This is a genomic window from Polaromonas sp. P1_E12, from assembly GCF_056405975.1.
In genome coordinates, this window is sequence record NZ_JBFUBB010000006.1 from 224,524 (window position 1) to 278,913 (window position 54,390).

61 protein-coding genes and 2 tRNA genes (2 of these 63 cut by a window edge) are annotated in these 54,390 nt (G+C 61.6%); 13 read left to right on the forward strand and 50 right to left on the reverse strand.

All coding sequences use genetic code 11. The annotated features are described in order from the left end of the window. The 3 genes from prfA to grxD form a co-directional block, all read left to right on the forward strand. Positions 1-45, forward strand: the final stretch of a protein-coding gene (prfA, locus tag AC1D13_RS17705) for a peptide chain release factor 1 (protein ID WP_477666071.1). Its footprint begins 1,077 nt before the window's first position; 45 of the gene's 1,122 nt are visible here — the last part of the coding sequence; the start codon falls outside the window, past its left edge; its stop codon occupies positions 43-45. A gap of 90 nt (positions 46-135) precedes the next feature. After that, positions 136-993 (forward strand): peptide chain release factor N(5)-glutamine methyltransferase, encoded by an 858-nt coding sequence (prmC, locus tag AC1D13_RS17710; protein ID WP_477666070.1) that lies wholly within the window; start codon positions 136-138, stop codon positions 991-993. A gap of 141 nt (positions 994-1,134) precedes the next feature. Next, a complete protein-coding gene (gene grxD, locus AC1D13_RS17715; protein ID WP_457279670.1) occupies positions 1,135-1,467 on the forward strand; it encodes a Grx4 family monothiol glutaredoxin in 333 nt (110 codons plus the stop codon). Between the two features lie 45 nt (positions 1,468-1,512). On the opposite strand, the gene AC1D13_RS17720 is transcribed toward grxD, so the two are convergent. The 9 genes from AC1D13_RS17720 to AC1D13_RS17760 form a co-directional block, all read right to left on the reverse strand. Next, on the reverse strand, positions 1,513-1,785 hold the full coding sequence (locus AC1D13_RS17720) for a hypothetical protein (protein WP_457279671.1): 273 nt from the start codon (positions 1,783-1,785) through the stop codon (positions 1,513-1,515). A 61-nt stretch (positions 1,786-1,846) separates the two neighbouring features. Continuing rightward, positions 1,847-2,062 (reverse strand): DNA gyrase inhibitor YacG, encoded by a 216-nt coding sequence (locus AC1D13_RS17725; RefSeq protein WP_457279672.1) that lies wholly within the window; start codon positions 2,060-2,062, stop codon positions 1,847-1,849. 61 nt (positions 2,063-2,123) lie between these two features. Further along, positions 2,124-2,879 (reverse strand): cell division protein ZapD, encoded by a 756-nt coding sequence (gene zapD / locus AC1D13_RS17730; RefSeq protein ID WP_457279673.1) that lies wholly within the window; start codon positions 2,877-2,879, stop codon positions 2,124-2,126. A 45-nt stretch (positions 2,880-2,924) separates the two neighbouring features. Further along, positions 2,925-3,536 (reverse strand): dephospho-CoA kinase, encoded by a 612-nt coding sequence (gene coaE, locus AC1D13_RS17735; RefSeq protein ID WP_457279674.1) that lies wholly within the window; start codon positions 3,534-3,536, stop codon positions 2,925-2,927. 4 nt (positions 3,537-3,540) lie between these two features. Next, complete coding sequence (locus tag AC1D13_RS17740) at positions 3,541-4,392, reverse strand: prepilin peptidase (RefSeq protein WP_457279675.1); 852 nt, start codon at positions 4,390-4,392, stop codon at positions 3,541-3,543. After that, complete coding sequence (locus AC1D13_RS17745) at positions 4,392-5,612, reverse strand: type II secretion system F family protein (RefSeq protein WP_457279676.1); 1,221 nt, start codon at positions 5,610-5,612, stop codon at positions 4,392-4,394. The genes AC1D13_RS17740 and AC1D13_RS17745 overlap by 1 nt, the downstream gene beginning before the upstream one ends. An 80-nt stretch (positions 5,613-5,692) precedes the next feature. After that, positions 5,693-7,426 (reverse strand): type IV-A pilus assembly ATPase PilB, encoded by a 1,734-nt coding sequence (gene pilB, locus AC1D13_RS17750; RefSeq protein ID WP_457279677.1) that lies wholly within the window; start codon positions 7,424-7,426, stop codon positions 5,693-5,695. Positions 7,427-7,561: 135 nt separating this feature from the next. Continuing rightward, positions 7,562-7,638: transfer RNA gene (locus AC1D13_RS17755), tRNA-Pro, on the reverse strand. Between the two features lie 12 nt (positions 7,639-7,650). Further along, positions 7,651-8,634: a polyprenyl synthetase family protein gene (locus AC1D13_RS17760; RefSeq protein WP_457279678.1), complete on the reverse strand. Its 984-nt coding sequence runs from the start codon at positions 8,632-8,634 to the stop codon at positions 7,651-7,653. 184 nt (positions 8,635-8,818) lie between these two features. Between AC1D13_RS17760 and rplU the strand changes: the two genes are divergently transcribed. The 4 genes from rplU (at position 8,819) to proB (ending at position 11,854) form a co-directional block, all read left to right on the forward strand. Beyond that, complete coding sequence (rplU, locus tag AC1D13_RS17765) at positions 8,819-9,130, forward strand: 50S ribosomal protein L21 (RefSeq protein ID WP_122955355.1); 312 nt, start codon at positions 8,819-8,821, stop codon at positions 9,128-9,130. Positions 9,131-9,157: 27 nt separating this feature from the next. Then, positions 9,158-9,415, forward strand: a complete 258-nt coding sequence (gene rpmA / locus AC1D13_RS17770; protein ID WP_457279679.1) for a 50S ribosomal protein L27 — start codon at positions 9,158-9,160, stop codon at positions 9,413-9,415. A 119-nt stretch (positions 9,416-9,534) separates the two neighbouring features. Next, positions 9,535-10,611: an Obg family GTPase CgtA gene (gene cgtA / locus AC1D13_RS17775; protein WP_457279680.1), complete on the forward strand. Its 1,077-nt coding sequence runs from the start codon at positions 9,535-9,537 to the stop codon at positions 10,609-10,611. A 106-nt stretch (positions 10,612-10,717) separates the two neighbouring features. Beyond that, positions 10,718-11,854 carry a glutamate 5-kinase gene (gene proB / locus AC1D13_RS17780; RefSeq protein WP_457279681.1) on the forward strand — a complete coding sequence of 379 codons (1,137 nt, stop codon included), beginning with the start codon at positions 10,718-10,720 and terminating at the stop codon, positions 11,852-11,854. 32 nt (positions 11,855-11,886) lie between these two features. Here proB and AC1D13_RS17785 read toward each other — a convergent pair whose 3' ends face one another. Together AC1D13_RS17785 and AC1D13_RS17790 are read right to left on the reverse strand one after the other, a co-directional pair. Then, on the reverse strand, positions 11,887-12,396 hold the full coding sequence (locus AC1D13_RS17785; RefSeq protein WP_477690021.1) for a CNP1-like family protein: 510 nt from the start codon (positions 12,394-12,396) through the stop codon (positions 11,887-11,889). Further along, positions 12,393-13,097, reverse strand: a complete 705-nt coding sequence (locus AC1D13_RS17790) for an RNA pyrophosphohydrolase (RefSeq protein WP_457279683.1) — start codon at positions 13,095-13,097, stop codon at positions 12,393-12,395. Before AC1D13_RS17790 ends, AC1D13_RS17785 begins: the two co-directional genes overlap by 4 nt. Before the next feature lie 160 nt (positions 13,098-13,257). On the opposite strand from AC1D13_RS17790, the gene AC1D13_RS17795 reads away from it, so the two are divergent. Together AC1D13_RS17795 and AC1D13_RS17800 are read left to right on the forward strand one after the other, a co-directional pair. Next, positions 13,258-15,000: a proline--tRNA ligase gene (locus AC1D13_RS17795; protein WP_457279684.1), complete on the forward strand. Its 1,743-nt coding sequence runs from the start codon at positions 13,258-13,260 to the stop codon at positions 14,998-15,000. A gap of 7 nt (positions 15,001-15,007) precedes the next feature. After that, positions 15,008-15,682 (forward strand): lytic transglycosylase domain-containing protein, encoded by a 675-nt coding sequence (locus AC1D13_RS17800; protein WP_477690022.1) that lies wholly within the window; start codon positions 15,008-15,010, stop codon positions 15,680-15,682. A 513-nt stretch (positions 15,683-16,195) separates the two neighbouring features. Here AC1D13_RS17800 and AC1D13_RS17805 read toward each other — a convergent pair. The 5 genes from AC1D13_RS17805 to AC1D13_RS17825 all read right to left on the reverse strand — a co-directional run bounded on the left by AC1D13_RS17805 (position 16,196) and on the right by AC1D13_RS17825 (position 22,867). After that, entirely contained in the window at positions 16,196-16,636 is a 441-nt protein-coding gene (locus AC1D13_RS17805) for an NUDIX domain-containing protein (RefSeq protein WP_477690023.1), read from the reverse strand. Then, the gene (locus AC1D13_RS17810) at positions 16,633-17,598 is read right to left on the reverse strand and encodes an ATP-binding protein (RefSeq protein WP_477690024.1); all 966 of its coding nucleotides are present in this window, start codon (positions 17,596-17,598) and stop codon (positions 16,633-16,635) included. The genes AC1D13_RS17805 and AC1D13_RS17810 overlap by 4 nt, the downstream gene beginning before the upstream one ends. 11 nt (positions 17,599-17,609) lie before the next feature. Further along, positions 17,610-18,851 carry a bifunctional glutamate N-acetyltransferase/amino-acid acetyltransferase ArgJ gene (gene argJ / locus AC1D13_RS17815; protein ID WP_477690025.1) on the reverse strand — a complete coding sequence of 414 codons (1,242 nt, stop codon included), beginning with the start codon at positions 18,849-18,851 and terminating at the stop codon, positions 17,610-17,612. A gap of 57 nt (positions 18,852-18,908) precedes the next feature. Then, positions 18,909-21,674, reverse strand: a complete 2,766-nt coding sequence (gene secA / locus AC1D13_RS17820; protein WP_477690026.1) for a preprotein translocase subunit SecA — start codon at positions 21,672-21,674, stop codon at positions 18,909-18,911. A 212-nt stretch (positions 21,675-21,886) separates the two neighbouring features. After that, positions 21,887-22,867 carry a M23 family metallopeptidase gene (locus tag AC1D13_RS17825; protein WP_457279690.1) on the reverse strand — a complete coding sequence of 327 codons (981 nt, stop codon included), beginning with the start codon at positions 22,865-22,867 and terminating at the stop codon, positions 21,887-21,889. Positions 22,868-22,920: 53 nt separating this feature from the next. Between AC1D13_RS17825 and AC1D13_RS17830 the strand changes: the two genes are divergently transcribed. Further along, on the forward strand, positions 22,921-23,238 hold the full coding sequence (locus tag AC1D13_RS17830) for a hypothetical protein (RefSeq protein WP_477690027.1): 318 nt from the start codon (positions 22,921-22,923) through the stop codon (positions 23,236-23,238). A gap of 124 nt (positions 23,239-23,362) precedes the next feature. On the opposite strand, the gene AC1D13_RS17835 is transcribed toward AC1D13_RS17830, so the two are convergent. From AC1D13_RS17835 to petA, 6 genes are all read right to left on the reverse strand, one after another. Continuing rightward, positions 23,363-23,438: transfer RNA gene (locus AC1D13_RS17835), tRNA-Thr, on the reverse strand. A gap of 11 nt (positions 23,439-23,449) precedes the next feature. Continuing rightward, on the reverse strand, positions 23,450-24,001 hold the full coding sequence (locus tag AC1D13_RS17840; protein ID WP_477690028.1) for a ClpXP protease specificity-enhancing factor: 552 nt from the start codon (positions 23,999-24,001) through the stop codon (positions 23,450-23,452). A gap of 138 nt (positions 24,002-24,139) precedes the next feature. Beyond that, positions 24,140-24,751: a glutathione S-transferase N-terminal domain-containing protein gene (locus AC1D13_RS17845; RefSeq protein ID WP_007868077.1), complete on the reverse strand. Its 612-nt coding sequence runs from the start codon at positions 24,749-24,751 to the stop codon at positions 24,140-24,142. A gap of 85 nt (positions 24,752-24,836) precedes the next feature. Beyond that, complete coding sequence (locus tag AC1D13_RS17850; RefSeq protein WP_477690029.1) at positions 24,837-25,592, reverse strand: cytochrome c1; 756 nt, start codon at positions 25,590-25,592, stop codon at positions 24,837-24,839. A gap of 16 nt (positions 25,593-25,608) precedes the next feature. Then, complete coding sequence (locus AC1D13_RS17855) at positions 25,609-27,150, reverse strand: cytochrome b (protein ID WP_477690030.1); 1,542 nt, start codon at positions 27,148-27,150, stop codon at positions 25,609-25,611. A gap of 128 nt (positions 27,151-27,278) precedes the next feature. After that, positions 27,279-27,914 carry a ubiquinol-cytochrome c reductase iron-sulfur subunit gene (petA, locus tag AC1D13_RS17860; RefSeq protein WP_457279695.1) on the reverse strand — a complete coding sequence of 212 codons (636 nt, stop codon included), beginning with the start codon at positions 27,912-27,914 and terminating at the stop codon, positions 27,279-27,281. A 291-nt stretch (positions 27,915-28,205) separates the two neighbouring features. On the opposite strand from petA, the gene mscL reads away from it, so the two are divergent. Beyond that, a complete protein-coding gene (mscL, locus tag AC1D13_RS17865; RefSeq protein WP_457279696.1) occupies positions 28,206-28,631 on the forward strand; it encodes a large conductance mechanosensitive channel protein MscL in 426 nt (141 codons plus the stop codon). A gap of 282 nt (positions 28,632-28,913) precedes the next feature. Here the strand turns inward: mscL and pdxA are convergent, their stop codons facing one another. Further along, complete coding sequence (pdxA, locus tag AC1D13_RS17870; RefSeq protein WP_457279697.1) at positions 28,914-29,948, reverse strand: 4-hydroxythreonine-4-phosphate dehydrogenase PdxA; 1,035 nt, start codon at positions 29,946-29,948, stop codon at positions 28,914-28,916. Positions 29,949-30,159: 211 nt separating this feature from the next. Here pdxA and AC1D13_RS17875 point away from each other — a divergent pair, with 211 nt between their 5' ends. After that, the gene (locus AC1D13_RS17875; RefSeq protein ID WP_477690031.1) at positions 30,160-31,497 is read left to right on the forward strand and encodes a hypothetical protein; all 1,338 of its coding nucleotides are present in this window, start codon (positions 30,160-30,162) and stop codon (positions 31,495-31,497) included. 18 nt (positions 31,498-31,515) lie between these two features. On the opposite strand, the gene AC1D13_RS17880 is transcribed toward AC1D13_RS17875, so the two are convergent. Together AC1D13_RS17880 and AC1D13_RS17885 are read right to left on the reverse strand one after the other, a co-directional pair. Beyond that, positions 31,516-32,277 carry a Nif3-like dinuclear metal center hexameric protein gene (locus tag AC1D13_RS17880; protein WP_477690032.1) on the reverse strand — a complete coding sequence of 254 codons (762 nt, stop codon included), beginning with the start codon at positions 32,275-32,277 and terminating at the stop codon, positions 31,516-31,518. A 34-nt stretch (positions 32,278-32,311) separates the two neighbouring features. Continuing rightward, the gene (locus tag AC1D13_RS17885; RefSeq protein WP_457279700.1) at positions 32,312-32,917 is read right to left on the reverse strand and encodes a chalcone isomerase family protein; all 606 of its coding nucleotides are present in this window, start codon (positions 32,915-32,917) and stop codon (positions 32,312-32,314) included. 243 nt (positions 32,918-33,160) lie between these two features. Between AC1D13_RS17885 and AC1D13_RS17890 the strand changes: the two genes are divergently transcribed. Further along, entirely contained in the window at positions 33,161-34,318 is a 1,158-nt protein-coding gene (locus AC1D13_RS17890) for a S1C family serine protease (protein WP_457279701.1), read from the forward strand. Between the two features lie 161 nt (positions 34,319-34,479). Here AC1D13_RS17890 and tatC read toward each other — a convergent pair whose 3' ends face one another. The 25 genes from tatC to AC1D13_RS18015 all read right to left on the reverse strand — a co-directional run. Next, positions 34,480-35,280 (reverse strand): twin-arginine translocase subunit TatC, encoded by an 801-nt coding sequence (tatC, locus tag AC1D13_RS17895; RefSeq protein ID WP_457279702.1) that lies wholly within the window; start codon positions 35,278-35,280, stop codon positions 34,480-34,482. Between the two features lie 70 nt (positions 35,281-35,350). Next, entirely contained in the window at positions 35,351-35,818 is a 468-nt protein-coding gene (gene tatB, locus AC1D13_RS17900) for a Sec-independent protein translocase protein TatB (RefSeq protein ID WP_457279703.1), read from the reverse strand. Between the two features lie 41 nt (positions 35,819-35,859). Beyond that, complete coding sequence (gene tatA / locus AC1D13_RS17905; protein WP_122955331.1) at positions 35,860-36,099, reverse strand: Sec-independent protein translocase subunit TatA; 240 nt, start codon at positions 36,097-36,099, stop codon at positions 35,860-35,862. A 175-nt stretch (positions 36,100-36,274) separates the two neighbouring features. Next, positions 36,275-36,634: a histidine triad nucleotide-binding protein gene (locus AC1D13_RS17910; RefSeq protein ID WP_457279704.1), complete on the reverse strand. Its 360-nt coding sequence runs from the start codon at positions 36,632-36,634 to the stop codon at positions 36,275-36,277. A gap of 24 nt (positions 36,635-36,658) precedes the next feature. Continuing rightward, the gene (locus AC1D13_RS17915; protein WP_457279705.1) at positions 36,659-37,006 is read right to left on the reverse strand and encodes a DUF4870 family protein; all 348 of its coding nucleotides are present in this window, start codon (positions 37,004-37,006) and stop codon (positions 36,659-36,661) included. Between the two features lie 75 nt (positions 37,007-37,081). Beyond that, positions 37,082-37,465: a phosphoribosyl-ATP diphosphatase gene (locus tag AC1D13_RS17920; protein ID WP_457279706.1), complete on the reverse strand. Its 384-nt coding sequence runs from the start codon at positions 37,463-37,465 to the stop codon at positions 37,082-37,084. Further along, positions 37,452-37,877, reverse strand: coding sequence for a phosphoribosyl-AMP cyclohydrolase (gene hisI / locus AC1D13_RS17925; RefSeq protein ID WP_457279707.1), 426 nt, complete (start codon positions 37,875-37,877; stop codon positions 37,452-37,454). Before hisI ends, AC1D13_RS17920 begins: the two co-directional genes overlap by 14 nt. A gap of 163 nt (positions 37,878-38,040) precedes the next feature. Then, the gene (gene hisF, locus AC1D13_RS17930) at positions 38,041-38,841 is read right to left on the reverse strand and encodes an imidazole glycerol phosphate synthase subunit HisF (protein WP_477690033.1); all 801 of its coding nucleotides are present in this window, start codon (positions 38,839-38,841) and stop codon (positions 38,041-38,043) included. A 133-nt stretch (positions 38,842-38,974) separates the two neighbouring features. Continuing rightward, the gene (gene hisA, locus AC1D13_RS17935; RefSeq protein ID WP_332700223.1) at positions 38,975-39,715 is read right to left on the reverse strand and encodes a 1-(5-phosphoribosyl)-5-[(5-phosphoribosylamino)methylideneamino]imidazole-4-carboxamide isomerase; all 741 of its coding nucleotides are present in this window, start codon (positions 39,713-39,715) and stop codon (positions 38,975-38,977) included. Between the two features lie 94 nt (positions 39,716-39,809). Continuing rightward, positions 39,810-40,499, reverse strand: a complete 690-nt coding sequence (hisH, locus tag AC1D13_RS17940; protein WP_457279709.1) for an imidazole glycerol phosphate synthase subunit HisH — start codon at positions 40,497-40,499, stop codon at positions 39,810-39,812. Between the two features lie 124 nt (positions 40,500-40,623). Beyond that, on the reverse strand, positions 40,624-41,232 hold the full coding sequence (hisB, locus tag AC1D13_RS17945) for an imidazoleglycerol-phosphate dehydratase HisB (protein WP_477690034.1): 609 nt from the start codon (positions 41,230-41,232) through the stop codon (positions 40,624-40,626). Continuing rightward, positions 41,229-42,332 (reverse strand): histidinol-phosphate transaminase, encoded by a 1,104-nt coding sequence (gene hisC / locus AC1D13_RS17950; RefSeq protein WP_477690035.1) that lies wholly within the window; start codon positions 42,330-42,332, stop codon positions 41,229-41,231. The genes hisB and hisC overlap by 4 nt, the downstream gene beginning before the upstream one ends. Then, positions 42,329-43,672: a histidinol dehydrogenase gene (gene hisD, locus AC1D13_RS17955; RefSeq protein WP_477690036.1), complete on the reverse strand. Its 1,344-nt coding sequence runs from the start codon at positions 43,670-43,672 to the stop codon at positions 42,329-42,331. Before hisD ends, hisC begins: the two co-directional genes overlap by 4 nt. Positions 43,673-43,683: 11 nt before the next feature. Then, positions 43,684-44,325: an ATP phosphoribosyltransferase gene (gene hisG, locus AC1D13_RS17960; protein ID WP_477690037.1), complete on the reverse strand. Its 642-nt coding sequence runs from the start codon at positions 44,323-44,325 to the stop codon at positions 43,684-43,686. Beyond that, positions 44,322-45,596, reverse strand: a complete 1,275-nt coding sequence (murA, locus tag AC1D13_RS17965) for a UDP-N-acetylglucosamine 1-carboxyvinyltransferase (protein ID WP_457279714.1) — start codon at positions 45,594-45,596, stop codon at positions 44,322-44,324. The genes hisG and murA overlap by 4 nt, the downstream gene beginning before the upstream one ends. A gap of 4 nt (positions 45,597-45,600) precedes the next feature. Next, positions 45,601-45,846, reverse strand: coding sequence for a BolA family protein (locus AC1D13_RS17970; protein WP_457279715.1), 246 nt, complete (start codon positions 45,844-45,846; stop codon positions 45,601-45,603). Between the two features lie 135 nt (positions 45,847-45,981). Continuing rightward, the gene (locus AC1D13_RS17975) at positions 45,982-46,737 is read right to left on the reverse strand and encodes an ABC transporter permease (protein WP_457279716.1); all 756 of its coding nucleotides are present in this window, start codon (positions 46,735-46,737) and stop codon (positions 45,982-45,984) included. 193 nt (positions 46,738-46,930) lie between these two features. Next, positions 46,931-47,890 carry an ABC transporter ATP-binding protein gene (locus AC1D13_RS17980; RefSeq protein WP_457279717.1) on the reverse strand — a complete coding sequence of 320 codons (960 nt, stop codon included), beginning with the start codon at positions 47,888-47,890 and terminating at the stop codon, positions 46,931-46,933. A gap of 86 nt (positions 47,891-47,976) precedes the next feature. Then, positions 47,977-48,246, reverse strand: a complete 270-nt coding sequence (locus AC1D13_RS17985; protein WP_457279718.1) for an STAS domain-containing protein — start codon at positions 48,244-48,246, stop codon at positions 47,977-47,979. A 14-nt stretch (positions 48,247-48,260) separates the two neighbouring features. Further along, positions 48,261-48,902, reverse strand: a complete 642-nt coding sequence (locus tag AC1D13_RS17990; RefSeq protein ID WP_457279719.1) for an MlaC/ttg2D family ABC transporter substrate-binding protein — start codon at positions 48,900-48,902, stop codon at positions 48,261-48,263. A gap of 193 nt (positions 48,903-49,095) precedes the next feature. Next, the gene (locus tag AC1D13_RS17995; protein WP_457279720.1) at positions 49,096-49,872 is read right to left on the reverse strand and encodes an MlaA family lipoprotein; all 777 of its coding nucleotides are present in this window, start codon (positions 49,870-49,872) and stop codon (positions 49,096-49,098) included. Further along, on the reverse strand, positions 49,869-50,375 hold the full coding sequence (mlaD, locus tag AC1D13_RS18000) for an outer membrane lipid asymmetry maintenance protein MlaD (RefSeq protein ID WP_457279721.1): 507 nt from the start codon (positions 50,373-50,375) through the stop codon (positions 49,869-49,871). Before mlaD ends, AC1D13_RS17995 begins: the two co-directional genes overlap by 4 nt. A 131-nt stretch (positions 50,376-50,506) precedes the next feature. Beyond that, positions 50,507-51,301: a lipid asymmetry maintenance ABC transporter permease subunit MlaE gene (mlaE, locus tag AC1D13_RS18005; RefSeq protein WP_457279722.1), complete on the reverse strand. Its 795-nt coding sequence runs from the start codon at positions 51,299-51,301 to the stop codon at positions 50,507-50,509. After that, complete coding sequence (locus AC1D13_RS18010; protein ID WP_457279723.1) at positions 51,298-52,143, reverse strand: ABC transporter ATP-binding protein; 846 nt, start codon at positions 52,141-52,143, stop codon at positions 51,298-51,300. The genes mlaE and AC1D13_RS18010 overlap by 4 nt, the downstream gene beginning before the upstream one ends. 806 nt (positions 52,144-52,949) lie before the next feature. Then, a protein-coding gene (locus AC1D13_RS18015) for a glutamate synthase subunit beta (protein WP_477666051.1) crosses the window boundary here: on the reverse strand, positions 52,950-54,390 show its 3' portion. The gene runs 38 nt beyond the window's last position; 1,441 of the gene's 1,479 nt are visible here — the last part of the coding sequence; its start codon lies off the right edge, out of view; its stop codon occupies positions 52,950-52,952.

A 54,390-nucleotide genomic window follows, 5' to 3' on the forward strand; every position in this document is an offset into this window, starting at 1 on the left:
GCCGAGCTGCTGGCGGAGCTTGAGACCGCCAACAATGGCGCCTGAACATCAGCAGTTGAGCAACAAAAAGGCCTCCAGCCCAATCAGGATGTGCGCAAGCAGCTACTATTTTCATAGCACTTCAAGGGGGTTCAGTTGAGCGGGCTTACCTGCGCGCAAGCCCTGGCTGCCGCCCAGGCATTGGGGCTGGACCGCCTGGATGCCCAGTTGTTGTTGTTGCATGCGCTGGGCAAACCGGAGCATGCCCGCGCCTGGCTGCTGGCCCACGATACGGACGAGCTGGCAGAAGATGCCGCGCAGCGTTTCCAGGCGCTGTGCCTGCGCCGCGCCAGCGGAGAACCGCTGGCTTACATCGTGGGCAGCAAGGAGTTTTTCGGCCTGACGCTTCAGGTGGATGCCCGTGTGCTGGTACCGCGCCCCGACACCGAAACGCTGGTGAGCTGGGCGCTTGAGCTGCTGCAGGTGCCCGGCGCACCGGCCGACCCGCGAATTCTGGACCTTGGCACGGGCAGCGGGGCCATTGCCCTGGCCATTGCCCACAGCCTGCCCAAGACGGGCCGACAGGGCCGCGTGACGGCGGTGGATGCGAGTGCGGACTCGCTGGATGTCGCCCGGGATAATGCGACCCGCCTGAACCTGGAGATCGATTTCATTCAAAGTCACTGGCTGCAGGAAGTTAGCGGACACTTTCACCTGATCGCCAGCAATCCGCCTTACATTGCCAGCGCTGACCCACATCTGGCTGCCCTGATTCACGAGCCCCTGGCCGCCCTGACTGCCGGCCCGGACGGGCTGGAGGACATCCGGGAGATCACCCGGAAGGCGCCCGCCAGCCTGCTGCCAGGCGGCTGGCTGTTGCTGGAGCATGGCTACGACCAGGCAGAAGCCGTGCGGTCACTGCTGGCGCAAGAGGGCTTTGTACAGGTTCAGAGCCGGCGCGACCTGGCGGGCATCGAACGCTGTTCTGGCGGGCTGTGGCCGGGCGAACGATGAATCCACACGGGAAATCAAACGGCAGGATAATCGGGAGGTTGAATTCTGGTTTCCAGATTCCATGTATTTGAAACAGCCTCGCCGAAACGCGTTTTTCGGCCCGGTACAGGCGCTTCGGCCCACACCCCAAAAGGATTCACCATGAGCACGACAGACCCTACCCAGCAACGCATCGCCGAAATCGTCAAATCGAGCGATGTGGTCCTTTTCATGAAAGGCACGGCCCAATTCCCGATGTGCGGTTTTTCCGGCCGTGCCATCCAGGTGCTGAAGGCCTGCGGCGTGAACAAGCCCGCCACCGTGAACGTGCTGGAAGACGAGGAAATCCGCCACGGCATCAAGGAGTTCAGCAACTGGCCGACCATTCCACAGCTCTACGTGAAAGGCGAGTTCATCGGCGGCTCGGACATCATGATGGAGATGTACCAGAACGGCGAGCTGCAACAGGTGCTGGGAACCCCCACCACCAACTGAGCGTTGCAGGCGTTGTGCCGGCTTTGCACCGGCGCCATCGATGGATCAGCGCGTGTAGCCCGCGCAGGCGCCTGCATCTACCGCGCCCTTGCATTCGCGTTTGAGCCGGGCATCGCGCTGGCCGGGTGTCTCGCCGGACCCTGAGATGAATTTGACTTTGCCGCCTGAATTTACCGCACCGGATTGAGCGGCGGTCTTCTTGGTTTTTTTGGCCTTGGCGGGCTTTACCCCATCCTGGGCCGATTGAGCCTGCACATTACCGCCCAGCAGCGCCATGGCCAAGACGGCAGCCAGCGCATTGCAAAAATTCCTGTTCATACTTTTTCCTCCCTTTTTATTCTTTCGCAAACGCAGGTGACACCGCGTTTCGCCTCAAGCTTTATTGCAGCTTGGGGTCGCCAAATTGTTCATCATCAGGTGGCACATCCGCCGGCAGGCGGAACCCTTCGCTGGCCCAGGCGCCCAAGTCTATGTTCTTGCAACGCTCGCTGCAAAATGGGCGAAAAGGGTTGCTGGGTGCGTAAATGCTTTCACCGCCGCAGCCCGGGCATACGACCCGTTTGAGGGGCGGGGAATCGTTCTTCATCGCAGGCATGTTTGTAGACAGGTCTGGGGATCAATCGGGTGTGATGGCGGGGAGGCTGCAAGTCCTGAAATCAGGAGCAAAGCGTCAGCTCAAACGCAGAATCTTCGGTGCTGGCGTGCAGCCGGTCGTCACTGCCGTGACGCATGAGGCGCACCGACACAATCAGCCGGTTACCGCTGATTTCGGGAATCAGCCCCAGAGCCGGGTCTATCCGCAGGCGCAACAGCTGGAAGGTACGCCCCTGCGGCAACGTCTGCTGGTATTGCCCGCCGGGCGCCACCACTTTTTGAGGCGCCCCGGAGTCACGCAACAGCGTTAGCAGTACACGTATGGATTCGGCCAGCGGCACCAGCGGTGTGATCCAGCGCTGCAGGTCTTGCTGGCGTGTTTCGGTGTCCAGGTGTTGCCATGCATAGTAGGCCGGCAAATCAAACTCACAGGTCCCGCCCGGGATGCCGACACGGCTGCGAATGCTCATCAGCCAGTCGTTTTCCGTCAGGGAATGACCGGCTTTGCCCGGCAGGTTGTTCAAGGCGGAAAAACAGCCCTCAAGCTGGCCGGTCACCTCGTCCAGAACGGCTTCGGAAATGGCCGGGTTGCCGCGGTAGCCGTTGAGGACATGTTTTTGCTTCTCAAGGTCCTTGAGCACGTCGGTCTTCAGGTCGGCCCGCGCGCCGACATCCATGATTTCAAAAATGGTCGTGATCGCGTAATGATGATCCGTCGGGCTCTCACGCTCCACCAGTTCACCGAGACGGCGAAACAGGTGCTCAAGTCGCAGGTAAGTGCGTATTCGTTCGTGAAAAGGATACTCGTAAAGGATCACAGCGCTAGATTTCGTCAGCTTTGAATGAGGAGGTTTGTTTGCGCATCATAGCCCGAAGCGCCTGGCAAGCTGTCGGACCAGGGCTTCCAGGCTCGCCAGAGACAAGCCATCGTTATAGAGGCATATGTCAGCCGCAGACAGGCGCTGCGCGCGGCTTGCCTGGCCAGCCATGATTTTCTCCACAACCTCCCGTGGCCAGCCGTTTCGGGTCATCACGCGGTCAATCTGGGTCACCTCGCTGCAATCCACAACCAGAACCTGGTCAAGCTGCTGTCGCCATCGTCCCGACTCCACCAGCAACGGGACGTCAAAAATGACACAAGCACTGCCGCCCGCGACCGCCTGCTCGTATTGATGCAGGGTTTCCCGGCTTACCCAGGGGTGCACGATGGACTCGAGCCTGCGCCGTGCAGACGGGTCGTCAAAGACCAGCTGCCGCATCCGTTCCCTGTGCATGGCGCCTTCGGGGGTGATCAGTTCTCCGCCGAACAGCGCTGCAATTTCCGGCACAGCCGCCCCACCGGCTGCCGTGACCGCACGGGAGATGGCATCAGCATCCACCAACGCCGCGCCGTGAGCAACCAGAATACCGGCAAGCGTGCTTTTACCGCTGCCTATGCCACCGGTCAGTCCAATACGCAGGGCTGCACGGGACATGGCATCACAAGCCCACAAATCGCAAAATGGATTGCGGCCCAAAAATCATGGCCGTGAAACCCGCACCGGCCAGGAAAGGTCCAAAGGGCACATAACCGCCCTCGCGCAAGCCGGTGGAGAACTTCAACGCAATACCTATGACAGCACCAATCACCGAAGCCATCAGGATCATGGGAACCAGCGCAGGCCAGCCGAACCAGGCACCGAGTGCGGCGAAAAGCTTGAAGTCGCCATAGCCCATGCCCTCCTTGCCGGTGGCCAGTTTGAAGGCCCAGTACACGAGCCATAGAGACAGGTAGCCAGCGACGGCACCCCATAAGGCCGTTGGCAGGCTAACCGAAGGGTTCCACTGCAGGGCGGCAACGATCAGGCCGGCCCACAGCAAAGGCAAGGTGATATCGTCCGGCAGCAGCGTGGTGTCCCAGTCGATCATCGCCAGGGCCAGCAGTGCGGCCGAAAAGCCGCACCAGCCCAGCGCAGTCAGCGACCAGCCCCAACGCCACACACAAAAGAAGAACAAGGCGCCCGTCACTGCCTCCACGACGGGGTAGCGCATACCGTAGGGCGAGCCGCATACCGAACACTTGCCTCGCAGGAACACATAACTGACCACCGGAATGTTCTCGTACCAGCGGATGGCATGGCCGCAACTGGAGCACCGTGAGCGTGGCACCAGCAGATTGAACTTGTCGGAAGGTTCTGCTGCATGCCCAGCCAGTTCCGCGCATTCCTGCGCCCACTGCCGCTCCATCATTTTGGGGAGGCGGTAAATCACAACATTCAGGAAACTGCCAATCAGCAGGCCCAGGATGCCGGCCAGCGACGCATCAAACGCCGGGCCCATACCCGTACCCATCAAACGACTTGACCCAGCTTGAAAATGGGCAGGTACATCGATACCACGATGCCGCCAATAAGGGTACCCAAAAACACAATGATGATGGGCTCCATCAGGCTCGAAAGGCCGGCCACCATCTCGTCGACTTCCGCCTCATAAAAGTCGGCGGCCTTACCGAGCATGTGATCGACGGAGCCGGATTCCTCACCAATGGCGCACATCTGCAACACCATGGTCGGGAACAGATTCGCATTGCCCATCGCGGCGGTCAGGCTGGTGCCCGTGGAGACTTCCTGCTGGATTTTTTCGGTGGCATCGGCATAGAGGGAGTTACCAGACGCTCCACCGACGGAATCCAGCGCTTCAACCAATGGAACGCCGGCGGCAAACATGGTGGACAAGGTACGGGTCCATCGGGCAATGCACGATTTTTCAATCAGGGAGCCAAAGACAGGCACCTTGAGCAAGGCTCTGTCCATGAACTTCTGCATTTTTTCGTTGCGCTTCCAGGCCTGGAAGAAAAAGTAAAGGCCACCACCGATGCCGCCAAAAATGAGCCACCAATAGGCTACGAAGAATTCACTAACGGCAATCACAAACAGCGTTGGTGCCGGCAAGTCAGCGCCAAAAGATTTAAACACTTCCTTGAAAGCCGGGATCACAAAAATCATGATGACCGCGACCACCACAAAGGCCACAATCACCACCGAAATGGGATACATCAGGGCCGACTTGATTTTCGATTTGATGGCTTCCGTTTTCTCCATGTAGACCGCAAGGCGGTCCAGCAGGGATTCCAGAATACCTGCAGCTTCACCGGCCTCGACCAGATTGCAGTACAGCGCATTGAAATACATCGGGTATTTGCGAAAAGCCGCGCTCAAGGAGGTACCGGTTTCCACGTCAGTGCGCACATCGTTGAGAAGCTTGGTGACGCTGGCGTTCGGATTGCCGCGACCCACAATATCAAACGACTGCAAAAGCGGAACGCCCGCTTTCATCATCGTAGCCAGCTGGCGGGTAAAGATAGCGATATCCCTCGGCCTGATCTTCTTGCCGGAGCGCATGCTGCGCTTTTTGATCTTGGTGGGCAAAACGCCCTGGCGGCGCAGGGAAGCCTTGACCTGGTTTTCTCCGGCGGCCCGGGTTTCGCCCCGAACCTGTTTGCCGCCGCGGTCTTTGCCCTCCCACTCAAAAACAAATTCCTTGACGCCTTTGACAGATGCTGCAGTTGCCATGATGGTTTTCTCGTTTTATCGATGGCCCAAGCCACCTTTCGCTACAGACGCCGATTAATCAGCACTTTGCGTGAGCAAATTTAAACATTCGTGCAACCCAAAACCTCTTCCAGTGAGGTCATTCCGAGTTTAACTTTTTGCAATCCGGACTGGCGCAGGCTTCGGACCCCTTCGAGTTCAGCCTGCGCAGCGATTTCAAGCGCACTTCCGTCGCGAAGGACAATACGCTGGATTTCCTCGGAAATCGGCATCACCTGATAAATACCGACACGCCCCTTGTAACCATTTGTGCACATGGAGCAACCCACAGGCCGATACGGCGTCCACGAGCCGTCGACGTCATCCTCTTTGAAACCGGCCTCCAGCAATGTCTCGCGAGGGATATCAGCAGGAGACTTGCAGTTGGGGCAAAGCCGGCGCGCAAGGCGCTGGGCCGTGATCAGGATCACGCTTGAGGCAATATTAAAAGGAGCAATGCCCATGTTGCGCATACGCGTCAACGTGGTGGGTGCGTCGTTCGTATGCAGCGTGGACATGACCATGTGGCCGGTCTGCGCGGCCTTGATGGCGATATCAGCCGTTTCAAGATCGCGAATCTCACCGACCATGATGATGTCCGGATCCTGCCGCAAAAAGGCTTTGAGCGCGACAGAAAAAGTCATGCCGGCCTTGTCATTCATGCTGACTTGGTTGACACCGGGCAATGTGATTTCGGCGGGATCCTCAGCGGTGGCAATGTTGACACCCGGCTTGTTCAGAATATTCAGGCAGGTGTACAGCGACACGGTTTTACCGGAACCCGTGGGCCCCGTCACCAGCACCATGCCGTAGGGTCGCTGAATGGCGGCCATCAGGCGCTCTTTTTCAATCGTTTCATACCCCAGTGCATCAATGCCCAGCTTGGCGCTGCTCGGATCCAGAATACGGATAACGATTTTTTCGCCATACATGGTCGGCAAGGTGCTCACCCGGAAATCGATGACCCGGTCGGGGCCGATCTTGAGTTTCATTTTGCCGTCTTGCGGTACGCGTTTTTCCGAGATATCCAGCTTGGAGATAACCTTGATGCGCGCGGCGAGCTTTTCCTTGATGGCGACCGGTGGTGACGCGATTTCGCGCAATTCGCCGTCCACCCGGAAGCGCACCCTGTAGGTATGCTCAAACGGCTCGAAATGCAGGTCGGAAGCGCGCATGCTGAAAGCATCAAGCAGCATCTTCTGGAGAAATTTGACAACCGGAGCGTCCTCAACTTCGGAGACACCCGCTTCATCTTCGGTTGCGCCAGAATCCACACTGGTTTCATCAAACTCAAAGTCATCGCCGATGATGCTTTCCATCGCCTCAGAGGCGCTGGTGTTGGATACTTCCGACAGCTTGGACAGCTTGTCGTATTCGGCGATGACCCAGTCGACCCCCATCTGGGTGGAAAACTTGATTTTTTCGGCCGCCTCCTGGTCAGATGGATCTGCCGTTGCAACAATCAGCCGGTTATTGCGTTTGCTCAGAACAACGATACGGTACGTTGCACAGATTTTGGAATCGAGCAGTCCCTTGGGCAGGCGCTGTATGTCTATGGCGTCCAGGTCAAGCAAAGGCGCCGCGAAGGCGGTCGACATGGTGTGCGCCAAGTCAGACGCGGAAACCGCTCCGGAGCCCGTCAGTTCGGCGATGAAGCTGGTGCGCCCCGTTTGGGCTTTGCGAAAGATGTCTTCAGCAGCCTTTTGACCCAGCTTCCCCGCAACCACCAAGGCCCGACCCAGACCTGGCAATGCCATGGATGGTGGTTGGTTAATAGCAGTGTCGACAGCGGCCATGGATTCTCTGGATAGGCTTAAATAGGTATCATCGCTTATAGATTACAAGGTGTAAATCGAAAACGCGCCAGAGGCCTGCCCGGCGTTGGAAGTATGCGAAGAAACGCACACATACGGCCAAGGCCAGGATATTTTTGGTCGGGGTGAGAGGATTCGAACCTCCGGCCTCTACGTCCCGAACGTAGCGCTCTACCAGGCTAAGCTACACCCCGATCCGGCAGCCGTCAGAAACGCCTTTCCAGCAATTGGGAGGCCAGCTGCATCAGGGCATTACTGTAAATGTTTTGGGGCAGGGCCTGCAAGGCATTCAGCGCGCGCTGTGCTTCTACAGCCGCAGCATCCCGGGTGGCCTGCAGCGCTCCGGTCTGTTGCACGATGGCGATGATCTGTGTCATCTGGTCCGTGCCACCCGTCTCAATTGCCTGCCGGATGGTCGTACGCTCAGCCCCGGTACCTCGCTGCATGGCGATGATCAGCGGAAGTGTCGCCTTGCCTTCGCGTAAATCGTCGCCCAGGTTCTTCCCCATCTCAGACACATCCCCGTCGTAGTCCAGCACGTCGTCGATCACCTGGAATGCGGTGCCCAGTGCCTGGCCGTAGTCTGCGCAGCTTTGCTCAATGGCTGGCGGCGACTGGGCCAGCAAGGCCGCCAGGCGGGCGCTGGCTTCGAACAGCTTGGCCGTCTTGGAGCGGATCACCCGGAGGTAGCCCTCCTCCGACAGTGTCGCGTCGTGCATGTTCATAAGTTGCAGCACCTCGCCCTCGGCGATCACGTTGGTTGCCTCGGCAAGGGTTTGCATGACACGCATATCGCCAGCTTCGACCATCATCTGGAAGGCCCGGGAATACAGAAAATCACCCACCAGAACGCTGGCAGGGTTGCCAAAGGCTTCGTTGGCGGTTGCTCGCCCGCGGCGCAACGTGGACTCGTCCACCACATCATCATGCAGAAGCGTTGCGGTATGGATGAACTCGACGACGGCGGCGAGGTTGTAGCGCTGAGCCTCTTTGTATCCCAAAGCGCCGCACATCAAAAGCAACAGAGCCGGCCGCAACCGCTTGCCGCCGGCCGCAACGATGTACCGGGAGACCTGGCTTACAAGGGGCACCTCGGACTTCAGGCGAAGCTCGATGACGGCGTCCATTCCCCGCATGTCGTCTGCAATCAGGGCGAGGGCTGCGGCGGTGCTTGAAGAATTGGCAGACAAAAGGCGGATCCAGACGTAAGTTTGGGCAGATTATAGGAAGACCCCCGCCCGCCATACCCGGCCCTGTCCCCACATTCGGCCCGAAAAAGCCCGGAAAACGGGCGGCTGGCCAATTTTGGCCCGGCATGCTAGAATATTGGGCTCTGCGGAAATCCGTCTGCAGAACTCAATAAAGAGGTCTTACATGTACGCGGTCATAAAAACCGGTGGCAAACAATACAAGGTTGCTACTGGAGAAAAAATTAAAGTAGAACAGATTGCTGCGGACGTAGGCCAAGAGATCGTTATTGACCAGGTATTGGCTGTCGGCACCGGCAGCACAATCACGGTTGGTACGCCCTTGGTGTCCGGCGCCACTGTTACAGTCACTGTCCTTTCCCAGGGTAGGCACGACAAGGTTCGCATTTTCAAAATGCGCCGTCGCAAGCACTACCAAAAGCGTCAGGGCCACCGGCAAAACTACACGGAACTGCAAATCGGCGCCATCGCCGGTTGAACAGGGACGTACCAGGAGTAACGAAAAATGGCACAGAAAAAAGGCGGCGGCTCTACGCGAAACGGGCGTGATTCACAGCCCAAAATGCTCGGCGTCAAGAAATTTGGCGGTGAAGTCATTAACGCAGGCAGCATCATCGTGCGCCAGCGCGGCACCAAGTTCCACCCAGGCGTCAATGTCGGCATCGGCAAGGACCACACGCTGTTCGCGCTGGTTGACGGCTCGGTCTCGTTTTCCATCAAGGGTGCGCTGAACAAGCACACCGTGAATGTGACCCCGGCGTAAGCTGATCACTTCGATAAGTCACTTCGACTGAAACGAAGCCCCGACCTGTCGGGGCTTTTTTGTTTGTAAACTTGATCTCCGGCCCCTGACGCCCCCTGTTTTAACCGCAGCACTCCATCATGAAATTTGTTGACGAAGCCTTTATTGACATTGCCGCAGGCGATGGCGGGAGTGGCTGCGTCTCCTTCAGCCACGAAAAGTACAAGGAGTTCGGCGGCCCAAACGGCGGCGACGGCGGACGCGGCGGTCATGTGTACGCGGTGGCCGACATCAACCTGAACACGCTGGTGGACTTCCGGTTTTCACGCCGCCACGAGGCCCGTAACGGCCAGCATGGCATGGGTTCGGACATGTTCGGCGCCAAGGGCGACGACATCATCCTGAAGATGCCGGTCGGAACCATCCTGACCGATGGCGAAACCGGGGAAGTACTTTACGAATTGCTGGTTCCCGGTGAACAGGTGCTGATCGCCAAGGGCGGCGACGGCGGCTTCGGCAACCTGCGCTTCAAAAGCTCGACCAACCGCGCGCCACGCAGCAAGACACCCGGCTGGCCCGGCGAGCGCAAGAGCCTCAAGCTCGAACTCAAGGTACTGGCCGACGTCGGCTTGCTGGGCATGCCCAATGCCGGCAAGTCCACCTTCATTTCGGCCGTGTCGAACGCGCGCCCGCGCATTGCAGACTACCCTTTCACCACCCTGCATCCCAACCTCGGCGTGGTACGCGTGGGCCCGGAACAAAGCTTCGTGGTGGCCGATCTGCCCGGCCTTATCGAGGGTGCTTCGGAAGGCGCCGGCCTGGGCCACCTGTTCCTCCGGCATCTGCAGCGCACCCGCCTGCTGTTGCATATTGTCGATATGGCGCCTTTCGATGAAGGCGTGGACCCGGTGGCGCAAGCCAAGGCAATTGTGGGCGAACTCAAAAAATACGACGAAGCCCTTTACGACAAACCACGCTGGCTCGTCCTCAACAAGCTCGACATGGTGGACAAGGACAAACGTGCCGCGCTGGTGAAGGATTTCGTCAAGCGCTTCAAGTTCAAGGGCCCCGTCTTCGAAATCTCGGCCTTGACGCGCGAGGGTTGCGAGCAGCTGGTCAAAACCATTTACCAGCACGTCAAGCAAGTCCAGAAAAGCGAGCAGCCGGTGGAAGAGGTTGATCCGCGATTTGCCGAACTGCCGCCGGAATCCCCGTAACGGCCTTTCCCCGCTGATTTCCGGGCAAACGCCGCCGGCATTTGCTATATAAACGATAGCTGCTTGCGCCCGCCCTGATTGGGCTAGAGCCCTAAAATACACTTAAATGCAAGAACAAACCGGCTCCTTGGTCCTGCGCAACGCCAAACGCATCGTGGTGAAGGTGGGCTCCAGCCTGGTCACCAACGAAGGGCGCGGGCTGGATTCCGTGGCCATCGGCCAGTGGTGCGAGCAGCTGGCAGCCCTCGTGAAGGACGGCCGGGAGGTCATCATGGTCAGCAGCGGCGCCATTGCCGAGGGCATGAAACGCCTCGGCTGGGCAACGCGGCCCAAGGCCATCCATGAGCTGCAGGCCGCCGCCGCCGTGGGCCAGATGGGTCTGGTACAGGTTTATGAAACCAAGCTGCGCGAAAACGGCATCGGCAGCGCCCAGGTCCTGCTGACGCACGCCGATCTGGCAGACCGCGAACGCTACCTCAATGCGCGCTCCACCCTGCTGGCGCTGTTGCAGCTTGGCGTGGTGCCTGTCATCAATGAAAACGACACCGTCGTCAATGACGAGATCAAGTTTGGCGACAACGACACGCTGGGCGCACTGGTCGCCAACCTGGTGGAAGCCGACGCGCTGGTCATCCTCACAGACCAGCGCGGCCTCTACACCGCCGATCCGCGCAAGGACCCGGCCGCGCAGTTTGTGCATGAGGCCAAGGCCGGCGACGCAGCGCTGGAGACCATGGCGGGAGGCGCAGGTTCCAGCATCGGCAAGGGCGGCATGATCACCAAGATCCTGGCCGCCAAACGCGCCGCGGGCTCAGGCGCATCGACAGTTATCGCCTGGGGCCGCGAGCCGCAAGCACTGGTCCGGCTGACCCGAGGCGAGCCCATCGGCACGCTGCTGGTGGCGCAAACCCAGAAGATGCAGGCACGCAAACAATGGATGGCCGATCACCTGCAAATGCGGGGCTCAGTCACGGTGGACGCAGGCGCCGTGGGCAAGGTGCGCGATGAGGGCAAAAGCCTGCTGCCCATCGGCATGACGGCCGTTCAGGGGGAGTTTTCGCGCGGCGATGTCATCGCCATCAGGGACCCCGGAGGCGCCGAGATCGCGCGCGGCCTGGCCAATTATTCGAGCGCCGAAGCCCGCATGATCTGCCGCAAGGCATCGTCAGAGTTCGAAAAACTGCTGGGCTACACCGGCGAGCCCGAGATGGTTCACCGCACCAACCTGGTATTGACCCGCTAGGCTTTGCCGGCTGCGGCCCTGCTTCCTGTGCCTTATTCCCGGGTCCTGAAGTTCGGGTTCTTCAGCCGCGACACCATCAGGTCCACTGTTTGCACAGGTGCCGCGCTGTCGCAGGCGCCGGCCCTGGCCAAACGAAAGGCATGCTTGGACGGCATGTTGCCGAACACCGACTTCCATTCGGGCTTGCTGACGTTGGTCCATTTGCCGTCTGAATAACGGGCGTATGTCTTGAATTCGCCGGTGCTGCAGCGTATGCCTTCGTACATCACATTGCGCGCGCCGCTGGCATTGGAGGCCACGATCACGTAGCGCACGACGCTGTCCTTGTTCGAAATCTGGATGGTCGCAGGGTCCACACCGTACACCAGCTGGGAATTGGGCGACACCTCAAACGTGACGAGTTTGGTGAGGTCGAAGGCCGGCGGCGCCGAGACGCTGTCTTCTTTCCACTCTTCGGGATCTTCCAGCGGGGCGACGGCCCACGATGTACAGCTGATGCCCAGCAAAAGTGCGGCGGCCACAAGGGCGGGTTTGAGATTCATGGTTTGGTTGGTTGGCTGTTCGCATCCAGGCTGGTCTGCGGATCGGGTTCAAAAGTGGCGCCGGGCGGCAGTTCGAAAGACGCTCCCAGCCGTGTCATTGGTGCATGAAAGGGCTCGCCAGCGGTCGGTAAACCGCCCTCGCCGGCCTGGCCCGCATGGTCACGCTGATGCAATCCCCCGCGCAAATAACGGTTGCGGTGGTCGGGGCGTTGCTCGAAACGCGCGTCCGTGCGCGGAACGAACCGCGACAGCTCGGTCAGGGCCATTTCGTACACGCCACGCTTGAACTCGACCACCACGTCCAGCGGCACCCAGTAGTCGTTCCAGCGCCAGGCATCGAACTCCGGATGGTCTGTGGCGCGCAGGTTCAAGTCCCAGTCGTGGCCAACCAGTTGCAGCAGGAACCAGATTTGTTTCTGGCCTTTGTAATGTCCGCGCGCATCGCGGCGGATGAACCGGTCAGGCACCTCATAGCGCAACCAGTCTCGGGTTCGGGCCAGCACATTCACATGCTGCGGCATCAGCCCCACTTCTTCATGCAACTCGCGGTACATGGCCTGCTCGGGATTTTCGCCCCGGTCAATGCCACCCTGCGGAAATTGCCACGAGTGGGTACGGATACGTTTGCCCCAAAATACCTGACTTCTCTGGTTGAGCAAGATGATGCCGACGTTGGGCCTAAAGCCGTCCCGGTCAAGCATAATCAAACCTCAATTTTTTAAACTGAGTCCATTATGCACAGCGAAGGCCCCAGCGCCAAGCGCACGGCGGGCTGCAGCACCCCTTTCCCGTTCCCTTTTCGTTCCTTTTTCGACTCTTTTCCATCCTTTTTTCCAACCCCGGAATCCCCGAAAACCGCCCATGAAAGCCTCCCAGTTCTTTATTTCCACCCTCAAGGAAGCGCCTGCCGACGCGGAAGTCGTCAGCCACCAGCTCATGATGCGGGCCGGCATGATCAAGAAACTGGGCGCCGGCGTGTACAACTACATGCCGATGGGCCTGCGCGTGATCCGCAAGGTCGAGGCCATCGTGCGCGAGGAAATGAATCGCGCCGGCGCGATCGAAATGACCATGCCGGTGATCCAGCCGGCCGAACTCTGGCAGGAAACCGGCCGCTTTGAAAAAATGGGCCCCGAGCTGCTGCGCATCAAGGACCGCCACGGCCGCGACTTTGTCGTCCAGCCGACCAGCGAGGAAGTCGTCACCGATGTGATGCGCCAGGACATCAAGAGCTACAAGCAGCTGCCCAAAAACCTGTACCAGATCCAGACCAAGTTCCGCGACGAGCGCCGGCCGCGCTTCGGCCTGATGCGCGGACGCGAGTTCATCATGAAGGATGCCTACAGCTTCGACCGCGACCAGGCCAGCGCCAAGGCCAGCTACCAGGTCATGGCCGCGGCCTACCGCAAGATTTTTGACCGCTTCGGCCTGACCTACCGCGCCGTCGCGGCGGACAGCGGCGCCATTGGCGGTGACCTCAGCGAAGAGTTCCAGGTGATCGCCGCCACCGGCGAAGACGCCATCGTGTATTGCCCCGGCAGCGACTACGCCGCCAACATGGAAAAAGCCGAGGCGCTGGCGCCCCAGGGCGCACGCAAGGCCGCTTCCCAGGCGCTGACCAAAACCGCCACGCCCGGCAAAGCCACCTGCGCCGACGTGGCGGAACTGCTGGGCATCCCGCTCGCTTCCACCGTCAAGTCGCTGGTACTGGCCACCGACCAGATGGATGAAACCGGCAAGGTCATCAAGACGCAGGTCTGGCTGCTGCTGCTGCGCGGCGACCACGACATGAACGAGGTCAAGGTTGGCAAGGTGCCGGGCCTGGCGGACTTTCGCTTTGCCACCCTGCCGGAAATTGAAGACCATTTCGGCTGCAAGCCTGGCTACCTCGGCCCGCTCAACCTGAAGAAACCCGTCAAGCTGGTGGCGGACCGCGAAGTCGCGGCCATGGCCGACTGGGTGTGCGGCGCCAACGAAGTGGACTTCCACACCACCGGCGTCAACTGGGGCCGCGACCTGCCCGAGCCCGAACTGGTGGCCGACATCCGCAACGTGGTTGCGGGCGACCCTTCGCCCGACGGCAAGGGTGCGCTGGTGATTGAGCGCGGCATCGAGGTCGGCCACGTGTTCTACCTCGGCACCAAATACAGCCAGGCCATGAACGCCACCTTCCTCGGTGAAAACGGCAAGCCCCAATTCCTGGAAATGGGTTGCTACGGCATCGGCATCACGCGCCTGCCGGCCGCCGCCATCGAACAAAACCACGACGAGCGCGGCATCATCTGGCCCGACGCGATTGCGCCCTTCACCGTGGTGCTGTGCCCCATCAGCCCCGACCGCTTTCCCGAAGTCGAAGCGGCCGCCAACAAGCTTTACGCGGAACTGCTCGCAGCCGGCGTGGACGTGATCCTGGACGACCGCGGCGAACGGCCCGGCGCCATGTTTGCCGACTGGGAACTGATTGGCGTGCCGCACCGCGTCACCATCGGCGACCGCGGCCTGAAAGACGGCCAGCTCGAATACCAGCACCGGCGCGATGCAGCTTCCAGCAAGATCGACGTTGCCGGCGCCTTTGATTTCCTCAAGGGAAAGCTGGCGCTTTGACGCTCCAATGGTTTCCGTGCGCTCATTGACCCCATTGTTCCCATCCGGTGCCGCCCCGGCCAAGGCGCAGGGACTCTCCAGGCGAAGCTGCCTGCAGGCCCTGCCCATCGCCCTCAGCCCGCTGCTGCTGGCGCAGCAGGCGCATGCCGGCGCGCAGGTTGAAGAGCCGCTGATCGACTCGGTACGCACCGCGCTGAGTTCGGCGATTGCCAACCAGGCGCCGCCCGTGCCCGAGTTCAAGGACACCGAAAGCCGGCTCGCCTACCTGCGCTGGCTGGGCGCCATGAGCGAGCGGCTGAAAAAGAAGAAACCCGAGTGGCAGATCCGCAAGGAGTTTTTGCAGACCGTCTGGTACGAAAGCCGCCGCGCGGGGCTGGACACCACACTGGTGCTGGGCCTGATCCAGGTCGAGAGCAACTTCCGCAAGTTCGCCGTGAGCAACGTCGGCGCGCGCGGCTACATGCAGGTCATGCCTTTCTGGACGCGCGTGATCGGCGACGGCGACCCCTCCAAACTCTTTCACATGCAGACCAACCTGCGCTTTGGCTGCGTGATCCTGCGCCACTACCTGGACCGCGAACGCGGCGACCTCTTCATGGGCCTGGGCCGTTACAACGGATCGCGGGGCAAGTCGCCTTACCCCAATGCCGTGATGGGGGCGAGCAAAGCCTGGGAATATTAGGTACACCCCCGTTCAGGCTCACTGCGTGTAGCCTGCTCCCCCCTCAAGGGGGCGGCGCCTGCGGCCTGGCAGAGCCAGTTCCGCGGCCCCTGCTTGATAAAGCATGGCGCTATCAATTCAATAGCTGCTTGCGCTCGCCTGTATTGGGCTGAGGCGCTATTTGATGCCTGAAAACCGGGTTTTGGCGCCGTTTGGCAGCCGATACACCGGGTCTTGAGGGCATTTTGGTGTCTAAAAAAGGCTTTTGGGCCTCTTTTTACCCATGAATAGTGCCTCTAGCCCAATACAGGCGAGCGCAAGCAGCTATAAATTTAATAGCGGCCGGCTGCCTTGCCAGCAGGGGCCGCGGATCTGGCTCTGCCAGTCCGCAGGCGCCGCCCCTGGAAGGGGGAAGGCGCTACACGCAGTGAGCGTCCGACGGGGTGAACCTGGTTTTTGGCTTTGCCGGGCCGCAGGCGCCGCCCCCTGCAAGGGGGGAGCAGGCTACACGCAGTGAGCCTGAACGGGGGTGTTCTATTTTTCGGCGGCAAACCAGTCCAGCACGGGCACCGTGCCCGGCAGCACTGGTTGCACCGTGACCGGCAGGTTTTGCCAGGCAAAGGACTGGCCTTCGTGCATGTGGAGCTCGCCGGTCCAGTCGAAGACCTTGCAGAAATTGAGGCGGACCAGCGCGTGCGGATAGTCGACCATTTCGACTTTCCAGGGCTGGGCGGCGCCTATGGTGACGCCGATTTCTTCCTGCAGCTCGCGGCGCAAGGCTTCTTCGACGGTTTCACCGGCTTCGAGCTTGCCGCCGGGGAATTCCCAATAACCTTCGTAGACCTTGCCGGGCGGGCGTGAGGTCAGCAGGAAATCGCCATCCGGCCGGATCAGCACGCCGACGGCCACGTCGACCACCTTGCGGTCCACACCGCCCTCGCGCGGGCGCTCGCCGTCAGCGACCAGCACGCTCATGTCGAATGGTCTGGAGCTTGGTCAGATGGGGCCGTCGCCGCCGCGCCCGGCCGCTCATACGCCGCGATGGGCGCAGCCGCCACAGGTCGGCTGGCGCTGTCGCGGCCGGCGTAGTCGCGGGCGAACTGGTAGGCCACGCGGCCGCTGCGCGAGCCGCGCTCCAGCGCCCAGACCAGCGATGCGGGCCTCGCGGCCGCAATTGCGTCAGGGCCCACGCCGAAGGACGACAGCCACTGCGCGACGATGGTCAGGTATTCGTCCTGGGTAAAGGGGTAAAAACTGACCCACAGGCCAAAACGCTCGGACAGCGAAATCTTTTCCTCGACCACCTCACCAGGATGCACCTCACCATCGTCACCGTGCGTATAGGTGAGGTTTTCCGTCATGTACTCAGGCAGCAGGTGGCGCCGGTTGCTGGTCGCGTAGATCAGCACGTTGGGCGTAGCCGCTGCCACGGAACCATCGAGGATGGATTTGAGCGCCTTGTAGCCCGGCTCGCCTTCCTCAAAACTCAGGTCGTCGCAAAAGACGATGAATTTTTCGGGCAGCCCGGACACCACGTCAACGATGTCCGGCAAGTCGGTCAGGTCGGCCTTGTCGACCTCGATCAGCCGCAAGCCGCGCGCCGAGTATTCATTGAGGCAGGCCTTGATCAGCGAAGACTTGCCGGTGCCGCGGGCGCCGGTCAGCAGCACGTTGTTGGCAGGCTTGCCGCTGACAAACTGCTCGGTGTTGCGCCGGATTTTTTCCTTCTGGTCTTCGATTTCCTTGAGGTCGCCGAGGCTCATGTTGCCAATGTGGCGCACCGGCTCCAGCGAGCCGTGGCCGGAGCTGCGCTTGCGGTAGCGGTAGGCAATCGAAGCGCTCCAGTCCGGCGCGGTGAGCGGTTGCGGCAGCACGGATTCAATCCGTGCCATCAGGGACTCGACACGGGTGATCAGGCGTTCAAACTGCTCGTTCATGCTCGGCCGGACTAGCTGCGGTAATCCGCGTTGATTTTGACGTAGTCATAGGAGAGATCGCAGGTCCAGACCGTGTCGGCTGCATCGCCTCGGCCCAGCACCACGCGCACAGTGATCTCGCTTTGCTTCATCACACGCTGGCCGTCAGCCTCGACATAAGCAGGATGGCGGCCACCGTTTTTGGCGACCAGCACGTCGTCCAGGTAGAGGTCGATTTTTGTCTGGTCCAGGTCATCGATACCGGCGTAGCCGACTGCTGCCAGGATGCGGCCGAGGTTGGGGTCGCTGGCGAAGAAGGCGGTTTTCACCAGCGGCGAATGCGCGATCGCATAGGCCACCTTGCGGCACTCTTCGCCGGTCTTGCCGCCTTCGACGGCGACGGTGATGAACTTGGTGGCGCCTTCGCCGTCGCGCACGATGGCTTGGGCCAGCTTGCGGGCAATGTCCAGCATGGCAGCGCGCAGGGCCTTGCCTTCTGCGCTGTCGAGTGAAGTGATGGGCGGGTGCTTCGCCTTGTTGGTGGCCATCACGACGAACGAGTCGTTGGTTGAGGTGTCGCCGTCGACAGTCACGCGGTTGAATGACCCTTCGGCCAGTTCTGTGGCCAGCTGCGCCATGAGCGGCTGGGCAACGCAGGCATCGGTGGCCATGAAGCCCAGCATGGTGGCCATGTTGGGCCGGATCATGCCGGCGCCCTTGCTGATGCCGGTGATGGTGACGTCGGCGCCTGCAATCTTCACGCGCGCGGAGAAAGCCTTGGCGACCGTATCCGTCGTCATGATGGCTTCGGCGGCGTTGCCCCAGTTGTCGGCCTTGGCAGCCTCCAGTGCGGCAGGCAGGCCGGCCGCGATGCGGTCGTTGGGCAGCGGCTCCATGATGACGCCAGTGGAAAACGGCAGGATCTGCTCAGGTGCAATGCCCAGCAGCCGGGCCAGTGCGATGCAGCTGGCGTGCGCGCGGCTCAGGCCGTCGTCGCCGGTGCCGGCGTTGGCATTGCCCGTGTTGATAAGCATGGCGCGTATGCCGGCCGTCTTGCCGTCCTTTTTAGCCAGGTGCTCGCGGCAGATCTGCACGGGCGCCGCACAAAAGCGGTTTTGCGTGAAGACGGCCCCGACCGAGGCGCCCTCGTCAAGCAGCAGCACCGAAAGGTCTTTGCGATTGGCCTTGCGGATGCCCGCTTCGGTGATTCCCCAGCGCACGCCGGGCACAGGGTAAAGGTCCGCGGCGGGCGTGGCAACCAGATTGACGGGCATGTTCCAGGACTCCGGAAAATCAGGGTTAAATCGGCAGTGTTCAGCGCAGCGCGGTGCTCAGTTCAGTCGGCCGTGGCAGTTTTTGTACTTCTTGCCCGAGCCGCAAGGGCAAGGGTCGTTGCGGCCCACACGCGGCACTTCGTCGGCCGGTATGGCCGACGCGCGGCGCTGCGATTCGCTGTCCAGCGTCGTTTCCACCTCACCGGTTTCAGTGGGCGCGGTGTAGGTGACGTTGGTGATGTTCTCGGCCCGGTTTTCCAGTTCCTCGGCGGCCTGCTCCAGCTGTTCGCCCGACTGGACCTTGACCGTCATCAGCACCTTGGTGACCTCGTTCTTCACGCTGTCCAGCAGCTGGCCGAAGAGTTCAAAGGCTTCGCGCTTGTATTCCTGCTTGGGCTGCTTCTGCGCATAGCCGCGCAGGTGAATGCCCTGGCGCAGGTAGTCGAGGGCGCTCAGGTGTTCACGCCAGTGGCTGTCGATGCTCTGCAGCAGGACGATGCGTTCGAACTGCGTGAAGTTTTCTTCGCCGATTTTCTCGACCTTGTCGGCGAATGCGGCGTTGGCCGCGGCAATGACTTTTTCCACGACTTCGTCGTCGGTGATGGCGGTCGCGGCTTCCAGCTCCTGGCGCAGGGGCAACTCGATCTGCCATTCGTCGCGCAGCACGTTCTCGAGCCCGGCGATGTCCCACTGCTCTTCAACGCTTTCAACCGGCACATACTGCCGCGCCAGGTCGGTAAAACAGCCTTCGCGCAGGGAAGCGATTTGCGCCTGCAGGTTGGCCGCATCCATGATGTCGTTGCGCTGCTGGTAAATCACCTTGCGCTGGTCATTGGCTACGTCATCGTATTCCAGCAACTGCTTGCGGATGTCGAAGTTGCGCGCTTCCACCTTGCGCTGGGCCGACTCGATGCTGCGGGTCACAATGCCCGCCTCGATAGCCTCGCCATCGGGCATCTTGAGCCGCTCCATGATGGCCTTGACGCGGTCGCCCGCGAAGATGCGCATCAGCGGGTCGTCCAGGCTCAAATAAAAGCGCGATGAACCGGGGTCGCCCTGGCGGCCCGAACGGCCGCGCAGCTGGTTGTCGATACGGCGCGATTCGTGGCGTTCGGTCGCGATGATGCGCAAGCCGCCCAGGGAGGTAACCTGCTCATGCTCTTCTTTCCAGACCGCGCGCAGACGGGTGATTTCCGCTTCCTGAGCCGCCACATCGAGCGACTCGTCCGTTTCAACCGCTTCAATCAATTTTTCCACATTGCCGCCCAGCACGATGTCGGTGCCGCGGCCCGCCATGTTGGTGGCGATGGTGATCATTTTCGGCCGCCCGGCCTGGGCAATGATGTCAGCTTCGCGGGCATGCTGCTTGGCGTTGAGCACCTGGTGCGGCAGGTTTTCCTTGATCAGCAACTGGTCGATGATTTCGGAGTTCTCAATCGACGTCGTGCCGACCAGCACGGGCTGGCCGCGCTCATAGCATTCACGGATGTCCTTGATCGCAGCTTCGTACTTCTCGCGGGTGGTCTTGTAGACGCGGTCCAGCTGGTCGTCGCGGCGGCTGACGCGATTGGGCGGGATGACCGTGGTTTCGAGGCCGTAGATTTCCTGGAATTCGTAGGCTTCGGTGTCGGCCGTACCGGTCATGCCGGCCAGTTTGCTGTAAAGGCGGAAATAGTTCTGGAAGGTGATGGAGGCCAGCGTCTGGTTCTCAGCCTGGATCTGCACGCCTTCCTTGGCTTCGACAGCCTGGTGCAGGCCGTCGCTCCAGCGGCGGCCCGACATCAGGCGGCCGGTGAATTCGTCAACGATCACGACCTCGCCGTCCTGCACCACATAGTGCTGGTCGCGGTGGTACAGCAGGTTGGCGCGCAGCGCTGCATACAGGTGATGCATCAGCGAAATATTGGCCGGATCGTATAGCGTGGCGCCTTCCGGAATCAGGCCCAGGTTGAACAGCAGGCGCTCGGCGTTCTCATGGCCCTGCTCGGTCAGGAAAACCTGGTGGGTTTTCTCGTCGATGGTGTAGTCGCCGGGCTTGGTCACGCCTTCGCCGGTGCGCGGATCGGCTTCGCCTTCCTGGCGCGTCAGCAAGGGCACGACCTTGTTCATCGCCAGATACATCTCGGTGTGGTCTTCAGCCTGGCCGCTGATGATGAGCGGCGTGCGCGCTTCGTCGATCAGGATCGAATCGACCTCGTCGACGATGGCGTAGTTCAGGCCGCGCTGCACGCGGTCTGCCACCTCGTAGACCATGTTGTCGCGCAGGTAGTCAAAGCCGTACTCGTTGTTGGTGCCGTAGGTGATGTCGGAGCCGTAGGCCGCCTGCTTTTCCTCGCGCGACATGTTGGGCAGGTTGATGCCTACCGTCAGGCCCAGGAAGTTGTAGAGCTTGCCCATCCAGCGCGCGTCGCGGCTGGCCAGGTAGTCATTGACCGTCACCACATGCACGCCTTTTCCGGTCAGTGCGTTGAGGTAGACCGGCAGCGTGGCGGTGAGGGTCTTGCCCTCGCCGGTGCGCATTTCGGAAATCTTGCCGTTGTGCAGCGACATGCCGCCCAGCAGCTGCACATCAAAGTGACGCATCTTCATGACGCGCTTGCTGCCCTCCCGGACCACGGCAAAAGCCTCAGGAAGAATGGCATCGAGCTCTTCGCCTGCGGCCACCCGGTCTTTGAATTCCTGGGTTTTGGTGCGCAGCTGGTCGTCGCTCAGTTTCTCATACTCGAGTTCCAGCGCATTGATGCGTTCTACGGTTTTGCGGTAGGTTTTGAGCAGGCGGTCGTTGCGGCTGCCGAAAATTTTGGTCAGGATGTTGGAAGCCATAAATGCGAGGCCGCCTTTGACCGCTCCCGCGAGCTAGGCAATGCGGCCGAAATCCCTTTTTGTGTACGGAACCTAGGTGTGGGCGCCAACAGTTACTTCAACTGGGCCCAAACCCCTGATTTTAACTCTGCCAAGGGAGTCGCATGGCCCGTCGCCGTAAAACCGCAGCGGCAAGCCAAAAGCCGTGCACTTGGCACGGCTGCGGCAAGCGCCTAGTGGGGGCGCGGCAACTGGGGAGCCGGCACGGCCGGCCGCGGAGAAACCGCTGCCACCGTGGGCCCGGGCAGTTTTTGCCCTGCGGTCAGGAATTTTTGCGGGTCCTGGAAGACGCCCTGGACCAGCACCTCGAAATGCAGGTGCGGACCGGTGGAACGGCCCGTGGTGCCGACCTCCGCAATCTTCTGGCCGCGCTTGATCAGGTCGCCTTTTTTGACCAGCACGCGGGACGCATGGGCGTAACGTGTGACGAGTTCATTGCCATGGTCGATTTCCACCATGTTGCCGTAGGCGGGGTGGTATTCCTGCGTGACGACCACGCCGCCTGCGGCGGCCAGAATCGCGGTACCGGGCTCGGACGGGAAATCCAGGCCGGTGTGCAAGGCGGAGCGTCCGTTCATCGGGTCAATGCGCCAGCCGAAAGGTGAGCCCAGATTGCCACCGGCCACCGGTTCCTGGGTGGGAACCATCATTTTCTTGATCTTCTGGTCGAAGAGGCGCGACTCCATCACGGTCATGAGGTCCACGCGCTGGTCGGTCAGCTTGTCCAGGTCAGCCAGCGTGGCTTGCAGCTCTTCCATGGTCAGCGAAGGACCCGCCACCAGCACGCCGCCGCGGCCCGGCGTCACCTTGATGTCATTCGGGCTGACCCCTGCCAGGCCCGACACCCGCTCGCCGAGCGCTTCGAGCTGCATCATCTTGGCCTGCATTTCACCAACCCGCCTGGCCATGACGTCGAGGTTTTCGCGCATGAAGCGGTCACGCTGGTCGAATTCGTCCTTGACCATGAGCTTGACCAGCGAGCCAACGACCGGCCAGCCTTCCCGGGCTCCCTTGAGGAATACCCAGTGATAGAGACCGGCAGCCACGAGCATGAGCGCCAGGGCGGCGACAAAGCCGGCCAGCACCAGTTTGGTACCGCTCAAATAAATGGCCCGGCTTTTCGCCAGCCACGCATCCGTGATAATCAAATGCACTTGTCTACCTCTTTTTTTACAGCTTGCACTTGCCAGGCTGCTATCTGCCCATCATGACCACTGACCGGCGCCTGCCCCAGGCGCTTTCCGTTTACCAGGCGGCCGGGAATTCACCTTCCCTGGCACGGCTGACGGAGCTCGTTCAGGAGTCCGGCGAAAGGCTCAAGGCCATTGAATCGCTGCTTCCTGAAGCCCTGCGGCCCGCCGTCAAAGCCGGACCGATTGACGGTGAAACCTGGTGCCTGCTGGTGAACGGCAATGCGGCTGCTGCAAAAATCCGGCAGTTGCTCCCCCTGATCCAGGCGCGCCTTCTCGGCAAAGGTTGGAAGGTTACATCAATTCGGCTCAAGATACTAATAGCCAAAAAGTAGTCGTCCAAACCGGCTCACAGAAGCCTCAATACGTCCTGGCCCGCATGTTGATCACATTGCCCGCTACCAATTTCGTAGCGTATGGTACCCATATGGCATGGGGAAGGCAACAGGAAAGGGGAAATGGTGCCGCTTGTCGGAATCGAACTGACGACCTACCGCTTACAAGGCGGTTGCTCTACCAACTGAGCTAAAGCGGCACAAAGCTATTTTACTTGACCCGTTTCAGTGAAGGCCGTGTGCGCGGCGACTTGGGCGGATCCGGCGGCTCGGAACCGTCATCGCCTTGCGTATCAGCGTTGCTTTCGGGCACCAGCTGCATGATCTTTTCCGGGCCTTCCGCCGGGCTGTGCGGGTGCGCAGCCGGCGCGGCAGCCACCGGAGGTGCGCCATGAGGGTCTTCGGCACCCGCCTCAGCACCGGAAACCGGACCGGCGGAAGCCGCAACCATGGGAAAGGCCATGCCTTGCCCGTTTTCACGGGCATAGATCGCAATCACGTGGCTGATGGGCACCATGATTTCCCGGGCACTGCCGGCAAATCGCGCCTTGAACTCGATGAAATCGTTGCCGAGCTTGAGCGACGAGGTCGCGTCAAAACTGATGTTGAGCACGATCTCGTTGTTCTTGACGTACTCGCGCGGCACCTGCACGGTGTCATCCACCGACACGGCCACATAAGGCGTGAAGCCGTTGTCGGTGCACCACTCGTACAAAGCCCGTATCAAATAAGGGCGGGTCGACGTGGAGTCCAGGGCGTTCATGAATTCGGCCAAGTTAAATCCGAAACAGCGTGTCACACTCTTCGCCAGCCGGGGCCGCGGAACCGGCTTCGCCGGGCCGCAGGCGCAGCGCCCCCTCGGGGGGCAGCGCAGTACGCGAAGCGACAAGCGTGGGGGCCATTACTTTCGCATGACCTTTTCGGACGGCGTCAGTGCTTCGATATAGGCGGGGCGCGAAAAAATGCGTTCCGCATACTTGAGCAGCGGTGCGGCATTTTTCGACAGGTCAATGTCGTAGTAGTCCAGGCGCCACAGCAACGGAGCAATCGCCACGTCCAGCATGGAGAAGTTGTCGCCGAGCATGAACTTGTTTTTCAGGAAGATCGGTGCGAGCTGCGTCAGGCGGTCGCGGATGTGCGAACGGGCTTTTTCAAGCGCCTTTTCGTTGCCTTTGGAGGCGCGCGATTCCAGCGTGCTGACGTGGACGAACAGTTCTTTTTCGAAGTTCAGCAGGAAGAGGCGCACGCGCGCACGGTCAACCGGGTCACCGGGCATGAGTTGCGGGTGCGGAAAGCGCTCGTCGATGTACTCGTTGATGATGTTCGATTCGTACAGGATCAGGTCGCGCTCGACCAGGATAGGTACCTGTCCGTAAGGGTTCATCACATTGATGTCTTCGGGCTTGTTGTACAGGTCAACATCGCGAATCTCGAAATCCATGCCCTTTTCAAACAGCACAAAACGGCAGCGGTGCGAGAAGGGGCAGGTTGTGCCTGAATAAAGGACCATCATGGTGCGGAACTCCTAAATGCAAAGGAGTGGATACATTGAAAGCATCCACTCCAGAAGGTGCCGGGAGCTTAGCCCCGGCGAAAAATTACTTGACGTCTTTCCAGAACGCCGCATTCAGGCGCCAGGCAACAAAGGTCAAGCCGAGAAGGAAAATCAGCACCCAGACGCCGACGCGAATACGGGTGTTCTGGGCCGGCTCGCCCATCCATTGCAGGTAACCCACGAGGTCGCCCATCGCCTGGTCATACTGCAGCGGCGTCATGGTGCCGGGCGTGACCTGCTTCCAGCCCTTGAAGACCGACACCTTGTGGCCGTGCTCTTCTTTTTCGTCGAACACCGGCGCGCGCACACCCTGCAGTTCCCACAGCACATGCGGCATGGCCACACTCGGGAAAGCCAGATTGTTCCAGCCGGTAGCCTTGGTTTCGTCGCGGTAGTAGGTACGCAGGTAGGTGTAAAGATAGTCGGCACCCGTGCCGCCGGCACCCGAGCGCGAACGCGCAATCACGGTCAGGTCGGGCGGATTGCCGCCGAACCAGTCCTTCGCCTGCTTGGGATCAATCGAGGCCTTCATGGTGTCGCCGACCTTTTCGGTCGTGAACAGCAGGTTGTCCTTGATTTGCTGCTCGGTCAGGCCGATGTCTTTCAGGCGGTTAAAACGCATGAAAGCAGCGGAGTGGCAGTTCAGGCAGTAATTGACGAACAGCTTGGCACCGTTTTGCAGGGAGCCCAGGTCGTTCGTATTGTTCGGCGCCTTGTCCCAGGCCATGCCGCCTTCGGAAGCGTGTGCACCAGCAACCAGGCCGAGGGCCGCGATCAGGGAAAAAATCAGTTTTTTCATTGTTGTTATCTCCTGCTTAGTGACCGTGGAAAACGATACGGTCAGGCGGCGTTTTGGGCGTACCCAGGCGGCTCCACCAAGGCATCAAAAGGAAGAAACCAAAATAGAACAGGGTGCCGAGCTGGGACACGCGCTCGCCGATGGCCGATGGCGGCTGGACACCCAGGTAACCGAGCACCAGGAAATTCACGACAAAAATGCCGTAGAGGTATTTGTGCCAGTCAGGGCGGTAGCGGATCGACTTGACCGGGCTGTGGTCCAGCCATGGCAGGAAGAACAGGATGATGACCGCACCACCCATCACGACCACACCCCAGAACTTGGCGTCGATACCCTTGATCATCATGCCCCAGAGCTCGCCCAGGAAAGGCACGCCGGCCAGCGGTTTGGCCAGCGCATCCAGGCCGTGCGCGATACCGGCGCCGGCGGAAGGAATGACCAGGCCGATCCAGTTGGCGATGGAAGGCAGCAGGCCCAGCAGCAAGGCCGCGCCAATGGCAATCACCAGCACCGCCGGTTTGAAGATGCCGGAGAGTTTGCGGGCGGCAAGCACTGCGGCGACGATCGCGATGATGCCCAGCGCACCGGCCATTTCACCGGTGATGGCGCGCAGCATCGAGTAGTAAGGCGTGAAGTACCAGACCGGTGCGATGTGTGCCGGCGTCTTCAGCGGGTCGGCCGGGATGAAGTTGTTGTACTCCAGGAAGTAGCCGCCGAACTCGGGCGCGAAAAAGATGATCGCCGTGAAGATCATCAGGAAGACGCTCACACCAAAGATGTCGTGCACCGTGTAATAAGGGTGGAAGGGAATGCCGTCGAGCGGGTGGCCTGCGGCGTCCTTCGGTGCATTCGGGCCCTTGATTTCAACGCCGTCAGGGTTGTTGGAGCCGACTTCATGCAGTGCGATGATGTGCGCAGCCACCAGGCCCAGCAGCACCAGCGGCACGGCGATGACGTGGAAAGCAAAGAAGCGGTTCAGCGTCGCGTCGCCGACCACATAGTCGCCGCGGATCAGCAGCGCCAGGTCAGGGCCGATGAAAGGGATGGCGGCAAACAGGTTGACGATCACCTGGGCACCCCAGTAGCTCATCTGGCCCCATGGCAGCAGGTAGCCCATGAAGGCCTCGGCCATCAGGCACAGGAAAATCGCGCAGCCGAAGATCCAGACCAGCTCACGCGGCTTGCGGTAGCTGCCGTAGAGCAGGCCGCGGAACATGTGCAGGTAGACCACCACGAAGAAGGCCGAAGCACCGGTGGAGTGCATGTAGCGGATCAGCCAGCCCCAGGGCACGTCGCGCATGATGTATTCGACAGAGCCGAAGGCCAGCGCGGCATCGGGCTTGTAGTTCATCGTCAGGAAGATGCCGGTGACGATCTGGATGACCAGCACCAGCATGGCCAGCGAGCCGAAGACGTACCAGAAGTTGAAGTTCTTCGGTGCGTAGTACTCGCTCATGTGCTCTTTGTAGAGCTTGCTGGCGGGAAACCGGTTGTCGACCCAGTTCATCGCCTTGACGGCGAGCGGGGCATCGGGGGAAATTTCTTTGAATTCAGCCATAACTGATCCTGGTTCGGTGGGATTCTTTGGCAAGCACCTGGTACGCGGCAGAAAGGTCGGCGGGTATCAGGTGCTGGCTACAGGGTCTTGTGAAGGAGCTTGGTTAACGCGGGTTACGGCAAGCGCCTTCAGGCCTTCTTGTCTTCACCAATCAGCAGACGGGTGTCCGAGAGATACATGTGCGGCGGCACTTCCAGGTTGTCCGGCGCGGGCTTGTTCTTGTACACGCGGCCGGCCATGTCGAAGGTGGAGCCATGGCAGGGGCACAGGAAGCCGCCGGCCCAGTCGTTGGGCAGCGAAGGCTGCGCGCCAGGCTGGAACTTGTCGGAAGGCGAGCAGCCCAGGTGCGAGCAGATGCCCACCACCACCAGCGTTTCGGGCTTGATGGAGCGGTTTTCGTTGCGGGCGTATTCAGGGGTCAGTTCGTCGGGCTTGCGCTCGGATTTGGGGTCGGCCAGGAGGGCGTCGACCTTGGGCAGCTCGGCGAGCTGCTCGGGCGTGCGTTTGATGATCCAGACGGGCTTGCCGCGCCATTCCACCGTGATCTTTTCGCCGGGCTTCACACCGGAGATATCGACCTCGACGGCCGCACCGGCAGCCTTGGCTTTTTCGGAGGGCTGGAAAGTGCTGACAAAGGGGATTGCGGTGGCTGCAACGCCTGCGCCGCCTACAGCGCAGGTGGCCACGAGCCAGTTTCTTTTATCTTTATCGACGGGGGCGCCGTGGGGCACACCGTTCGCGCTTGCTTCGCTTGCTTGGGTCATGAGAGTCCTTCAAGAACTGGCTTGAAATAGGCTTGGTGGGAGGCTTAGTGGGGTCAACCCGCAATTGTAGCGGAGCGCGATGTCGTTTTTCAAGGCAGAGGGCCCGGCCCGGGCGGTGGCGGCCCGCATGGCTGGGCTGGAAGTGCCTGTTTTTAAGGCAGTCGGCCGCCTTCGCATACTTTGTTGCAAGCCGCCCCTTCCGCGCCGCCCGAAAACACGGCCAGCCTTCATAATCATTTTTTTCAGAACGCCGGTACGGCCGGCAACCGCTGCCAATAACAGGAGAGACTCATGGGAATGATGCAGGAATTCAAGGAATTTGCCGTCAAGGGCAATGTGATCGATCTGGCCGTAGGCGTGATCATTGGCGCCGCTTTCGGCAAGATCGTCGACGCCGTGGTGAGCGACCTGATCATGCCGCTGGTGGGCCTGGTCTTCGGCAAGCTGGACTTTTCCAGCATGTACGTATTGCTTGGCACCGTGCCGCCGGGCACCGACATGTCGCTTGAAGCCCTCAAAAAAGCCGGCGTCCCGGTCTTTGCCTACGGCCACTTCCTGACGGTGAGCGTCAACTTCGTCATCCTGGCCTTCATCATTTTCCTGATGGTCAAGCAGATCAACCGGCTCAAACGCCACCACGAAGCCGCGCCACCGCCCGCCGCGCCGCCTGAAGACATCGTGCTGCTGCGTGAAATCCGCGACAGTCTAAAAAAGTAAGCACCCCCCTGTGGTCCGCTCACTTCGTGTAGCGGGCCTCTCCCCTGCAGGGGACGGCGCCTTGCGGCTGGCAAAGCCAGACCGCGGCCCTCGCTTGAAAGATATCTACCCCCCTGTTGCCCGCTCACTTCGTGTAGCGGGCCTCTCCCCTACAGGGGACGGCGCCTTGCGGCTGGCAAAGCCAGACCGCGGCCCCCGCTTGCGAAGAGACGGTGCTTGCTATTGATTCAATAGCTGCTAGCGCAGACTGCTATTGGGTCAGAGCCCGATTTCGCTTGATTTTTAGCCGACAACAAGCTGGCGCGCCATGCGAACAGCCGCCAGCAAGCTGGATGCGTCCGCGCGCCCCGTGCCGGCGATGTCAAACGCCGTGCCGTGGTCTGGGCTCGTGCGCACCAGCGGGAGGCCCAGCGTCACATTCACGCCCTGCTCCACGCCCAGGTACTTGACCGGGATCAGCCCCTGGTCGTGGTACATCGCCACCACCACGTCAAACTCGCCGGGCTTGCCGGCGGCATGGCGCGCGCGCATGAATACCGTGTCGGGTGCGAAGGGACCGCTCACATCCAGCCCTTCTGCGCGGGCGGTAGCGATGGCCGGCGCGATGATGGCCTGCTCTTCGCTGCCGAACAGTCCGCCTTCACCGGCGTGCGGATTCAGCCCCGCCACCGCGATGCGCGGTGCCCGGCCCAGGCTGGCAGCCACTGCGCGATGGGTGATGCGCAAGGTCTGCAACACGTTGTCAAAGGTGACGGCCTCAATGGCGTGCCGCAGTGACATGTGAATGCTCACCAACACGGTCTTGAGTTCGTCGTTGGCCAGCATCATGCGCACCGGCACGTCCGCCGCCGATTTACCCAGAAAAGCGGCAGCTTCAGCCTGGAGCATTTCGGTGTGGCCCGGAAAGGCCGCCGCCCAGCCGCCGGCCGCCGCCAATGCTTCCTTGTGGATGGGCGCTGTCACCATGGCGCACGCCTCACCGGCCAGCACGCTGCGGGCAGCCCAGACGATGCAGTCGGCCGCGGCCTGGCCCGCCTGCGCATTGACCTGGCCGTAAGGCACGGCCTCCAACTCGCATTTTTGCAACACCCCGATGCAATGGGGCGGCACCCCCACCGCATCGGCCAGGGCGTCCAGCCGGGCCACCGGCAGCGCCAGCGGGGACGCTGTCAGCGCGGCAGCGCGGCGCATCGTGGCGACATCACCCACCACGGTGCAGCCCGCCATTTCAACGGGTGCATCGCGAAAAGCTCTGGCGATGATCTCCGGGCCGATGCCGGCGGCGTCACCCATGGTGATGAGCAGCGGCTTGTTCACAAGCCGGGCGCCGCCGCGGTGAATTGCGGCCGCAGGGTGCATTTGGTTACAGGACGGCCCATAATCACAAAGAAACAGGTCAACACACCGGCTGCACAGCGCGGCGCCGGATCAATGAATTCAGGGGGGTCGGTCAGATGCATGCTGGGGGTATTTTGGCGCAAACCACATCGCAGCGGCAGCCCGCCAGCGCACAGGACATCAGCCTGCCATGAATGCTGCCATGCCCGTCCTGATGTCCGACGGTGAAATGATGCTGTGGAGTGCTGCGGCCGGCGCACTTGGCCTGGTGCTGCTGCTGGCCCTGGCCGATGCCCTTTACAGCCGCACCCGCGCTGCCTGGCAGACCCTGGCTTACCTCGTGCTTTGCTGGCTGGTGGTGATGCTGCTGTGCGGCCTGCCCATGGAGCTCTGGCCGGACGGCAAGGAGTCGCTGGGCATTGCGCAACTCCTTGTCGGGCCGGCTTGCGCGTCGATGGGCAGCTTCGGCGCCAGCAAATGGCTGTCGGCCCACCAGCGCGACCACCTGATGAAGGTCAGCCTGCTGACCATCACGCTGGTCTGTATCGCCGGCGGGCCGCTCTGCCTGCTACTGGAGCCGCAGTGGGCCCTGCCCGCCTCGGCAACACTCGCCGTCGTCAATCTTTCCGTGGTGCTGTGGCTGTCGGTGCGCGCCACGCAACTCGGTGACCGGCTGGCCTGGGGCCTGGCGCTGGGCTGCCTGCTGACGCTGCCCGCGCAGATCGGCCTGTACGGCCTGGCGCTGAGCCCCACCCGGTTTTCACTGCCGCTGCAGGCCGGCGTGGCCATGGCAGCCTTGCTCAGTGTGGTCATCACGGCCGCCATGCTGTGGCTGCGCAACCGGCAGACGCGGCAATTGAAGCACGGCGAAGCGTCGGGGCACGACCCGATCACCCAGCTCTATGACGGCGTGGCGATGGTGCAGAAAATCATCCGTGCGCAGCGCCGGCGTCTGCGCACGCGGCGCGACGGCGCGCTGATGGCCGTGCTGCTGTTCGAGCCCGAAGGCCTGCTGCCCCAGATCGGCCAGGCCGGCCTGAACGAAATCTATATCCAGATGGCGCGCCGCATTCAGCGTCACACCGGCGCCGTCAACCCGGCCGGCCGCTACTATGACCGCTGCTTTGTCGTGCTGCTGGAAACCATGCATTCGCCGCGCTGGATACGCACATTGGGCCTGCGCGTGGCTTCCGACCTGCGCCGGCCGATGGACGTGACGGCCCTGGGCGGGGGGCGTGCCCGGATCAAGCCGGACATTGCCGTCGGCATCGTTCATCTGTCGGTCGCCGGCAAGGACGTCGCCCAGCTGCTGCACGAAGCGCAGTCTGTGGCGCAGGCTGCCCGCGCCATGCGCTCCCGCGCCGCGCTGCTGGACCCGGAAACCCGCACCGCCGTGCCGGTGGAGCATGCCGAGCTGGGCTCCAGCTGGCATGCGCTGCGAAACGCCGCGCCGCAAACACCGCTGCGGGCCAAACCCGCCAGTTCCAACACCGGCCGCGCCGGGCGGCAGCGCCACAAGCCGGCCTGATCCTCTCGGGAAAAAGCTTCAGGCCGGGTTGTCGATGTCGATGAACTGGTGGGCAAGGCCCAGCTGCGTGGCAACCTGCGCCGCCACGGCCGGTGCACCGTAGCGCTCGGAGGCGTGGTGCCCGCAGGCAATAAAGACCACGCCCATCTCGCGCGCGTAGTGCGCCTGGGGTTCGGAAATCTCGCCGGTGATGAAGGCGTCGGCGCCTGCGGCAATCGCCGCCTCAAAATACCCCTGCGCGCCGCCCGTGCACCATGCTATGTTTTTAATAGCTGATTGCGCTGATCCTGCTTTGGTTACAACCCGATTAAGTACTTTTTCCAGATGTGTTGCCAGTGCGCCGGCATCTGAAAATTCCCCTCCGTCGACGCGCCCACCGATAAAACCCAGGTCCTGTTCGCCGAACCGCCCCGTCGCCGTGAGGCCCAGTTGCAAGCCCAGCTGGGCGTTATTGCCGAGCTCGGGGTGCGCGTCCAGCGGCAGGTGATAGGCGTAGAGGTTGATGTCGTGCGCCAGCAGCAACGCCAGGCGCTGCTTCATCCAGCCCGTGACGCGGCCGTCCTGGCCACGCCAGAACAGGCCGTGGTGCACAAAGATGGCGTCGGCCTGCGCCGCAATGGCCGCTTCGATCAGCGCCAGGCTGGCGGTAACGCCGGAAACGATCTTGCCGACCGAGGGTTTGCCTTCGACCTGCAGGCCGTTGGGGCCGTAGTCCTTGAAGCGCGCGGGCTGCAAAAGCGTGTCAAAGGCCTGCAGCAAGTCCTGTCGTGTGGTGCTCATGGCCCCATTGTCTCAGGGCGCTGCCTGAGGATGCTCAGCTTTTCTCGAGGCCCAGCAAAGCGTCCTTGAGCATGAAGTCCGCCGGAACGGACCCCAGCCAGATGCCCAGCACCATGCGAAAGAACTCCGCATCACCGACCGCTGCGCCCTGCGGCTGCTCGGCGATGAAAAAGCTGGTGCCCTTGCCCGGCACGAACTCCATCGCGAATGAATCGCCGGGCATCAGCTTGCTGCGGCCCGAGAAGATATCGATCAGCCGGTTGCTCGACACCGAGTGGCGGCTGACAGCGTCGCGGCTTGAGTTGTCGGCCATGCCGCGCAGGAAGAGCCGGCCCAGGTCGGTGCCGGAGACTTCGCGTAGCGCCACAAAGGCCAGGCGTATGGGCGTTCCCAGCTTCATCGCCTCGTCGGCCGACGAGACCTTGCGGCTCGTGTACAGGGCCATGTCATAGACCTTGAAAATGGCCTTGAAGCGGGTGCCGGCGCCGTTGAGCTGCAGTGTGGTGCCCTGCGCCACCACACTGGCCGGAAATTTCGTCGCCGTGGGTGCGGCCAGAACCGGCAATGCCAGTCCCGCCGAACCCGCTGTCAATGCGGCCGCGCCACGCGCGAGCCAGGTCCGCCTTGAACACTGATGCATGTTGTCACCTCCGTTATGGTTGTTGACCGCGGGCGGCGGTTCAGGCTGCCCGCGGCTGCGGCCTTGCGGCAGCCAGGAACATGGTACCGGAGCCAGCCGGCGTGCTTCCTTACAGCGAGCGGGGACCCGAAGCGATAAACTCCATCAGTTGGCGCCGCGCCCCTTCCGGCCCTGTGCCGCCCCGGATTCCCGCCCCCTTTCGTCTTCCGCACCTTCGTACCGGCACGCCGACCCTCACGCCTCATGAAACGCACCTGGCTTCTTTTTTCCCAAACCGTCACCGTCCTGCTGGCGGCCTACTTCGTGGTGGCCACGCTCAAGCCGCAGTGGCTGGACCGCGGCAACATGCCGGGCGTGTCCGTCATCGAGGCCCCGGCCGGCACCGCACCGCGCAGCGGCGGTGCCGGAAGCGGCTTCGCATCGGCGGCCAAAGTTGCCTCGGCAGCGGTGGTCAGCATCAACACCAGCAAGGCCGCTGCCAAAAACCCGCATGCCGAAGACCCGTGGTTCAAGTTTTTCTTCGGCGACCAGAGCCCCAATGAACCGCAGGGCGGACTGGGCAGCGGCGTCATCATCAGCGCCAGCGGCTACATCCTGACCAACAACCACGTGGTGGAAGGCGCCGACGAGATCGAAGTCATCCTCAACGACACGCGCAAGGCAAAAGCACAGGTCATAGGCACCGACCCGGACACCGACCTGGCCATCCTCAAGATCGACCTGGACAAGCTGCCCGTCATCGTGCTGGGCAACTCCGACGCCTTGCAGGTGGGCGACGCCGTGCTGGCCATCGGCAACCCGTTTGGCGTGGGCCAGACGGTCACCGGCGGCATCGTGAGCGCACTGGGGCGCAACCAGCTGGGCATCAACACCTTTGAAAATTTCATCCAGACCGACGCCGCCATCAACCCCGGCAACTCGGGCGGCGCGCTGGTCGACGTGAACGGCAACCTGATGGGCATCAACACCGCGATTTATTCGCGCTCGGGCGGCTCCATGGGCATTGGTTTCGCCATCCCGGTGTCGACTGCCAAGCTGGTGCTCGACGGCATCGTGAAGGACGGCCAGGTCACGCGGGGCTGGATCGGCGTGGAGCCGCAGGACCTCAACCCCGAACTCGCTGAAACATTCGGCCTTCCGGCGGCTGCGGCCAAAGAGGGTGGTGTCATCATCACCGGCGTTCTGCAAAACGGCCCGGCCGCGCAGGCCGGCCTTCTGCCCGGCGACGTGATCACCGCCGTGAACGGCAAGGGCGTACGCAACGTGAGCCAGTTGTTGACCGCTGTGGCAGCCCTCAAGCCCGGCACGCCGGCGCCGTTGACGGTGCTGCGCAAGGACAAGCAGACCGAGATCCCGGTGACGCCCGGCAAGCGCCAGCGGCCCAAGGTGCAGCAGCGCTGACCAGCCGGGGCGCCGTCAGCACGCTGCAATCGTGCATGAAGATGCTACCAAATTAATAGCGACTTGCGCACGGCCACATTGGGCCGTGGCCGTTTTTTTTCCAAAAAGATTTGACGTCCCGTGCATGCGGGAGGGGCTGAGCCGGCGAGCGCCGGCGGAAGTCAGGGTTTGGCTACTTCGGTGTCGCTGTCAGTCTCTGGCACCTTGGTGTGCTTGACGAACAGCAGGGCCGCCAGGATGCCGACCTCATACAGTCCGCCCACCACCATCAGCAGCATGATCATGGAGCCGGCGTCGGGCGGCGTGACCAGGGCGGTGCCAATGGCGGCGATCACCCAGAAATAGCCGCGGTACTGGCGCAGCTGGGCCACGGTGAGTATGCCCATGCGCACCAGCAGGATCACCGCAATCGGCACTTCAAAGGCCAGCCCGAACGCGAGGAACATGCCCAGCACGAAGCTCAGGTATTCCTCGATGTCCGGCGTCGCCGTGATGGACTTGGGCGCAAAGCTCTGGATGAAGGCGAACACCTGGCCAAACACGAAGTAATAACAAAACGCCACGCCGATGAAAAACAGCAGGGTGCTGGAAACCACCAGCGGCATGACCAGTTTTTTCTCATGCGAATACAGGCCCGGTGCGACAAAGGCCCACACCTGGTACAGCACCACCGGCAGCGCGATCATGAAGGCGGCCATGAAGAGGATCTTGATGGGCACCACGAACGGCGTGATCACGCTGATGGCGATCAGCGTGGCGCCCTTGGGAAGCGTGGCCACCAGCGGGGCGGCCATCAGGTCATAGAGTGCGCTGGCGCCGGGGTATACCGCCAGCACGGCGGCCGCAATGCCGATGGCAATCACCGCTTTGATCATCCGGTCGCGCAGCTCCACGAGGTGCTGCACAAAAGGCTGCTCGGTGCCCGCGAGTTCGTCGGGCTTGTCGGTGTGGGGATCGCTCATGAGGGGAATTTGCGCTGGTGGGGCTGCGCGGGGAGGCACGCAAACAGGAAGGAATCAGCAGGAAAGCAGCTCAAGGCATGCGGCCCGGCTGCGGACGGAAGCGCGCCACGCGGGCCGCGCCGGACTGGGCCTTGGTGCGTACGCCCGAACGGGCCTTGTACCACTGGGGCGTCGCGCCCTGCTTGAGCCGCCACTTCTTTTTCGGGTGCCTGTACTCGGGGAAGATTTCCATGCCCGGCAAAGCGCCGGAGGACGACTCTCCCGTGGCCTCGGCCCAGGATTTTTCGAAATCGCTGGCGTTGGTCTGGATGGAGTTCTCGACGTCACGGGCGGCGCCCTCAACGGTTTCCTTCATCTTCTTGAGCTCGTCCAGCTCCATGGAGCGGTTGACCTCGTTTTTGACGTCGGCCACATAACGCTGGGCCTTACCCAGCAACGTACCCACGGTACGCGCCACGCGCGGCAGCTTCTCCGGGCCGATAACGATCAGCGCCACGGCGCCGATGAGCGCCATTTTGGAGATGCCTAGATCAATCACTGCAGATGGTGTCGCTGGAAGGTTGCGTCAGATGATTACGCTCAAGACTTCTGCTTGGCTTCAACGTCGATTGTCGTTTTGTCAGCGGCCTGGGCGTTGGTCACGCTGGCGGGCGGCACGGGCACGTCGGCGGGCGTCTGGCTGCCGTCCTTCATGCCGTCTTTAAAACCCTTGACGGCGCCGCCGAGATCGCTGCCCATGTTTTTGAGCTTTTTGGTGCCGAACACCATCACCACGATCAACAGCACGATCAGCCAGTGCCAAATGGAAAATGAACCCATGATTTGCTCCTAATCTGTAAATACAGGTGTAAATGCAACATTGCCGGTTTGGGGCGGTTTGCACGCAATTGCGTTGATTCTAAAGGCCCTGCCTGCCGGAAAACCGATTACACACATTGGCCTACCGGTTTAGTGTGGTTGTGCGCACCAGGGTTCCCTTTGGCTTGTAACCCTTCTAGCCCTTCAGCCATGGCCGCGGGCCGCCGATCACGTGAAAGTGCAGGTGATGCACCTCTTGGCCACCCTCGGCGCCGGTATTGGTCACGATCCGGTAGCCGCCCTCCGGATAGGGGTTACAGCCCTGCTCCATCGCCAGTTTGGGGGCCAGCACCATCATGCGCCCCAGCAAAGCAGCGTGTTCGGGGCCGACCTGGGCCATGGACGGAATATGGTCCTTGGGAATGATCAGGAAATGCACGGGCGCCCACGGGTTGATGTCGTGAAAAGCGTACAGCTCGTCGTCTTCGTACACCTTCCGGCTTGGAATGGTGCCCGCAGCGATCTTGCAAAAAATGCAGGTGTCGGAATGGTTCATGGCTTGGGTCGTGGCTGAAAGGGCTTATGTGGGGCGATGGCTGTTAAAACGCATCCAGCCGCGCACGCAGCGGTACAGGTACCAGAGGCAGACAATGCCATAGGCCACCCACCCCGGCACAATCAACAGCCACAGCGGCGACAGAAGCACCAGCCAGGCCAGCGTCCACCAGAAGGTGCGGATCATGTAGTTGTGGTGGTCGATGTAGAGCGCATCGGTTTCATCCGCGCGGCGAATGTAGTTGATGATGACGGCGATCACCGCAAACACACCGCCGCTGAACCAGGCCAGCGTGTGCAGGCCGTACAGCACATGCATGACGGCGCGGTCGTTGGGATTCTTGCCTTCGAATTCGGCCAGGTCGGTTTCCATGCGTTCAGGTTCCAGTCAAAGCGATATCAGGGAGAAGAAAAATCAGCCACGGTGTGGGGCCAGGAAACGCCCGTCTCAGGGCTTTTCGGCCGCATCACGGTGCTGGGCCTTGCGCAAGGCTTTTTCCTCGATGCCGCTGGTGCCTTCGCGGCGCTCCAGCTCGGCAATCACGTCCAGCGGGCTGAGGCCGTAATGCGCCAGCGCAATCAGGCTGTGAAACCACAGATCGGCCACTTCGCCAACCAGCTTGCCCTTGAGCTCTGCCGTGGGCCCGCCGCGGTCGATGTCTTTGGCCGCCATCACGGTTTCCGTGGCTTCTTCGCCGATTTTTTTCAGGAAAGCGTCGGGGCCTTTATGCAGCAGGCGCGCCACATAGCTGGTGTCCGGGTCACCGCCGTTGGCCGCCTTGCGGCTTTCGATGATCTGCGCCAGGCGCTGGAGGGAGTCATTCGTGGTCATGTTTGCCGGAGTCTGTTGATGCTTTTTTATACATGGTTGTCGGGTCTTTCAGGACCGGCTCGGTCACCACCCATTGACCGTCTTTATACACACTGAAAAAGCAGCTGTGGCGGCCCGTGTGGCAAGCTATGCCCGGCGTGTGGCCCAGCTGCGTCACCTTGAGCAGGATCACGTCGTTGTCGCAGTCCAGGCGGATCTCATGCACCGTTTGCTGGTTGCCGGATTCCTCACCCTTGTGCCAGAGCCGCCCGCGCGAGCGGCTGAAATACACCGCCTGACCAAGCTCGGCAGTTTTTTGCAGCGCCTCCCGGTTCATCCAGGCGAACATGAGCACATCGCCGCTGGAGGCTTCTTGTGCAATGACGGGGATCAGGCCCTTGTCGTCCCAGCTGACTTCATCTAACCAGTTCATGGTGTGTATTGTCCAAGATTGCGTTGAACAGCTGTATTACAAGCCGCCAAACCACGGGGGCTCTGTGCTGACGCCAGTTTCGCCGGAAAATGATTCGCTATCAAATCAGGAGCTGCTTGCGCCTGTATTCATTGGGCTACAGGCCAAAACCGCTTAAGAAATGCTACAGACGGACAGGGATGCCGCGTGCCGCCATGTGAGCTTTCGCCTGCTGCACCGTGTATTCACCGTAATGAAAAATGCTGGCGGCCAGCACCGCGTCGGCGCCGCCGGTCTGTATGCCGTCGGCCAGATGCTCCAGGTTGCCGACGCCGCCCGAGGCGATCACCGGCACGCTGATGGCGTCACTCACCGCGCGGGTCAGGGCCAGGTCAAAGCCCGACTTGGTGCCGTCGCGGTCCATGCTGGTCAGCAAAATTTCGCCGGCACCGCGGCGCGCCATCTCGGTGGCCCAGGCCACGGCGTCCAGGCCGGTGTTCTTGCGCCCGCCATGGCTGTAGACATCCCAGCCCGGGCCGACCGGTTCGCCGGCGGGTGTGAGGCGCTTTTCGTCTTCCGCGCCGCGGCGCTTGGCGTCGATCGCCACCACGATGCACTGCGAGCCGTATTTGGCAGAAGCGTCAGCGATCACCTGCGGGTTGGCGATGGCGGCCGAGTTGAAACTGGTCTTGTCGGCGCCGGAGTTGAGAAGGCGGCGCACGTCTTCAACGGTGCGCACACCGCCGCCAACCGTCAGCGGAATAAACACTTGCGAAGCCACCGCTTCGATGATCGGCAGGATCAGGTCGCGCCCGTCGCTGGTGGCCGTGATGTCGAGGAAGGTGAGCTCATCCGCGCCCTGCTCGTTGTAGCGCGCGGCGATTTCCACCGGGTCGCCTGCGTCACGCAGCTGGGTGAAGTTGACGCCCTTCACGACACGGCCGCCGGTGACGTCGAGGCAGGGAATGATTCTTTTAGCTAACATGTGGCCCCCACGGTCGCCCACTGCGTGTGGCTTCCTGCCCCCCGAGGGGGCCGCTGCGCCTGCGGCCCGGCAGAGCCGGTTCCGCGGCCCCTGCTTGCTTGGGGCGCAGCGCCGCTATTTATTGCAGCAGTGGTCATCCGTTTAGTTCGTCGGCTCTCGCCTGAGCTTTCTCAAAATCGAGATCACCGCTGTAAATCGAGCGCCCGCAGATCACACCTTCCACGCCCTCTTCCTCGACCTCGCAGAGCTTTTCGATGTCGGCCATGTTCGAAAGGCCGCCGGAGGCGATCACGGGAATCGTCAGCGCCTGGGCGAGCTTGACGGTGGCGTCGATGTTGATGCCGGTCAGCATGCCGTCGCGGCCGATGTCGGTGTAGATGATGGATTCGACGCCGTAGTCCTGGAATTTCTTGCCGAGGTCGATGACCTCATGGCCGGTCATCTTGCTCCAGCCGTCGGTGGCGACCTTGCCGTCCTTGGCGTCCAGGCCGACGATGATGTGGCCGCCGAAGGCCGTGCAGGCGTCTTGCAGAAAACCGGGGTTCTTGACGGCTGCGGTGCCGATGATGACGTAGCGCAGGCCGGCGTCAAGGTAGCGCTCGATGGTGTCCAGGTCACGGATGCCGCCGCCCAGCTGCACGTCGATTTCGCTGCCGACCTCGGCCAGTATCTGCTTGATGGCAGCCTCATTCTTGGGCTTGCCTGCAAAGGCGCCATTCAAATCCACCAGGTGCAGGCGGCGCGCGCCCTTGTCGACCCAGCTGCGCGCCATGGCGGCCGGGTCTTCGCTGAAGATGGTGGATTGATCCATGTCGCCCTGTTTGAGGCGGACGCAGTGACCGTCTTTCAGGTCAATCGCGGGGATAAGTAGCATGTGCGGTTAAAGACGGTAAAACGGTAAAGGACAAAACGGACGCTCAGGGTAACAAAAAGCCGGACGCCCCGGTACCGGGTCTGACCCAAGGTATTCAGGGATTCCAGTGCAGGAAATTGCGGTACAGGGCCAGCCCGTGGTCGGCACTCTTTTCGGGGTGGAACTGGGTGGCAAAAATATTATCGCGTGCAATCGCCGCCGTAAAGCGCGCGCCGTAGTCGGCCTCCCCCGCGATGTGGCGTGCATCCGACGGCCGGGCATAAAAGCTGTGTACAAAATAAAAGTACGCGCCGTCGGGAACTCCAGCCCAGACCGGGTGGGCCCTGGCCGTGCCCGCACCATTTTGGTAAACCTGGTTCCAGCCCATCTGCGGCACCTTGTAACGGCTGCCGTCGGGCTGGATTTTGCCGGCCAGCTCGAATTTGGTGACCTCCCCAGGGATTAATCCGAGGCCGGTGGTACCCACGCCGCCGTCGCCGGGCTGGCCTTCGTCGCTGTGGCTCAGCAGCATCTGCATGCCAACACAAACACCGAACAGCGGCTTGTTGGCCGCAGCGTGCAGCACCGACTCCAGCATGCCGGAATCTGCGAGCTCGCGCATGCAGTCGGCAATGGCGCCCTGGCCAGGCAGCACGATGCGTTCGGCCGACATCACATCTTCGGCCCGGGAGGTGACCAGCACGTCAAAGCCGCTGCCGCCCGCCACATGGCGAACAGCCTGTGACACGGAGTGCAGGTTGCCCATGCCGTAGTCGACCACGGCGACTGTTTTGGGTTTTGCCATTGAAAGTCGAAAGGTAGTTTGCTACGAATTTAATAGCTGCTTGCGCCCGTCACCATTGGTCTGGAGGCAAAAACAGGCATTAAAACAAGGATTGGACGTGTTCCCGGCGTTGAGTGCGAAGGGGTTACAGCGAACCCTTGGTCGATGGAATCACGCCTGCGGCGCGCGGATCGATCTCCAGCGCCATGCGCAGCGCGCGGGCAAATGCCTTGAACACGGTTTCGGCCTGGTGGTGGGCGTTCTCGCCCTTGAGGTTGTCGATGTGCAAGGTCACAAAGGCGTGGTTCACAAAGCCCTGGAAGAATTCGTAGGCGAGCTGGCTGTCGAAGGTGCCGATCATGCCGCTCTTGAAAGGAACATGCATCTCGAGGCCCGGACGGCCCGAAAAATCGACCACCACGCGCGACAGCGCCTCGTCGAGCGGCACATAGGCGTGGCCGTAGCGGCGCAGGCCTTTTTTGTCTCCCACAGCCTTGGCCACGGCCTGGCCCAGCGTGATGCCCACGTCTTCCACCGTGTGGTGGCCGTCAATGTGCAAATCGCCCTTGGCCTGGATGTCGAGGTCGATCAGGCCGTGGCGGGCGATCTGGTCCAGCATGTGGTCGAAAAAGCCTATGCCCGTGGAAAGGCTGGCTTTACCGGTGCCGTCCAGGTTGAGCTTGACGATGATCTGGGTTTCGGCGGTGTTGCGTGAAACCTCGGCAATGCGGGGAGCGTGGATAGGGGTGGTCATAGGGATTTTTCAAGCGCCGCCAGCATTTGCACGTTCTCGTCCGCGGTGCCGACCGTCAGGCGCAAACAATTGGCCAGCAATGGGTGCATTTTAGAAACGTTTTTGACCAGGACCTTGCGCGATTTCATGCCCTCAAAGGTTTTGGCGGCGTCGGGCACGCGCACCAGGATCATGTTGGCGTCGCTTTTCCAGGCTTTGACGCCTTTGGCCGCCATGCCGGCCAGGGCCTGCAGCAACACAGCACGTTGAGCCACCAGCTCCGCGGCCTGGGCGGCGAATTCACCCTGGTGCTCCAGCGCGAACAGCGCACATTCGTAGTTGAGCACGCTGATGTTGTAGGGCGGGCGCACCTTGTCGATTTCGGCAATCAGCGCTTTCGGGCCCATCATGTAGCCGATGCGCACACCGGCCAGGCCGAACTTGCTCAGGGTGCGCATCAGCAGCACATGGCCATGCCTGGCGATGCGGTCGATGTAGCTTTTGCTGGAAAACGGCTGGTAGGCCTCGTCCATCACGACCAGGCCACCTTGTTCGCCCACGGCTTCGATGATTTTTTCAATCACCGTGTCATCCCACAGGTTGGCCGTGGGGTTGTTGGGGTAAGCCAGGTAGACGATGGACGGCTGGTGTTCGGCAATGGCGGCCAGCATGGCGGCCTCATCGAGCTCAAAGTCGGCCGTCAGCGGCACGCCGATGAATTTAAGACCTTGCAGCTGCGCGCTCATGGCGTACATCACAAAGCCCGGCAGCGGCGCCAATATGGAGCCCCCTTCCACATCGCAGGCCATGGCCAGCAGCGAGATCAGCTCGTCCGAGCCATTGCCCAGCATGATGTCAAAGCCCTCGGGCATCTGCGCGTAATCGGCCAGCGCACGGCGCAAGTCATTCACGCGGCCATCCGGGTAGCGGTTCAGCGCCAGCGCGCCCAGACGCTGGCCCAGATGGGCCTGCAGCGATGCCGGGAGGCGGTGCGGATTTTCCATGGCATCAAGCTTGACCATGCCGGCCGATTCCTGGATGGCGTAGGCGTGCATGGACTGCACGTCCTGGCGGATCAGTTTTTTGAGCTTGGGCGCGAGCGCCCCAGAGGATGAAGTCATTTGGTCTTTCTCATCGCCGGAACGGTCTTCAAACGCATTTCGGCGGCGCGGGCATGCGCCTGCAAGCCTTCGCCATAAGCGAGTTCAGCGGCGATCTTGCCGAGAACCTGCGCACCGGCTTCGCTGACTTCGATCAGGCTGGAGCGCTTCTGGAAGTCGTAGACACCCAGTGGCGAACTGAAGCGCGCCGTGCCGCTGGTGGGCAGCACGTGGTTGGGGCCGGCGCAGTAGTCGCCCAGCGATTCGCTGGTGTAGGCGCCCAGGAAGATCGCGCCGGCGTGTTTGAGCAGAGGCTCCCACTTGTGCGGGTCGTGGCTGGAGACTTCGAGGTGTTCGGGGGCAATGCGATTGCTGATCTCGCAGGCCTCTTCCATGCTGCGGGTGTGGATCAGCGCGCCGCGGCCGGTGAGGGACTTGGCGATGATCTCGGCGCGCGGCATTTCGGGCAGCAGCCGGTCAATCGCAGCCTGCACGGCATCGATATAGGCGGCGTCGGGGCACAGCAGGATGCTTTGGGCCAGCTCATCATGCTCGGCCTGGCTGAACAAGTCCATGGCCACCCAGTCGGCGGGCGTGCTGCCATCGGCCAGCACCAGAATTTCAGACGGGCCGGCAATCATGTCGATGCCCACCGTGCCGAAAACGCGCTTTTTGGCACTGGCCACGTAAGCATTGCCGGGGCCGGTGATCTTGTCGACCTTGGGCACGGTTTGCGTGCCGTAGGCCAGCGCGGCCACGGCCTGCGCGCCGCCGATGGTGAAGGCGCGGGTGACCCCGGCCACGTAGGCGGCGGCCAGCACCAGGGCGTTCTTCTCGCCCTTGGGCGTGGGAACCACCATGATGATTTCGCCGACACCGGCCACGTGGGCGGGAATCGCGTTCATCAGCACCGACGAGGGGTAGGCCGCCTTGCCGCCGGGCACATAGATGCCGACGCGGTCCAGCGGTGTGACCTTCTGGCCCAGCAGGGTGCCGTCTTCATCACGGTAGCTCCAGCTTTCGCCGCTGGCCTTCTTCTGGGCCTCGTGATAGCTGCGCACGCGGCGCGCGGCGGCTTCGAGGGCGTCGCGCTGGGCGGCCGGGATGGCGTCGAACGCGGCTTTCAGCTCGGCCTGGGTGAGTTCAAGCTGACCCATGGAAGAGACATCCAGCCCGTCAAAACGCGCCGTGTATTCCAGCACCGCCGCATCGCCGCGCTGTTGCACATCGGCCAGGATGTCGGCCACGCGCTGCTCGATGGCCGCGTCAGTGTCGGCGGACCAATGCAGCCGCGCCTTGAAATCAGCGTCAAAAGTTGCCGAGACCGTTGACAGTCGTGCGGGAGCAGCTATTAATTTCATAGCATCAAGACTCAAGGTGTGGCCGTGGCGGCGGCGAAGGCATCGATCAGCTTGCGGATGGGCTCTTGCTTGAGCTTGAGCGCGGTCTGGTTCACGACCAGGTGCGAGCTGATGTCCATGATGCGTTCGACCTCGACCAGGTGGTTGGCCTTGAGCGTGCTGCCGGTGGAGACGAGGTCGACGATGGCGTCGGCCAGGCCTGTGAGCGGCGCCAACTCCATGCTGCCGTAGAGCTTGATCAGGTCGACGTGCACGCCCTTGGTGGCGAAAAACTCCCGGGCAATCGCCACGTACTTGGTGGCCACTTTCAGGCGCGAGCCCTGGCGCACGGCGGCGGCGTAGTCAAAGCCCTCGCGCACGGCCACACTGATGCGGCATTTGGCGATTTGCAAATCGAGCGGCTGGTACAGGCCCTGGCTGCCGGATTCGATCAGCGTGTCTTTGCCGACCACGCCGAGATCGGCACCGCCGTACTGTACATAGGTGGGCACGTCGGTGGCGCGCACCAGCACCACGCGCAGGCCAGGCTGGTTGGTGTCCAGGATCAGCTTGCGGGATTTTTCCGGGTCGTCCAGCACCTCGATGCCGGCGCTTTTAAGCAGCGGCAGGATGTCGTCGAAGATGCGGCCCTTGGATAAAGCAAGCGTGATCATGCTTTGACTCGCTCTATGTCGGCACCGATTCCGCGCAGCTTGGCTTCCATCTGGTCGTAGCCGCGATCCAGATGGTAAATACGGTCCACCATGGTTTCACCTTCGGCCACCAGACCGGCAATCACCAGGCTGGCGGAGGCGCGCAAATCAGTGGCCATCACGGTGGCACCCGACAGCTTTTCAACGCCCTCCATGACCGCGACCTTGCCTTCGATCTGAATCTTCGCGCCCAGGCGCACCATCTCGTTGACGTGCATGAAGCGGTTTTCAAAAATCGTCTCGGTCACCGTACTGCTGCCCTGTGCGATGGCGTTCAGCGCCATGAACTGCGCCTGCATGTCGGTCGGGAAGCCGGGGTATTCAGTCGTGCGGAAGGATTGCGCCTTCATTCGGCCGCTGGCCTGGATGCGGATAAAGCCTTCGCCCGCCGTTACCACGGCGCCGGCTTCGCGCAGCTTGTCGATCACCGCGTCGAGGTGGTCGGCTCGGCCATGCTTCAAAACCACGTCACCACCGGCAGCGGCCACCGCGCACAAAAAGGTGCCGGTTTCAATGCGATCGGCCACCACCTGGTGGGTGCAGCCATGCAGGCGCTCGACACCCTGAATGCGGATGCGGCGCGTGCCGTGGCCTTCAATCTTTGCGCCCATCTTGATGAGCATTTCAGCCAGGTCGCCAATCTCGGGCTCCTGCGCGGCGTTCTCCAGGATGGTTTCGCCTTCTGCCAGGCTGGCCGCCATCAGGAAGTTTTCAGTGCCGGTGACCGTCACCATGTCGGTGGTAATGCTGGTGCCCTTGAGCCGCTTCTGACCAGCCGGCAGCTTGGCGATCATGTAGCCGTGCTCCACGGCAATTTCAGCGCCCATGGCCTGCATACCCTTGATGTGCTGGTCGACCGGCCGCGAACCAATGGCGCAGCCGCCGGGCAGCGACACGGTCGCCTCGCCAAAGCGCGCCAGCAGCGGGCCGAGGGCCAGCACGGAAGCGCGCATGGTTTTGACGAGCTCATAAGGGGCTTCGGGTGAGCTCAGGCCGCCGGCATTGAGCACCACGGTGCTGGGCACGTCCTGGCTGCGTTCGGCCTGCACACCCATGTTGCGCACCAGCTTGAGCATGGTGGCCACATCCTGCAGGCGCGGCACATTCTGCAGCGTCACCGTGTCGGCTGTCAGCAGGGCTGCACACAGTTCCGGGAGCGCGGCATTCTTGGCACCGGAAATTTCGACCGTGCCGGCGAGTGATTTGCCGCCCCTGATGAGTAATTTGTCCATGTTCTTATTGCGTGTTGTTGTTGGCCCATTCGGTGGGCGTATACGTTTTCATCGACAGCGCATGCACTTCGTCGGTCTGCATGCGGCCACCCAGCGTGGCGTACACCTTCTGGTGGCGCTGGATCAAGCGCAGGCCCTCAAAGGCGCTGGAGATGATTGTCGCGTACCAATGGCGGCCGTCGCCCGACAGTTCGATATGTTCGCACGGCAGGCCTGCGGTGATGATGGATTGAAGTTCTTCGCTGGTCATAAGTTTTCTATTGAGGCATGAGACGAGTGTCTTCGCAAGCAGGGGCCGCGGAACTGGCTTTGCCAGGCCGCAGGCGCAGCGCCCCCTCGGGGGGCAGAGAGCGACACGAAGTGCGCGAACGTGGGGGCCATATCTCTAGTGTCTGATTTTGTAGCCTGTGCGCAGCATGTTGACCGCGACACCACTTACGACCAGCAGCGCGGTGGTCACGATACCCAGGCTCAGCCAGGGCGAAACATCGCTGACGCCGAAAAATCCGTAACGGAACCCGTCAATCATGTAGAAAAACGGATTCAGGTGGCTGACCTTTTGCCAGAAAGGCGGCAGCGAGTGAATCGAATAAAACACGCCGCTCAGGAAGGTCATGGGCATGATGACGAAATTCTGGAAGGCCGCCATCTGGTCGAACTTTTCAGACCACAGCCCGGCGATGACGCCCAGCGCGCCCAGCATGGCAGCGCCCAGTACCGCAAACAGCACAATCCACAGCGGCGCCACAAAGGCGGGTTGGCCGAAAAATACGGTGACGGCAAACACGCCGGTACCCACCAGCAGGCCACGCGCGACGGACGAGCCGACGTACGCAAAAAACCAGTGCCAATGCGACAGCGGCGTGAGCAGCACAAACACCAGGCTGCCCATGATCTTGCTCTGGATCAGCGAGGAAGAGCTGTTGGCAAATGCGTTCTGCAACACGCTCATCATCACGAGTCCGGGCACCAGGAAGGCGGTGTAGCTGACCTGGTCGTAAACCTTGACCTGGTCCTGCAGCACGTGGCCAAAGATCAGCATGTAGAGCACGGCGGTCAACACCGGGGCTCCGACCGTCTGGAAACCCACTTTCCAGAAGCGCAGGGTTTCCTTGTAGAGCAGTGTTTGCCAGCCAGTCATTCAAAAGCCCCCACGCTTGTCGCTTCGCGTACTACGCGAGGCCTTGCAGGCCGCGGCTCGCGAGACGCTTCGCCTCTGTCGCCTGTCCAAAGCTGCTCAAGCAGCTTTGGAGCCGCAGGCTCCAGCCCCTCGGGGGCTGTGCTTGCTTGGGGCGGCCCGGCGCGGCGCACGGCCCTTCCCCGGATGAACGCGATCATGTTGCCACTCCCATTAAATTCAGTTCGGTGGCTTCTCCGGCCGGCTTTTTGTTCATTACGTCCAGGAACACATCTTCCAGGTCGGCCTTGCGGATTTCAACGTCTTCCGCGACCAGCCCCGCCTCACGGATGGCCGCGAGGTATTGTTCGATTTCATTGGCGTTGTGCGCCGGGAACTGCACGATGCGCCCGGTGATACGGGCCTGCGCGGCCAGGTGCACCGGCAATTCGCTGTCGATCTTGAAGCGCAACACGTTCGACGAAGCTGCCTTGAGCAGCTCGGAAGTCTGAGCCAGCGCCACCACCCGCCCCTGCTTGAGCATGGCGATGCGGCTGCACAAAGCCTCGGCTTCTTCGAGGTAGTGCGTAGTCAGTAGCACCGTGCTGCCCTGCTTGTTGAGTTTGGCGATGAACTGCCACAGCGTCTGGCGCAGTTCCACATCAACGCCGGCGGTGGGTTCGTCGAGCACGATGACCTGCGGCTTGTGCACCAGCGCCTGCGCCACCAGCACGCGGCGTTTCATGCCGCCGGAGAGCTGGCGCATGTTGGCATTGGCTTTGTCGGCCAGCCCCAGGCTGACCAGCAGTTCGTCGATCCAGTCGTCGTTGCGTTTGATGCCGAAATAGCCGGACTGGATGCGCAGCGCCTCGCGCACGGAGAAAAAGGGGTCGAACACCAGTTCCTGGGGTACGACGCCGAGCTTTCGCCTTGCATTGGCATAGTCGGTGAGCACGTCGCTGCCATGCACCAGGACCCGGCCGCTGCTGGCACGCGAAAGGCCGGCGAGTATGCTGATGAGAGAGGTTTTGCCGGCGCCGTTGGGACCGAGCAGCCCAAAAAACTCACCCTGCCGGATGTCAAAACTGACGTCGTCAAGCGCCCGGACAATGGGGCCTGTTTGGCTTCGCGCAGAGGAATAGGTTTTGGAGACGGACTGAAATGAGATCGCTGGCATTAGCCCATCATTTTAAGGGCTGGCGCCGTTTTATCCCGGCAGGTACCTGAATGCCCTGGGGGCGGCCGGTGCCGCAGCGGTACGGCTCAGGCCGTGGCAGGCACCAGCTCCGCCACGCCATAAAGGCCTGCCAGCTGGCGCAAGCGGACAGGCAAGCCGGTGACCGTGAACCCCTTGCCGGCGGCCAGCGCCTCACGGCGGCATTCAAGCAGGACGGCCAGAGCGGAAGAATCAAACTCGGTGAGTGCGCTCGCATCCACCACCACCCCGCCCGGCTGCGACAACACGGCCTGCTTCAGGCCGTGAGAAAAACCGGCAGCCACCGCATGGGTCAAGGCGGAAGGGAGTGTCAGCATGGCGCAGTTGCCGCTCAGGATTTCTTGGCGCCTGCGCCGGTATTGGACTGGTTGCGCTGAACCAGAGACGCGATCAGGCCATCAACGCCCTTGGCGCTGATTTCCTGGGCGAACTGGGTGCGGTAAGTTTCCACCAGCCAGACGCCCAACACATTGAGGTCATAGATCTTCCAGCCCGTGGCGGTTTTTTCCATGCGGTAGTCCAGCTGGATTGGGTCGCCCCGGCCCAGAACTTCGGTGCGGACGACGACTTCAGTGTCTTCCGGAGCCGCGCGCAGCGGCTTGACATTGACACTCTGGTCGCTGACCTGTGCCAGTGCGCCGGAATAGGTGCGGATCAGCAGGACCTTGAACTCGTCCTGAAGCTTCTTTTGCTGCTCAGGCGTGGCCTGGCGCCAGTTGCGGCCGACGGCAGAGGCCGTCATGCGCGTGAAGTTCACATTGGGCATGATCTTGCTGTCGACGAGTGCGAGCACCCGGGTGAGGTCACCGGCTTTTACAGCCTTGTCCGTCTTGATGTTGTCCAGCACATCGGCCGAAACGCGCTTGATCAGGGCATCGGGTGCCTCATCGGCTGCGCGAACGAACGGTGCGGACCCCATCAGGGCCAGGCTGAGGGCGGCGGTAAATAAATGGCCAAGTGTTCTACGTTTCATGATTTTCCTTCTATGACGAAGCATGCGGTTGCGGAAATTGCTGTACCTCTACGGATACGTCACTGTTGCAACCGATGGTTCGATGGTTATTCTGCGGGATGGTTTCCGGGCTGTGAATGAAGTTTTACGGCAGTCTTGTAAATATTGTTTGCAATCAACAGCCTTTTGACCCCTGTTCACACCCGGCAGGACGCTATTTGGCGGCGGAGGCTGGTGCCGCTGGGGCGGCCGATGTGCCTTCCGGCAAATCGTAACGTTCCTCTTTTTCCACCGAAGTCCCGCCTATCAGGCTACGGCGGCGCTGCAGGTAGATTTCGCGGGTGAAGCTGTATTTGTCGAGTGCGGCCTGGTCCAGGACATCACCGGCCCCGAGCACGTTGGCCCTGGCATTCACCAGGCGCAAAGTCGTCAGGGAATTGCGGGCACGGACATTGTCGATCCGGCTTACCAGGTCGCCCTGGTAATCAACCAGCGAACCTACCGAATCACGCGCGGAAGAAGGGCCCAGCAAAGGCAGCACGAGGTAGGGGCCCGAGCCCACACCCCAAACGCCGAGCGTCTGGCCAAAATCTTCCGAGTGCTTGGGAATCTTCAGATCGCTGGCAACGTCAAAAATGCCGCCCACGCCCCAGATGGTATTGGTCGTGACGCGGAAAAAACTTTCGACAGAAGCCTGGCCTTTACCCTGGAGCAGGTTGTTGACGGTGGACCACACGTCGGAAATGTTGCCGAAGAAATTGGTGACACCGGTGCGCACAGGCGCAGGCGTGATATCCCGGTACGCGGTTGCCACGGGTTTGACGACGGCGCGGTCCACACCATCATTGAAATTGAACATGGTCCGGTTGAACGGCTCCAGCGGATCGGACGGGCTCGCATTGGGACCGGTAGCACACCCCTGGAGAAGTGCCAGTGCAAGCACTGCCGCAGCCCAGCCGGCCGGTTTTTTCATCGTGATTTCTGCTGTCATTTTTTTTCTGGCGTCCCTGATGGCGGCGCAGACCCTGATCCGGAACTGCTGTCTGCCGCCTTGCTATATAAAAACTGGCTGATCAGATTCTCAAGCACCACGGCAGACTGCGTGTTTTTGACCACGTCCCCTGCGGCAAGATTTTTCTCGTCCCCACCGGCCTCCACGCCGATGTACTGCTCGCCCAGCAATCCGCTGGTCAAAATCTTCAGCGAGCTGTCTTTCGGGAATACGTAACGGCTTTCCATGGCCAGATTGACGCTGGCCTGGTAGGACTTGTCGTCGAAAGTGATATTTTCAACCCGGCCCACTACCACGCCAGCGCTTTTGACCGCGGCTCGCGGCTTGAGGCCACCAATGTTGTCGAATTTCGCCGTCACCTTGTAGGAGGTATCGAAATTCAGGCTGAGCAGATTCGCGGACTTGAGCGCCAGAAACAGGATGGCGGCGCCGCCAATCAACACGAACAAACCCACCCACAGATCATTTTTGGAACGTTGCATCGTTTTCTTTCAGTGGCCTGGTCCGGCGTCTTCGCCATTCCGGGCTGTTTTGTCCTTGCGGGGTTCACCCAAGGCAAACACTGGGAAGCAGGATTTTCTCATGGGGGAATTAAAAATGTATGAAGACGGTTTTAAAGGCTGAACATCGAGGCGGTCAGCAGGAAATCCAGCCCCAGCACGGCCAGCGATGCAACCACCACGGTCCGCGTGGTCGCGCGCGACACGCCCTCAGGCGTCGGCTGAGCCTCGAAACCCTGGTGCAAGGCCACAAAAGTGACGGTGACGCCAAACACAAAACTCTTGATGATGCCGTTACCTACGTCGCGCCAGACATCGACACCGGACTGCATCTGGCTCCAGAAGGAGCCCGCATCAATACCGATCATGACCACGCCCACCAGCCAGCCACCCATGATGCCCACGGCGCTGAACACGGCAGCCAGCAGGGGCATGGCGATGATGCCGCCCCAGAAACGGGGCGCCAGGATGCGCCGCACCGGGTCCACCGCCATCATTTCCATGGCTGAGAGCTGTTCGCCGGCTTTCATCAGGCCGATTTCGGCCGTCAACGCCGTGCCGGCGCGGCCGGCAAACAGCAAAGCAGTGACCACAGGCCCGAGTTCGCGAACGAGGCTGAGCGCCACCAGCAAGCCCAGCGCTTCTGCCGAGCCATAGCGCTGCAGCGTGTAGTAGCCCTGCAGGCCCAGCACAAAACCGACAAACAGGCCCGACACGGCAATGATGGCCAGCGAGTAGTTGCCCAAAAAGAAAATCTGGTCGCGCACCAGGCCAAAGCGGGCCAGGGCGGGGCCGGTGAGGGCCACCAGCCGGGACATCAACCGCGCGGCGTAGCCCAGTTCGGCCAGCTGGCTGCGCACGGAAAAACCGAGGCCGGAAATCAGGGCGACAGGGCTATAGCGGCTCATGCGCGCTTCCCTGATTTGGCCGCCGGGTTGCCGAAATCGGCATCCACAGTGGGGCCCGGATAGTGGAATTTCACGGGGCCTTCGCTTTCCGCATTGACGAACTGGTGCACCAGCGGATCGGTGGAGCGACGCACCTCGTCAGGTGTGCCCTGCGCCGCAATGCCGCCATTGGCCAGGATGATGACCTTGTCGGCAATGCGGAAGGTTTCTTCCAGATCATGCGACACCACCACGCTGGTAATGCCCAGCGTATCGTTGAGCTGGCGTATGAGCTGCGCGGCGGTACCGAGCGAGATCGGATCGAGCCCCGAGAACGGTTCGTCGTACATGATGAGTTCCGGGTCCAGCACAATGGCCCGCGCCAGCGCGACCCGCCGGGCCATGCCGCCCGAAATTTCGCTGGGCAGCAGGTCCCGCGCGCCGCGCAGGCCCACCGCATTGAGTTTCATCAGCACGATATCGCGGATCAGGGCCTCACCCAATTCGGTGTGCTCGCGCAAGGGAAACGCCACATTGTCGAAAACACTCAGATCGGTGAACAACGCACCGAACTGGAACAGCATGCCCATGCGGCGGCGAGCGGCATAGAGTTCCGCCTGGGCCAGCTTGCCGACGTCCTTGCCGTCGAACAGCACAGCGCCGCTGACAGCCTTTTGCTGCCCGCCGATGAGGCGCAGGACGGTGGTTTTGCCGCCTCCTGAAGCGCCCATCAGCGCGGTAACCTTGCCGCGAGGCACGGACAGCGTGACCTTGTCCAGGATGACGCGATCACCGGCAGAGCCGGGATAGGAAAACGTCACATCCTTGAACTCAACCAATGATGATGCGGAAATGTCGGGCATTGAAGGAGAAAAGACAGGCCAGCAGGCGTGTTGGCTTGGGTAAGTAATACCGAATGATACGGGGTTTGCCCTTATACAGTCCCTGAACGGAAACCAAAAACCTTGGGCTGTGCGGCCTAAAGCAGCGCGGGTAGCCCAAAAAGGCTGCCGCTTTATCGGGCAGATAGTGGCCGCAAGCCGCGACTATCCAGCGCAAGCAGCTATTTTTTTGATAGCGTCCGGGTTTTTCGGTGTTATTTGCCAACCAGGCAGATGTGCGCAAAGCGCAACGGACCGTCACGCCAATTGGGTGATTTCTGGAGGTTTGGCACCATTTCACGCAATCCGGGCACCAGCTTGGGCCTCTCAATCGCCCCTTTTTGGCGATTTATAAACGCCGGGCGCGGCGCTTAGCGACGCAGGTCGCTGAAGCCCATCAGGAACTCGTCGACCGCGCGCGCGGCCTGGCGGGGCCTACGCACCCCAAGCACGAGCTTGGGGTTTATTTAACCGCCCCTTGGGGCGATTTGTGAAGGCCGGGCGCAGCGCTTAGCGGGGTAAGTCGCTAAAGCCCATCAGGAACTCGTCCACCGCACGCGCGGCCTGGCGGCCTACGCGCACCCCAAGCGCGAGCTTGGGGTTTATTTAACCGCCCCTTGGGGCGATTTGCGAAGGCCGCGTGCGGCGATTAACGCGGCAAGTCGCTAAAGCCCATCAGGAACTCGTCGACCGCACGCGCGGCCTGGCGGCCTACGCGCACCCCAAGCGCGAGCTTGGGGTTTACTTAACCGCCCCTTGGGGCGATTTGCGAAGGCCGGGCGCGGCGATTAACGCGGCAAGTCGCTAAAGCCCATCAGGAACTCGTCGACCGCGCGCGCGGCCTGACGGCCTTCGCGAATCGCCCATACCACCAGGCTCTGGCCACGGCGGATGTCGCCGGCGGCAAACACCTTGGGCACATTCGTGGCATAGCCGCCGGTGAAGTCGGTATGGGCCTTGGCATTGCCACGGTTGTCTTTTTCGATGCCGAACGCATCCAGAACCGACGCCACCGGCGAGATAAAGCCCATGGCCAGCAGCACCAGGTCGGCCTTGAGGGTTTGCTCGGAGCCTGGCACTTCCACCATCTTGCCGTCTTTCCATTCGACACGAACGGTCTTCAGGCCCGTGACTTTGCCTTTTTCGCCGATCAGTTCCTTGGTGGAGATGGCGAACTCGCGCTCGCAGCCTTCTTCGTGGCTGGAAGATGTACGCAGCTTGATCGGCCAGTAAGGCCAGGTCATGGGGCGGTTTTCTTCCTCGGGCGGCTGGGGCATCAGTTCAAACTGGGTGACGCTGACCGCGCCGTGGCGGTTGCTGGTGCCCACGCAGTCGGAACCGGTGTCGCCGCCGCCAATCACGATGACGTGCTTGCCGTCGGCGCGCAGCTGGCCTTTGACCTTGTCACCGGCGTTGATCTTGTTTTGCTGGGGCAAAAATTCCATCGCGAAATGAACGCCGTCGAGGTCGCGGCCGGGCACGGGCAGGTCGCGCGACTGCTCGGCGCCGCCCGTGAGGATCACGGCATCGAAGTCTTTTTGCAGCTGCTCGGGGGTGATGCTTTCTTTGGCCCAGTTGGTGACTTTGGAATCCTTGCCCAACGGGTCTTTGATGCTGCCCACCATCACGCCGGTGCGGAAGTTCACGCCTTCGGCCTTCATTTGCTCGACGCGGCGATCGATATGGACCTTTTCCATCTTGAAGTCAGGGATACCGTAGCGCAGCAGGCCACCGATACGGTCGTTCTTCTCAAACAGCGTCACCTCATGGCCGGCGCGCGCCAACTGCTGCGCGGCGGCCATGCCGGCGGGACCGGAGCCGACCACGGCAACCTTCTTGCCGGTCTTGTGCTTGGGCATCACAGGCTTGACCCAGCCTTCGGACCAGGCGCGGTCGATGATGGCGTGCTCGATGGACTTGATGCCGACGGCGTCGTCATTCACGTTCAGCGTGCAGGCGGCTTCGCAGGGTGCCGGGCAGATGCGACCAGTGAACTCGGGGAAGTTGTTGGTGCTGTGCAGCGTGTCGATGGCGTTTTTCCAGTCGGCGCGAAACACCATGTCGTTGAAGTCTGGAATGATGTTGTTGACGGGGCAGCCGCTGTTGCAAAACGGCGTGCCGCAGTCCATACAGCGCGCGGCCTGCTTGTTGGCCTGCGCGTCGTCCAGCCCGATGACAAATTCCTTGTAGTTCTTCAGGCGCTCCGGCACGGGCTTGTAGCCCTCTTCG

Bases quoted from the DNA above. Each gene is read 5' to 3' on its own strand.
- grxD (WP_457279670.1), top strand. From the start codon at position 1,135: ATGAGCACGACAGACCCTACCCAGCAACGCATCGCCGAAATCGTCAAA.
- AC1D13_RS17720 (WP_457279671.1), bottom strand. From the start codon at position 1,785: ATGAACAGGAATTTTTGCAATGCGCTGGCTGCCGTCTTGGCCATGGCG.
- AC1D13_RS17725 (WP_457279672.1), bottom strand. From the start codon at position 2,062: ATGCCTGCGATGAAGAACGATTCCCCGCCCCTCAAACGGGTCGTATGC.
- coaE (WP_457279674.1), bottom strand. From the start codon at position 3,536: ATGTCCCGTGCAGCCCTGCGTATTGGACTGACCGGTGGCATAGGCAGC.
- AC1D13_RS17740 (WP_457279675.1), bottom strand. From the start codon at position 4,392: ATGGGTACGGGTATGGGCCCGGCGTTTGATGCGTCGCTGGCCGGCATC.
- AC1D13_RS17745 (WP_457279676.1), bottom strand. From the start codon at position 5,612: ATGGCAACTGCAGCATCTGTCAAAGGCGTCAAGGAATTTGTTTTTGAG.
- pilB (WP_457279677.1), bottom strand. From the start codon at position 7,426: ATGGCCGCTGTCGACACTGCTATTAACCAACCACCATCCATGGCATTG.
- rplU (WP_122955355.1), top strand. From the start codon at position 8,819: ATGTACGCGGTCATAAAAACCGGTGGCAAACAATACAAGGTTGCTACT.
- rpmA (WP_457279679.1), top strand. From the start codon at position 9,158: ATGGCACAGAAAAAAGGCGGCGGCTCTACGCGAAACGGGCGTGATTCA.
- cgtA (WP_457279680.1), top strand. From the start codon at position 9,535: ATGAAATTTGTTGACGAAGCCTTTATTGACATTGCCGCAGGCGATGGC.
- proB (WP_457279681.1), top strand. From the start codon at position 10,718: ATGCAAGAACAAACCGGCTCCTTGGTCCTGCGCAACGCCAAACGCATC.
- AC1D13_RS17785 (WP_477690021.1), bottom strand. From the start codon at position 12,396: ATGAATCTCAAACCCGCCCTTGTGGCCGCCGCACTTTTGCTGGGCATC.
- AC1D13_RS17790 (WP_457279683.1), bottom strand. From the start codon at position 13,097: ATGCTTGACCGGGACGGCTTTAGGCCCAACGTCGGCATCATCTTGCTC.
- AC1D13_RS17795 (WP_457279684.1), top strand. From the start codon at position 13,258: ATGAAAGCCTCCCAGTTCTTTATTTCCACCCTCAAGGAAGCGCCTGCC.
- AC1D13_RS17800 (WP_477690022.1), top strand. From the start codon at position 15,008: ATGGTTTCCGTGCGCTCATTGACCCCATTGTTCCCATCCGGTGCCGCC.
- AC1D13_RS17805 (WP_477690023.1), bottom strand. From the start codon at position 16,636: ATGAGCGTGCTGGTCGCTGACGGCGAGCGCCCGCGCGAGGGCGGTGTG.
- AC1D13_RS17810 (WP_477690024.1), bottom strand. From the start codon at position 17,598: ATGAACGAGCAGTTTGAACGCCTGATCACCCGTGTCGAGTCCCTGATG.
- argJ (WP_477690025.1), bottom strand. From the start codon at position 18,851: ATGCCCGTCAATCTGGTTGCCACGCCCGCCGCGGACCTTTACCCTGTG.
- secA (WP_477690026.1), bottom strand. From the start codon at position 21,674: ATGGCTTCCAACATCCTGACCAAAATTTTCGGCAGCCGCAACGACCGC.
- AC1D13_RS17830 (WP_477690027.1), top strand. From the start codon at position 22,921: ATGACCACTGACCGGCGCCTGCCCCAGGCGCTTTCCGTTTACCAGGCG.
- AC1D13_RS17840 (WP_477690028.1), bottom strand. From the start codon at position 24,001: ATGAACGCCCTGGACTCCACGTCGACCCGCCCTTATTTGATACGGGCT.
- AC1D13_RS17845 (WP_007868077.1), bottom strand. From the start codon at position 24,751: ATGATGGTCCTTTATTCAGGCACAACCTGCCCCTTCTCGCACCGCTGC.
- AC1D13_RS17850 (WP_477690029.1), bottom strand. From the start codon at position 25,592: ATGAAAAAACTGATTTTTTCCCTGATCGCGGCCCTCGGCCTGGTTGCT.
- AC1D13_RS17855 (WP_477690030.1), bottom strand. From the start codon at position 27,150: ATGGCTGAATTCAAAGAAATTTCCCCCGATGCCCCGCTCGCCGTCAAG.
- petA (WP_457279695.1), bottom strand. From the start codon at position 27,914: ATGACCCAAGCAAGCGAAGCAAGCGCGAACGGTGTGCCCCACGGCGCC.
- mscL (WP_457279696.1), top strand. From the start codon at position 28,206: ATGGGAATGATGCAGGAATTCAAGGAATTTGCCGTCAAGGGCAATGTG.
- AC1D13_RS17875 (WP_477690031.1), top strand. From the start codon at position 30,160: ATGAATGCTGCCATGCCCGTCCTGATGTCCGACGGTGAAATGATGCTG.
- AC1D13_RS17880 (WP_477690032.1), bottom strand. From the start codon at position 32,277: ATGAGCACCACACGACAGGACTTGCTGCAGGCCTTTGACACGCTTTTG.
- AC1D13_RS17885 (WP_457279700.1), bottom strand. From the start codon at position 32,917: ATGCATCAGTGTTCAAGGCGGACCTGGCTCGCGCGTGGCGCGGCCGCA.
- AC1D13_RS17890 (WP_457279701.1), top strand. From the start codon at position 33,161: ATGAAACGCACCTGGCTTCTTTTTTCCCAAACCGTCACCGTCCTGCTG.
- tatC (WP_457279702.1), bottom strand. From the start codon at position 35,280: ATGAGCGATCCCCACACCGACAAGCCCGACGAACTCGCGGGCACCGAG.
- tatA (WP_122955331.1), bottom strand. From the start codon at position 36,099: ATGGGTTCATTTTCCATTTGGCACTGGCTGATCGTGCTGTTGATCGTG.
- AC1D13_RS17910 (WP_457279704.1), bottom strand. From the start codon at position 36,634: ATGAACCATTCCGACACCTGCATTTTTTGCAAGATCGCTGCGGGCACC.
- AC1D13_RS17915 (WP_457279705.1), bottom strand. From the start codon at position 37,006: ATGGAAACCGACCTGGCCGAATTCGAAGGCAAGAATCCCAACGACCGC.
- AC1D13_RS17920 (WP_457279706.1), bottom strand. From the start codon at position 37,465: ATGACCACGAATGACTCCCTCCAGCGCCTGGCGCAGATCATCGAAAGC.
- hisI (WP_457279707.1), bottom strand. From the start codon at position 37,877: ATGAACTGGTTAGATGAAGTCAGCTGGGACGACAAGGGCCTGATCCCC.
- hisF (WP_477690033.1), bottom strand. From the start codon at position 38,841: ATGTTAGCTAAAAGAATCATTCCCTGCCTCGACGTCACCGGCGGCCGT.
- hisA (WP_332700223.1), bottom strand. From the start codon at position 39,715: ATGCTACTTATCCCCGCGATTGACCTGAAAGACGGTCACTGCGTCCGC.
- hisH (WP_457279709.1), bottom strand. From the start codon at position 40,499: ATGGCAAAACCCAAAACAGTCGCCGTGGTCGACTACGGCATGGGCAAC.
- hisB (WP_477690034.1), bottom strand. From the start codon at position 41,232: ATGACCACCCCTATCCACGCTCCCCGCATTGCCGAGGTTTCACGCAAC.
- hisC (WP_477690035.1), bottom strand. From the start codon at position 42,332: ATGACTTCATCCTCTGGGGCGCTCGCGCCCAAGCTCAAAAAACTGATC.
- hisD (WP_477690036.1), bottom strand. From the start codon at position 43,672: ATGAAATTAATAGCTGCTCCCGCACGACTGTCAACGGTCTCGGCAACT.
- hisG (WP_477690037.1), bottom strand. From the start codon at position 44,325: ATGATCACGCTTGCTTTATCCAAGGGCCGCATCTTCGACGACATCCTG.
- murA (WP_457279714.1), bottom strand. From the start codon at position 45,596: ATGGACAAATTACTCATCAGGGGCGGCAAATCACTCGCCGGCACGGTC.
- AC1D13_RS17970 (WP_457279715.1), bottom strand. From the start codon at position 45,846: ATGACCAGCGAAGAACTTCAATCCATCATCACCGCAGGCCTGCCGTGC.
- AC1D13_RS17975 (WP_457279716.1), bottom strand. From the start codon at position 46,737: ATGACTGGCTGGCAAACACTGCTCTACAAGGAAACCCTGCGCTTCTGG.
- AC1D13_RS17980 (WP_457279717.1), bottom strand. From the start codon at position 47,890: ATGCCAGCGATCTCATTTCAGTCCGTCTCCAAAACCTATTCCTCTGCG.
- AC1D13_RS17985 (WP_457279718.1), bottom strand. From the start codon at position 48,246: ATGCTGACACTCCCTTCCGCCTTGACCCATGCGGTGGCTGCCGGTTTT.
- AC1D13_RS17990 (WP_457279719.1), bottom strand. From the start codon at position 48,902: ATGAAACGTAGAACACTTGGCCATTTATTTACCGCCGCCCTCAGCCTG.
- AC1D13_RS17995 (WP_457279720.1), bottom strand. From the start codon at position 49,872: ATGACAGCAGAAATCACGATGAAAAAACCGGCCGGCTGGGCTGCGGCA.
- mlaD (WP_457279721.1), bottom strand. From the start codon at position 50,375: ATGCAACGTTCCAAAAATGATCTGTGGGTGGGTTTGTTCGTGTTGATT.
- mlaE (WP_457279722.1), bottom strand. From the start codon at position 51,301: ATGAGCCGCTATAGCCCTGTCGCCCTGATTTCCGGCCTCGGTTTTTCC.
- AC1D13_RS18010 (WP_457279723.1), bottom strand. From the start codon at position 52,143: ATGCCCGACATTTCCGCATCATCATTGGTTGAGTTCAAGGATGTGACG.